At 67.8% G+C, this 48753-nt stretch carries 50 protein-coding genes (1 of these 50 only partly in view); 21 read left to right on the forward strand and 29 right to left on the reverse strand.

Annotated features, from left to right (window positions below; all coding sequences use genetic code 11):
• Positions 1-1386, reverse strand: partial view of a coniferyl aldehyde dehydrogenase gene (locus QSJ95_RS04970; RefSeq protein ID WP_285640537.1) — the 5' portion only. It extends 45 nt beyond the left edge of the window; the window shows 1386 of its 1431 coding nt (coding positions 1-1386); it begins with the start codon at positions 1384-1386; its stop codon lies beyond the left edge, outside the window.
• 244 nt (positions 1387-1630) lie between these two features.
• On the opposite strand from QSJ95_RS04970, the gene QSJ95_RS04975 reads away from it, so the two are divergent.
• Positions 1631-2302, forward strand: coding sequence for a TetR/AcrR family transcriptional regulator (locus QSJ95_RS04975; protein WP_058487706.1), 672 nt, complete (start codon positions 1631-1633; stop codon positions 2300-2302).
• A gap of 367 nt (positions 2303-2669) precedes the next feature.
• Here the strand turns inward: QSJ95_RS04975 and QSJ95_RS04980 are convergent, their stop codons facing one another.
• The 6 genes from QSJ95_RS04980 to QSJ95_RS05005 all read right to left on the reverse strand — a co-directional run bounded on the left by QSJ95_RS04980 (position 2670) and on the right by QSJ95_RS05005 (position 8725).
• Positions 2670-3080, reverse strand: a complete 411-nt coding sequence (locus QSJ95_RS04980; protein WP_285640539.1) for a GNAT family N-acetyltransferase — start codon at positions 3078-3080, stop codon at positions 2670-2672.
• Between the two features lie 79 nt (positions 3081-3159).
• Positions 3160-4155, reverse strand: coding sequence for a hydrolase (locus QSJ95_RS04985; protein ID WP_285640541.1), 996 nt, complete (start codon positions 4153-4155; stop codon positions 3160-3162).
• An 11-nt stretch (positions 4156-4166) separates the two neighbouring features.
• Positions 4167-5171 (reverse strand): virulence RhuM family protein/type II toxin-antitoxin system death-on-curing family toxin, encoded by a 1005-nt coding sequence (locus QSJ95_RS04990; protein WP_285640543.1) that lies wholly within the window; start codon positions 5169-5171, stop codon positions 4167-4169.
• A 46-nt stretch (positions 5172-5217) separates the two neighbouring features.
• Positions 5218-5826, reverse strand: coding sequence for a 16S rRNA (guanine(966)-N(2))-methyltransferase RsmD (rsmD, locus tag QSJ95_RS04995; protein WP_285640544.1), 609 nt, complete (start codon positions 5824-5826; stop codon positions 5218-5220).
• Positions 5826-7319, reverse strand: coding sequence for a M16 family metallopeptidase (locus QSJ95_RS05000; protein ID WP_285640545.1), 1494 nt, complete (start codon positions 7317-7319; stop codon positions 5826-5828). Before QSJ95_RS05000 ends, rsmD begins: the two co-directional genes overlap by 1 nt.
• Positions 7316-8725 carry a M16 family metallopeptidase gene (locus QSJ95_RS05005; RefSeq protein WP_173427909.1) on the reverse strand — a complete coding sequence of 470 codons (1410 nt, stop codon included), beginning with the start codon at positions 8723-8725 and terminating at the stop codon, positions 7316-7318. Before QSJ95_RS05005 ends, QSJ95_RS05000 begins: the two co-directional genes overlap by 4 nt.
• 107 nt (positions 8726-8832) lie before the next feature.
• Between QSJ95_RS05005 and ftsY the strand changes: the two genes are divergently transcribed.
• The 5 genes from ftsY (at position 8833) to QSJ95_RS05030 (ending at position 13588) form a co-directional block, all read left to right on the forward strand.
• Entirely contained in the window at positions 8833-10263 is a 1431-nt protein-coding gene (gene ftsY, locus QSJ95_RS05010; RefSeq protein WP_043313980.1) for a signal recognition particle-docking protein FtsY, read from the forward strand.
• On the forward strand, positions 10260-10931 hold the full coding sequence (gene ftsE / locus QSJ95_RS05015) for a cell division ATP-binding protein FtsE (protein WP_009615202.1): 672 nt from the start codon (positions 10260-10262) through the stop codon (positions 10929-10931). Before ftsY ends, ftsE begins: the two co-directional genes overlap by 4 nt.
• Positions 10931-11938, forward strand: coding sequence for a permease-like cell division protein FtsX (ftsX, locus tag QSJ95_RS05020; RefSeq protein ID WP_009615204.1), 1008 nt, complete (start codon positions 10931-10933; stop codon positions 11936-11938). Before ftsE ends, ftsX begins: the two co-directional genes overlap by 1 nt.
• A gap of 113 nt (positions 11939-12051) precedes the next feature.
• A complete protein-coding gene (gene rpoH / locus QSJ95_RS05025) occupies positions 12052-12906 on the forward strand; it encodes an RNA polymerase sigma factor RpoH (protein WP_285640552.1) in 855 nt (284 codons plus the stop codon).
• Positions 12907-12985: 79 nt separating this feature from the next.
• A complete protein-coding gene (locus QSJ95_RS05030) occupies positions 12986-13588 on the forward strand; it encodes a hypothetical protein (protein ID WP_043313979.1) in 603 nt (200 codons plus the stop codon).
• Positions 13589-13595: 7 nt separating this feature from the next.
• On the opposite strand, the gene mtgA is transcribed toward QSJ95_RS05030, so the two are convergent.
• Positions 13596-14321, reverse strand: coding sequence for a monofunctional biosynthetic peptidoglycan transglycosylase (mtgA, locus tag QSJ95_RS05035; protein WP_043300404.1), 726 nt, complete (start codon positions 14319-14321; stop codon positions 13596-13598).
• 32 nt (positions 14322-14353) lie between these two features.
• Here mtgA and QSJ95_RS05040 point away from each other — a divergent pair, with 32 nt between their 5' ends.
• The 4 genes from QSJ95_RS05040 to trmB all read left to right on the forward strand — a co-directional run bounded on the left by QSJ95_RS05040 (position 14354) and on the right by trmB (position 16704).
• Positions 14354-14728, forward strand: a complete 375-nt coding sequence (locus tag QSJ95_RS05040) for a DUF423 domain-containing protein (protein ID WP_043313978.1) — start codon at positions 14354-14356, stop codon at positions 14726-14728.
• Positions 14729-14829: 101 nt separating this feature from the next.
• Positions 14830-15030: a sulfur carrier protein ThiS gene (gene thiS / locus QSJ95_RS05045; RefSeq protein ID WP_009615213.1), complete on the forward strand. Its 201-nt coding sequence runs from the start codon at positions 14830-14832 to the stop codon at positions 15028-15030.
• A gap of 57 nt (positions 15031-15087) precedes the next feature.
• The gene (locus QSJ95_RS05050) at positions 15088-15894 is read left to right on the forward strand and encodes a thiazole synthase (protein WP_009615215.1); all 807 of its coding nucleotides are present in this window, start codon (positions 15088-15090) and stop codon (positions 15892-15894) included.
• A 138-nt stretch (positions 15895-16032) separates the two neighbouring features.
• A complete protein-coding gene (trmB, locus tag QSJ95_RS05055; protein WP_285640876.1) occupies positions 16033-16704 on the forward strand; it encodes a tRNA (guanosine(46)-N7)-methyltransferase TrmB in 672 nt (223 codons plus the stop codon).
• Between the two features lie 409 nt (positions 16705-17113).
• On the opposite strand, the gene QSJ95_RS05060 is transcribed toward trmB, so the two are convergent.
• The 14 genes from QSJ95_RS05060 to QSJ95_RS05125 all read right to left on the reverse strand — a co-directional run bounded on the left by QSJ95_RS05060 (position 17114) and on the right by QSJ95_RS05125 (position 27241).
• Positions 17114-17368, reverse strand: a complete 255-nt coding sequence (locus tag QSJ95_RS05060; RefSeq protein WP_009615219.1) for a hypothetical protein — start codon at positions 17366-17368, stop codon at positions 17114-17116.
• A gap of 45 nt (positions 17369-17413) precedes the next feature.
• Entirely contained in the window at positions 17414-17737 is a 324-nt protein-coding gene (locus QSJ95_RS05065) for a DUF3392 domain-containing protein (RefSeq protein WP_009615221.1), read from the reverse strand.
• 60 nt (positions 17738-17797) lie between these two features.
• Entirely contained in the window at positions 17798-18994 is a 1197-nt protein-coding gene (gene hemW / locus QSJ95_RS05070) for a radical SAM family heme chaperone HemW (RefSeq protein WP_064581749.1), read from the reverse strand.
• A complete protein-coding gene (rdgB, locus tag QSJ95_RS05075) occupies positions 18991-19584 on the reverse strand; it encodes an RdgB/HAM1 family non-canonical purine NTP pyrophosphatase (protein ID WP_009615226.1) in 594 nt (197 codons plus the stop codon). The genes hemW and rdgB overlap by 4 nt, the downstream gene beginning before the upstream one ends.
• The gene (locus QSJ95_RS05080) at positions 19581-20003 is read right to left on the reverse strand and encodes a DUF4426 domain-containing protein (protein ID WP_009615227.1); all 423 of its coding nucleotides are present in this window, start codon (positions 20001-20003) and stop codon (positions 19581-19583) included. Before QSJ95_RS05080 ends, rdgB begins: the two co-directional genes overlap by 4 nt.
• 35 nt (positions 20004-20038) lie before the next feature.
• Positions 20039-20659 carry a methionine biosynthesis protein MetW gene (gene metW, locus QSJ95_RS05085; protein ID WP_043269511.1) on the reverse strand — a complete coding sequence of 207 codons (621 nt, stop codon included), beginning with the start codon at positions 20657-20659 and terminating at the stop codon, positions 20039-20041.
• A 9-nt stretch (positions 20660-20668) separates the two neighbouring features.
• A complete protein-coding gene (gene metX, locus QSJ95_RS05090; RefSeq protein ID WP_043269509.1) occupies positions 20669-21808 on the reverse strand; it encodes a homoserine O-succinyltransferase MetX in 1140 nt (379 codons plus the stop codon).
• A 66-nt stretch (positions 21809-21874) separates the two neighbouring features.
• On the reverse strand, positions 21875-22480 hold the full coding sequence (locus tag QSJ95_RS05095) for an ATPase (protein ID WP_285640567.1): 606 nt from the start codon (positions 22478-22480) through the stop codon (positions 21875-21877).
• A 3-nt stretch (positions 22481-22483) separates the two neighbouring features.
• Positions 22484-22675, reverse strand: a complete 192-nt coding sequence (locus QSJ95_RS05100; protein WP_009615231.1) for a hypothetical protein — start codon at positions 22673-22675, stop codon at positions 22484-22486.
• Between the two features lie 62 nt (positions 22676-22737).
• Positions 22738-24705 (reverse strand): dynamin family protein, encoded by a 1968-nt coding sequence (locus QSJ95_RS05105; RefSeq protein ID WP_285640570.1) that lies wholly within the window; start codon positions 24703-24705, stop codon positions 22738-22740.
• Positions 24706-24816: 111 nt separating this feature from the next.
• On the reverse strand, positions 24817-25113 hold the full coding sequence (locus QSJ95_RS05110; protein ID WP_058487695.1) for a DUF167 domain-containing protein: 297 nt from the start codon (positions 25111-25113) through the stop codon (positions 24817-24819).
• A complete protein-coding gene (locus QSJ95_RS05115; RefSeq protein ID WP_009615234.1) occupies positions 25113-25706 on the reverse strand; it encodes a YggT family protein in 594 nt (197 codons plus the stop codon). The genes QSJ95_RS05110 and QSJ95_RS05115 overlap by 1 nt, the downstream gene beginning before the upstream one ends.
• 10 nt (positions 25707-25716) lie before the next feature.
• The gene (gene proC / locus QSJ95_RS05120; protein ID WP_285640572.1) at positions 25717-26535 is read right to left on the reverse strand and encodes a pyrroline-5-carboxylate reductase; all 819 of its coding nucleotides are present in this window, start codon (positions 26533-26535) and stop codon (positions 25717-25719) included.
• 16 nt (positions 26536-26551) lie between these two features.
• Complete coding sequence (locus QSJ95_RS05125) at positions 26552-27241, reverse strand: YggS family pyridoxal phosphate-dependent enzyme (protein ID WP_285640574.1); 690 nt, start codon at positions 27239-27241, stop codon at positions 26552-26554.
• Between the two features lie 73 nt (positions 27242-27314).
• On the opposite strand from QSJ95_RS05125, the gene pilT reads away from it, so the two are divergent.
• From pilT to QSJ95_RS05150, 5 genes are all read left to right on the forward strand, one after another.
• Entirely contained in the window at positions 27315-28349 is a 1035-nt protein-coding gene (pilT, locus tag QSJ95_RS05130) for a type IV pilus twitching motility protein PilT (protein WP_009615237.1), read from the forward strand.
• A 104-nt stretch (positions 28350-28453) separates the two neighbouring features.
• Positions 28454-29599: a PilT/PilU family type 4a pilus ATPase gene (locus tag QSJ95_RS05135; RefSeq protein WP_009615238.1), complete on the forward strand. Its 1146-nt coding sequence runs from the start codon at positions 28454-28456 to the stop codon at positions 29597-29599.
• A 293-nt stretch (positions 29600-29892) separates the two neighbouring features.
• The gene (locus tag QSJ95_RS05140; protein ID WP_043269499.1) at positions 29893-30297 is read left to right on the forward strand and encodes an NINE protein; all 405 of its coding nucleotides are present in this window, start codon (positions 29893-29895) and stop codon (positions 30295-30297) included.
• Between the two features lie 143 nt (positions 30298-30440).
• Complete coding sequence (locus QSJ95_RS05145; protein WP_285640578.1) at positions 30441-31814, forward strand: pyridoxal-phosphate dependent enzyme; 1374 nt, start codon at positions 30441-30443, stop codon at positions 31812-31814.
• Positions 31811-32983 carry a cystathionine gamma-synthase gene (locus QSJ95_RS05150; RefSeq protein WP_043269495.1) on the forward strand — a complete coding sequence of 391 codons (1173 nt, stop codon included), beginning with the start codon at positions 31811-31813 and terminating at the stop codon, positions 32981-32983. The genes QSJ95_RS05145 and QSJ95_RS05150 overlap by 4 nt, the downstream gene beginning before the upstream one ends.
• A 353-nt stretch (positions 32984-33336) precedes the next feature.
• Here the strand turns inward: QSJ95_RS05150 and QSJ95_RS05155 are convergent, their stop codons facing one another.
• The 7 genes from QSJ95_RS05155 to gshB all read right to left on the reverse strand — a co-directional run bounded on the left by QSJ95_RS05155 (position 33337) and on the right by gshB (position 39273).
• Positions 33337-34608 carry a dihydroorotase gene (locus QSJ95_RS05155; protein ID WP_058072680.1) on the reverse strand — a complete coding sequence of 424 codons (1272 nt, stop codon included), beginning with the start codon at positions 34606-34608 and terminating at the stop codon, positions 33337-33339.
• The gene (locus QSJ95_RS05160; RefSeq protein WP_043269491.1) at positions 34605-35609 is read right to left on the reverse strand and encodes an aspartate carbamoyltransferase catalytic subunit; all 1005 of its coding nucleotides are present in this window, start codon (positions 35607-35609) and stop codon (positions 34605-34607) included. The genes QSJ95_RS05155 and QSJ95_RS05160 overlap by 4 nt, the downstream gene beginning before the upstream one ends.
• Before the next feature lie 39 nt (positions 35610-35648).
• A complete protein-coding gene (pyrR, locus tag QSJ95_RS05165) occupies positions 35649-36158 on the reverse strand; it encodes a bifunctional pyr operon transcriptional regulator/uracil phosphoribosyltransferase PyrR (RefSeq protein WP_009615244.1) in 510 nt (169 codons plus the stop codon).
• A gap of 120 nt (positions 36159-36278) precedes the next feature.
• The gene (gene ruvX / locus QSJ95_RS05170) at positions 36279-36707 is read right to left on the reverse strand and encodes a Holliday junction resolvase RuvX (RefSeq protein WP_009615245.1); all 429 of its coding nucleotides are present in this window, start codon (positions 36705-36707) and stop codon (positions 36279-36281) included.
• Positions 36707-37273, reverse strand: coding sequence for a YqgE/AlgH family protein (locus QSJ95_RS05175; protein WP_009615246.1), 567 nt, complete (start codon positions 37271-37273; stop codon positions 36707-36709). The genes ruvX and QSJ95_RS05175 overlap by 1 nt, the downstream gene beginning before the upstream one ends.
• A 50-nt stretch (positions 37274-37323) precedes the next feature.
• A complete protein-coding gene (locus tag QSJ95_RS05180; RefSeq protein WP_043317850.1) occupies positions 37324-38217 on the reverse strand; it encodes an energy transducer TonB in 894 nt (297 codons plus the stop codon).
• A gap of 84 nt (positions 38218-38301) precedes the next feature.
• Positions 38302-39273, reverse strand: coding sequence for a glutathione synthase (gene gshB, locus QSJ95_RS05185; protein ID WP_058072682.1), 972 nt, complete (start codon positions 39271-39273; stop codon positions 38302-38304).
• 247 nt (positions 39274-39520) lie between these two features.
• Here gshB and pilG point away from each other — a divergent pair, with 247 nt between their 5' ends.
• From pilG to QSJ95_RS05215, 6 genes are all read left to right on the forward strand, one after another.
• Positions 39521-39928, forward strand: coding sequence for a twitching motility response regulator PilG (pilG, locus tag QSJ95_RS05190; RefSeq protein WP_009615249.1), 408 nt, complete (start codon positions 39521-39523; stop codon positions 39926-39928).
• Positions 39929-39972: 44 nt separating this feature from the next.
• Complete coding sequence (gene pilH, locus QSJ95_RS05195; RefSeq protein WP_009615257.1) at positions 39973-40338, forward strand: twitching motility response regulator PilH; 366 nt, start codon at positions 39973-39975, stop codon at positions 40336-40338.
• A gap of 45 nt (positions 40339-40383) precedes the next feature.
• The gene (locus QSJ95_RS05200) at positions 40384-40920 is read left to right on the forward strand and encodes a chemotaxis protein CheW (RefSeq protein ID WP_009615258.1); all 537 of its coding nucleotides are present in this window, start codon (positions 40384-40386) and stop codon (positions 40918-40920) included.
• An 83-nt stretch (positions 40921-41003) separates the two neighbouring features.
• The gene (locus QSJ95_RS05205) at positions 41004-43052 is read left to right on the forward strand and encodes a methyl-accepting chemotaxis protein (protein WP_285640593.1); all 2049 of its coding nucleotides are present in this window, start codon (positions 41004-41006) and stop codon (positions 43050-43052) included.
• A 59-nt stretch (positions 43053-43111) separates the two neighbouring features.
• Complete coding sequence (locus QSJ95_RS05210) at positions 43112-43969, forward strand: protein-glutamate O-methyltransferase (RefSeq protein WP_285640595.1); 858 nt, start codon at positions 43112-43114, stop codon at positions 43967-43969.
• Positions 43970-43993: 24 nt separating this feature from the next.
• On the forward strand, positions 43994-48753 hold a 4760-nt coding region (locus tag QSJ95_RS05215), incomplete at its 3' end, for an Hpt domain-containing protein (protein ID WP_285640597.1).

Here is a 48753-nt window from a genome sequence, read left to right on the forward strand (position 1 = left end):
GTAGGGCGGGTAGATCACCCGGGCGGCGTTGAAGCGCGGCTTGCTGAACACCGCCTTGGCCTTGCTGAAGGTGAGGAAGCCTTCGTGGCCGTGGTAGTGGCCCATGCCGGAGGGGCCGACGCCGCCGAAGGGCATGTCGTCCTGGGCGACGTGCAGCAGGGTGTCGTTCAGGCACACGCCGCCGGAGTGGGTCTGCGCCAGCACCTGCTCCTGCTCGCGCTTGTCGTAGCCGAAGTAGTACAGCGCCAGCGGCCGCGGCCGGTCGTTGATGTAGGCCAGGGCCTCGTCCAGGCGCTGGTAGGGGACGACCGGCAGCAGCGGGCCGAAGATCTCGTCCTGCATCACCTTCATGTCGTCGTCGACGTTCAGCAGCAGCGCCTGGGGCAGGCGCCGCCCGCTGGCTTCCGGCAGCAGGCGGATGACCTGCGCGCCCTTGGCCTGGGCATCGCTCAGGTAGCCGTTGAGGCGGGCCAACTGGCGTTCGTTGACGATGGCGGTGTAGTCGGGGTTGTTCTCCACCGTCGGGAAGAAGCCCTGCACCACGTCGCGGTAAGCGCTGACGAACTCCTCGACGCGCTGCTGCGGCACCAGCACGTAGTCCGGCGCCACGCAGGTCTGCCCGGCGTTGAGCGACTTGCCGAAGGCGATGCGCTCGGCGGCGTCCTTCATCGGCACGTTCTCCGAGATCAGCGCCGGCGATTTGCCGCCCAGTTCCAGGGTGACCGGGGTGAGGTTCTCCGCCGCGGCGTGCATCACGTGCTTGCCGACGCTGGTGGCGCCGGTGAACAGCAGGTGGTCGAAGGGCAGCTTGGAGAAGGCCACGCCGACGTCCACCTCGCCCTGGACCACGGCCACCAGGTCCTCGGGGAAGACCTTGGCCAGCAGTTCCTTGAGCGCTTGGGCGGTGGCCGGGGTGGATTCGCTCATCTTGATCATCACCCGGTTGCCGGCGGCCAGCGCGGCGGTCAGCGGGCCGATGGCAAGGAACAGCGGGTAGTTCCACGGCACTATCACCCCGGCCACGCCCAGCGGCTGGTACACCACCTTGGCCGAGGCCGGCATGAACTGGATGCCGACGCTGCGCCGCGAGGGCTTCATCCAGCGCGCCACGCGTTTGCGCGCGTAGTGCACGCCGTGCAGGCTGGGCATGATCTCGGCGAGCAGGGTCTCGTCGGCGGAGCGGTGGCTGAAGTCGCGGGAAATGGCCTCGATGATCGGCTGCTGCTCGCGCACCAGCAGGTCGGCCAGGCTCTTGAGCCATTGCTGGCGCTGGCCGGCGCTGGGCTGCGGGTTGGCGCGGTAGGCCTGGCGCTGGCGCTCGAACAGGCTCTGAAGCTGGTTGATGTCCTGCTGCGTCTGCTGCAGGTAGGCGATGTCGGCGACCATGGCGGGCTCCTCGGCGGACCGGCTGGGGGAAGCGCTCCGAGTGGGTGGGGCGCTTCGCGTTGTGCTTGTCGCTGGATTTTTAGAGCAATTACTCTAAAGTGTCAAATAGCATGCCGCGTCAGCGCCGCGCGGCCCACCCAACGAAAAGCTGGGCGGCCGCCTGGAGTGTTACGCCGGCTGCATCGCACGTAGCAATCCGTGTACCTTTGCCCCTTGCCGTAGAAGAGTGATTCCGAGTCCGCGCATGGCCCCACGCATCAAGACCCGCGACCGCATCGTCCAGGAGAGCCTGGCGCTGTTCAACGCCCAGGGCGAGCGCAGCGTCACCACCAACCACATCGCCGCGCACCTGGGCATGTCCCCGGGCAACCTGTACTACCACTTCCGCAACAAGCAGGCGATCATCGCCGAGCTGTTCGCCGAGTACGAGGCGCGCGTCGACGACTTCCTGCGCCTGCCCGAGGGCCGCGGGCTGACCATCGAGGACAAGACCTTCTACCTGGAGGCGCTGCTGGCGGCCATGTGGCGCTACCGCTTCCTGCACCGCGACCTGGAGCACCTGCTGGAAAGCGACGCGGAGCTGGCCGCGGCCTACCGCGCCTTCGCCCGCCGCGCGCTGGTGAACGCCAAGGCCATCTACCGCGGCTTCGTCGAGGCCGGGATATTGCGGATGGACGAAATCCAGCTGGAAGCCCTGACCCTCAACGCCTGGATCATCCTCACCTCCTGGGTGCGCTTCCTCTGCACCACCCAGGAAGTCACCGGCGACCTCAGCGAGGAACTGCTGCGGCGCGGCATCTACCAGGTGCTGGCGCTGGAGAGCGGGCACATCGCCGAGGATTCGCAGGCGGCGGTGGAGCGGATCGCCGAAAGGCTGTACGTGCCGTTGACGGAAAGTCCTTCGCAGGGCGTGTGAGTTATCCACAGGGGTGATCACCACACATGGATGGCGTCCTACGTTTGGCTTTTCGTAGGAGCGAGCTTGCTCGCGAACGGGCGTCTGCCGGTTGCTTCGGTGCGAAGTTGAATTCCTTTCCCTCTCCCCAGCCCTCTCCCTGAAGGGAGAGGGGGCTTGTCCGTGCCGAGAGGAGGAAGGTTTCAGCCAGCAATCTCTGTGCTAGCCGGCTGACACTAGAATGTCCGACCCTGCCCAACGGTCCCCTCTCCCTTCAGGGAGAGGGTTAGGGAGAGGGTGCTCTTGGGCGAACACCAAGCACTCACCGGCAAACACCGTTCGCGAGCAAGCTCGCTCCTACGAAAAGCCGTATCGCCCCCCGCCGATATCACCCCTTGCGCGGCCCCGGCACCAGCGGTTGGCGCAGTTCCAGGCCATGCCGGAGGAAGAACCCCTCCACCCCATCGGTGGCATCGGTGTACAGGCGCGCGCCGGGATGGTCGGCGATGAAGCGCTGCATCAGCGAAGTGCCTATACCTCGCCCTTGGTGGCCAGGCAGCACCGCCAGCTCCGCCAGCCAGGTGGTCTGGGCGTTCTCCGGCTCGGCGCGGAGCAGGCCGACCACCTGCCCAGCCTCGCTGGCCAGCAGCACGTAGCCGGAAGATTCGCAGAGATCGCGCAACTCGTCCGCGTCGTTCGGGTGGCCCCAGCCGACGGCGCGATAGAGCATGGCTATGCCGGCGCACTGGGTATCGTCCAGCGACGTGACACGGTGGATCCGGATGGTCGCTTCGCTCATGGCTTCCCCTCCTTGCCCTTTGGCGCTTCCAGCCTGGACCATCGCTGGCCGGCAGATGCTGATCCCGGTCAAGCCCGCTTCAGCCGGCGCTGCCGTGCAGGGCCAGCAGCCAGTCGGGTATGCGCCTTTCCAGATAGTAGTCCGGCCGCCCCGGCGTGCCGCCGATGAAGCCCACGTGGCCGCCGTGCTCGTGCAGCTCCAGCTCGGTGCTGGCCGAGAGCTCGTCCGCCGGCGGGATGCTGCCGGCGTCGATGAAGGGATCGTCGCTGGAATGGATGATCAGCGTCGGGGTGTGGATGCCGCCCAGGTAAAAGCGGCTGGAGGCGCGCTTGTAGTAGTCGTGGGCGTCGGCGAAGCCGTGCAGCGGCGCAGTGACGCGGCCGTCGAAGTCCCAGAAGGTGCGCATGCCGTCCAGCGGCCCCAGGCGCTCCAGCGCCGCCAGGTGCTCCTGGGCGCCGCGCTGGGTGAAGCTCTGCTGCTTGTTGCGCACGTAGGCCACCAGTTCGCGCATGAAGTGCGCCTGGTAGATGCGCGAGAAGCCGATGCCGATGCGGTCGGCGCAGCGGTCCAGGCGGAACGGCACCGACACCGCCGCGGCGCCGCGCAGGGGGCAGTCCTGGCCCTGCTCGCCGAGGTACTTGAGCAGCACGTTGCCGCCCAGCGAATAGCCCACCGCGTATAGCGGCGCCAGCGGGCGCATGCGCCGCAGGTGCTCGATGACCGCCGCCAGGTCCTCGCTGATGCCCGAGTGGTAGCCGCGCGGCAGCAGGTTGGGCTCGCCCGAGCAGCCGCGCCAGTTCAACGCCACGCTGGCCCAGCCACGGGCCTGCACGGCGAACTGCAGGCCGCGGATGTAGTGCGAGTCGGAAGAGCCGGTCAGCCCATGGACGGCCAGCACCAGTGGCGTGCGCGCACTGTGCGGGCCGTGCCAGTCGAGGTCGAGGAAGTCGCCGTCCTCCAGCCACAGCCGCTCGCGCTCGCGGCGCAGCACCGGCGCCTTGCGCAGCAGCGAGCCGTAGAGCGTCTGCAGATGCGGGCCGGGGAGCCACCAGGCGGGTTGGAAGGGCGGTGTCATGCGGGCACGGCTCAGTTGCGGATGAGGTTCATGATCAGGTGGATCATCAGTTCTTTCTGTCGCGGATCGCTTTGCGCCACCAGCAGGGCGATGGCGGCCAGGGCGTTGTCGTTGATCTTCAGTTCGCCGTCGTGCTTGAGGTGATGCTGGTTGCGCTGCAGGAACCAGATGAACAGGAAGGCGCCGATACGCTTGTTGCCGTCGGTGAACGGATGGTTCTTGATGATGAAGTAAAGCAGGTGCGCAGCCTGCTCCTCGATGCTGGGGTAGAGGAACTGGCCGGCGAAGGACTGCGTGACGTTGCCGAGAATGCCGAGGAAGCTGTCGTCCTTGGGGCGGCCGAACAACTCGCTTGCCTCGCCCCTGGCCAGCAGGTCGGTCTTCAGGGCCGTGATCGCAGCTTGGGCATCGGCGGGTTCGATGGCGTAGCGGATGCTTTCATCGAAACCTTCCGCGGGCAGGCGCTCGCTGTCGAACTGGTTGAGCAGCACGAAGGTGCGCGCATAGCCGGCGATGACGCTCACCAGGCCCCGGGCCTCGGGCAGGCTGGCCTGGTCGATGAGGTTCTGCTGGAACAGCGTCAGCGTCCGCTCCAGTTCGCGAACCCGTGCCTGCTGGGCTTTCAGGCGTTGCTCGTTGAGTGCGTAACCCTGGACCAGGTAGTCCTTGAGCACCTGGTTGGCCCAGATGCGGAAGCGCGTGCCTTGCCGGGAGTTGACGCGGTAGCCGACGGAGATGATGGCGTCGAGATTGTAGTAGTCGATCTGCCGGGTGACTTCGCGATCCCCCTCGCGTTGAACGGTTGCATTTTTTGCAACGGTTCGTTCGCGATCCAGTTCCCTGCTGTCGAAGATGGCTTTCAGGTGCCGCGAAATGACCGACTTGTCACGCCCGAAAAGGTCGGACAGTTGCTGCAGGTTGAGCCAGAGCGTGTCGTGCTCCAATCGAACCTCGACTGCCAGATGACCGTCGTCCGCTTCGTAGATCAGAATCCCCTGCTCATCGGTATCGCTCATCCAGTGCATCCTTTTTTGTCTGACCGCCTTCCCCTGGGGGATCAACTCATCCTTCGCGCCGCCACAGCGCGTAATGCACATTCCCCGCCTGCTTCTCCCGGTGCAGCCGCCAGTTGGCCGGCAGGCCGAGGCTGGAAGGGGCGCTTTCGCTTTCGGTGTAGATCCAGGCCTCGGCCGCCAGCCAGCCGTTTTCCTCCAGCAGGCGGCAGCTGTTCTGCAGCAGGTCCTGATGGAAGGGCGGGTCGAGGAATACCAGGTCGACCGGCGCCGGCGCCGGCTTGGCCAGGTAGGCGAGGGCGTCCTGCAACTGCACTTCGCCGTTCTCGCACTTGAGGGTGGCCAGATGGCCGCGCAGGGCGGCCACGGCTTCGCGGTTCAGGTCCAGGGCCAGGCCGCTGCTGGCGCCGCGGGACAGGGCTTCGAGAAACAGCGCGCCGCTGCCGGCGAAGGGGTCGAGCACGCGGGCGCCGGGAACGTAGGCGGCCAGCCAGTTGAACAGCGTCTCGCGCACCCGGTCGGGGGTCGGGCGCAGGCCCGGGCCGTCGGGGAAGGCGAAGCGCCGGCTGCGCCACTCCCCGCCGATGATGCGCAGCTGGCCCTGGCCGCCGTGCTGGCGGGCGTTGGCGGGGGTTGGCGCCTTGGGTCTTCTGTTCATCAGTGCTCCGGAACGCCGAGGGGCTGTTCGGCCGGTTTGTCGGTGGGCGGCGGCAGCGGTTTCTGCGGCACCGTGGGGCCGGCGGTGACGATGACGAAGGCGTCCGGGTCGACGTGGCGCTGCATGGCCGCCCTGACCTTGTCCACGTCCAGAGCCTGGACCTGGGCCAGGAAGGTCTCCAGGTAGTCCGAGGGCAGGCCGTAGAAGCCGATGGCGCCGAGCTGGCCGACGATGTCGGCGTTGCTCGCGGTGGACAGCGGGAAGCTGCCGGCCAGTTCGCGCTTGGCGTCGTCCAGTTCCTTCTGCGTCGGACCGTTCTTCACGTAGTCGCGGACGATGTCCTGGACCAGCTTGAGGGTGCCTTCGCTGAGTTCGGCGCGGGTCTGCAGGCCGATGGTGAAGGGCCCGCGCGCCTGCATGCCGGTGAAGCCGGAGGACACGCCGTAGGTCAGCCCGCGCTTCTCGCGCACCTGGTCCATCAGCCGGGTGCCGAAGCCGCCGCCGCCGAGGATCTGGTTGCCCAGGTACAGCGCCGGGTAGTCCGGGTCGTTGCGGGTGATGCCCAGCTGGGCCAGCAGCAGGTGGGTCTGCTTGGAGGGGAACTCGATGTGGCTGGGGCCCGGCTTGGGCACGGCCGGCTGGGCCACCGGCGGCAGCGCCGGGCCCTTGGGCAGCGCGGCGGAGACCTTGGCGGCGATGGCCTCGGCCTCGGCGCGGCTGAGGTCGCCGACCAGCGCGATCACCGTGTTGCCGGCGGCGTAGCCCTTCTGGTGGAAGGCGCGCAGCTGGGCGACGCCGATCTTCGGCACCGACTGCTCATTGCCGTCGCTGGAATGGGCGTAGGGGTGGTCGCCGTAGAGGCGCTTGAACAGTTCCAGGCCGGCCAGCTTGCCGGGGTTCTGCTTCTGGTATTCGAAGCCGGCCAGCACCTGGTTCTTGATGCGTGCCAGGGCTTCCTCGGGGAAGGTCGGCTGGCCCACTACCTGGTCGAACAGGGCGACGGCGGCCTCGCGCTTGTCCTTCTCGCTCAGGCTGCGCAGGCCGGCTACCGCCATGTCGCGGTAGGAGCCGTTCATGAAGTCGGCGCCCAGGTCCTCGAAACCGGCGGCGATGGCGCTGGTGTCCTTGCCCGGCACGCCTTCGTTGAGCATAGCGTTGGTCAGCATGGCCAGGCCCGGGGCGTCGCCATCCTGGCTGCTGCCGGCGGCGAAGGTCAGGCGCAGGTCGAACATCGGCAGCTCGTGGGCCTCGACGAAGAGCACGCGGGCGCCTTCGGCGGTGGTCCAGCGCTGGATGTCCAACTGGCGGTGGCCGGGCTTCTTGCCGGCGGCCTCGGCCAGCGACTGCAGGCCGCTGGGTGCCGCGGCGGCCGGCGTTTGCGGGGCGGGGTTGCTGCCGCCGGCGGGGCGGCTGACGCAGAACGCCAGGCCGGCGATCAGCAGGAGGACGACCAGGCCGAGCAGGCCGTAGCGCAGGCCATTTCGTTCACTCATTTGCTCGGCTCCTTGTCGGTATCGGCTTGCGGCAGCACCTGGGCGAGGGTCAGGCGCGAACGGACGAAATAGGTGCGGGCGGCCTTCTGGATGTCTTCGGCCGTGACCTGGCGGATGGCTTCCAGGTCCTGGTCGGCGAGGCGCCAGGACAGGCCAACGCTCTCCAGCTGGCCGATGCTGCTGGCCTGGGCGGCGATGGAATCGCGCTCGAAGACCAGCCCGGCGATCAGCTGGGCGCGCACGCGCTCCAGTTCTTCCTGGCTGGGCGGGGTGGTCTTGAGTTCGTCGAGCTGCTGCCAGAGGGCCTTCTCCACCTGCTCCAGGGTCTTGCCCTTCTGCACGTTGGGGGTGGCGCTCAGGGTGAACAGGGTGTCGCCGCGGGCGAAGGCGTCGTAGGAGGCGGAGGCGCCGGCCACCAGTTCCTGGCCGCGCTCCAGGCGCGAGGACAGGCGGGCGCTGTAGCCGCCGTCGAGCAGCGCGGAGATCAGCCGCAGGGCATGCACCTCGCGGGGGTTCTCGCTGCTGCCCAGGCTGGGCACGTTGAAGCCCATGATCAGGCTGGGCAGTTGGGTGCGCACTTCGAGGGTGAGGCGGCGTTCGCCCGGGTCGGGCACTTCCAGCGGCTTGCGCGCCGGCGGCAGTTCGCGCCGCGGGATGTCGCCGAACCAGCGCTGGGCCAGGGCCTTGACCTCCTCGGGCTGGACGTCGCCGACCACCACCAGGGTGGCGTTGTTCGGCGCGTACCAGGCCTTGTACCAGGCGCGCAGGTCGTCGATGGTCATGCGCTGCAGGTCGGCCATCCAGCCGATGGTCGGCGAGTGGTAGCCGCTGGACAGGTAGGCTGCGGCCTTGAAGCGCTCGTAGGCGAGGGCGTAGGGCTTGTCCTCGGTGCGCAGGCGGCGTTCTTCCTTGATCACCTCGATCTCGCTCTTGAACTGGTCGGCCGGCAGCGTCAGGTGCGCCATGCGGTCGGCCTCCAGTTCGAAGGCCACCGGCAGGCGGTCCTTGGCCAGCACCTGGTAGTAGGCGGTGTAGTCGTCGGTGGTGAAGGCGTTCTCCTCGGCGCCGAGGTCGCGCAGCACGCGCGAGGCCTCGCCCGGGCCCATCTTGCTGCTGCCCTTGAACATCATGTGCTCCAGGGCGTGGGACAGGCCGGTGAGGCCGGGCGTCTCGTAGCTGGAGCCGATCCTGTACCAGAGCTGGGAGACTACCACGGGGGCGCGGTGGTCTTCGCGAACCACCAGCTTCAATCCGTTGTCCAGTACGTATTCGTGGGTCGGCTGGGGTTCGGCGGCGACGGCGAACAGCGGCAGGCAGAGAACGCCGCAGAGCAGGCCGAGCGCGCGGCGGGGAGGATTCTTCATGGTCGAACAGGTCCTTGCTGGTGGCCCGAAGGGCGGTGGCATGGCTGTCGGGCAGCCGCCTAACCCCGGCAGGCGAGGAGATGCTAGGATACCCATCCGTTTTCCGGGCGGCCACGTCCCGTGCCGCTCCCTTGAGATGCAAGCCATTCATGTTTGGTTCCAACGACGACAAGAAGGCCCCGCAGGGCGGGGAGAAGAAAGGCCTGTTCAGCTGGTTCCGCAAGAAACCCCAGGCCGAAGAAACCGTAGCGCCAGCCCCCGAGGCCGAGGCGGCTGCCGCGCAGCCGGCGGAAAGCCCGGCGCAGCCTGAGCAGCCCGCGGCGGCCCCGGCGGCCCCGGCGGCCGACGCGCCCCGTCCGGCCCCCGTCGACGAGCTGAGCACGCCGCTGCCCGTGGCCCCTGCCGAGCCGTTGGCGCCGGCGCCGCAGGCCGAAAGCGTGCCGGCCGAGCCGCTGGAGCCTGTTCGCCCGGCCGAGCCGCAAGCGCCCGTCGAGCCGCAGCCCCCGGTGGAAGCGGCCGCGCCAGTCGTCCCCGCCGCGCCCGTGGTCGAGCCTGTCCCGGCTCCGGCTCCGATTGCGGAGCTGCCGGCAGCCGCCGAGCCCGCGCCCGTCGCCGTCGAGAAGCCCGCCGCTCCGACCGAAGCAGCCAAGCTCGGTTTCTTCGCCCGCCTCAAGCAGGGCCTGTCGAAGACCAGCGCCAGCCTCGGCGAGGGCATGGCCAGCCTGTTCCTGGGCAAGAAGGCTATCGACGACGACCTGCTCGACGAGATCGAGACGCGCCTGCTGACCGCCGACGTCGGCGTCGAGGCCACCACCGCCATCGTGCAGAACCTGACCAGGCGCGTGGCGCGCAAGGAACTGGCCGACAGCGAAGCGCTGTACAAGGCCCTGCAGGAAGAACTGGCCGGCCTGCTGCGCCCGGTGGAACAACCGCTGGCCATCGCGGCCGGCAAGCAGCCCTACGTGATCCTCGTGGTCGGGGTGAACGGCGTGGGCAAGACCACCACCATCGGCAAGCTGGCGAAGAAGCTGCAGATGGACGGCAAGAAGGTCATGCTGGCCGCCGGCGACACCTTCCGCGCCGCCGCCGTTGAACAGCTGCAGGTATGGGGCGAGCGCAACAACATCGCGGTGATCGCCCAGCACACCGGCGCCGACTCGGCCTCGGTGATCTTCGACGCCGTGCAGGCCGCCAAGGCCCGTGGCGTCGACGTGCTGATCGCCGACACCGCCGGGCGCCTGCACACCAAGGACAACCTGATGGAGGAGCTGAAGAAGGTGCGCCGGGTCATCGGCAAGCTGGACGACACGGCTCCCCACGAAGTCCTGCTGGTGCTCGACGCCGGCACCGGGCAGAACGCCATCAACCAGGCCAAGCAGTTCAACAACGCCGTGGAACTCACCGGCCTGGCCCTGACCAAACTGGACGGCACCGCCAAGGGCGGGGTGATCTTCGCCCTGGCCAAGCAGTTCGGCCTGCCTATCCGCTACATCGGCGTCGGCGAAGGGATCGACGATCTGCGCACCTTCGAGGCCGACGCTTTCGTCCGTGCATTGTTCGAGACCCGGGAGACCGCATGATCCGCTTCGAGCAGGTCGGCAAACGCTATCCCAACGGCCACGTCGGCCTGCATGACGCTTCGTTCCGCATCCATCGCGGCGAGATCCTCTTCGTCACCGGCCATTCCGGCGCCGGCAAGAGCACCCTGCTGCGGCTGATCCTGGCGATGGAGCGGCCGACCTCCGGCAAGCTGCTGCTCGGCGGCCAGGACCTGGCGCGCATCACCACCGCGCAGATTCCCTTCCTGCGCCGGCAGATCGGCGTGGTGTTCCAGAACCACCAACTGCTCAACGACCGCACGGTGTTCGACAACGTCGCCCTGCCGCTGCAGATCCTCGGCCTGCCCAAGGCGGAGATCGCCCAGCGGGTGGAAGCGGCGCTCGACCGCGTGAGCCTCAAGGAAAAGGCCGAGGACCTGCCGTCGGACCTCTCCACCGGCCAGCAGCAGCGCGTCGGCATCGCCCGCGCGGTGGTGCACCGCCCGGCCCTGCTGCTCGCCGACGAGCCCACCGGCAACCTCGACCCGCGCCTGGCCTCGGAGATCATGGGCGTGTTCGAGGACATCAACCGCCTCGGCACCACCGTGCTGATCGCCAGCCACGACCTGGCGCTGATCGCGCGCATGCGCCATCGGATGATCACCCTGCAGCGCGGGCGGATCATCGCGGACCGCGAGGAGGAGGCCTGATGAACGATCAGCAACTGCCGCACGCTCCGGAAGAGGGCACGCAGCCGAAGAAGAGCCGCGAGCGCGTGGAGAAGGAATCCACCGACTGGGGCCAGCTGTTCAGCGCCTACGGCGAAAGCCACCGCGCCAGCCTGGTGGACAGCCTCAAGCGGATGTTCGGCCACCCCTTCGGCAGCTTCTTCACCTGCCTGGTGATGGGCATCACCCTGAGCCTGCCCATGGGCCTGTCGCTGCTGCTGGGCAACGTCGAGCGGCTGGGCGGCTCCTGGCAGCGCGCGGCGCAGATTTCCCTGTACCTGGACCTGAAGACCAGCGAGAGCCAGGGCCAGGACCTGCGCGAACAGATCGAGCGCATGCCCGACGTGATCGAGGCGCAGCTGATCAGCCGCGAGGATGCGCTGAAAGAGCTGCAGGAACAGTCCGGCCTGGGCGAGGCGCTCAAGGAGCTGCCGGAGAACCCGTTGCCGGCGGTGATCTCGGTGACGCCCAAGCAGGTCGACCGCAACCAGCTCGATGCCCTGCGTCAACGCCTGGCCGAGCTGCCGGGTGTACAACAGGCGCAACTGGACCTGGTGTGGGTCGAGCGGCTGTCGGCCATCCTCAAGCTGGGCGACCGCTTCGTCTTCGGCCTGACCGTGGTGCTGGTGCTGACCCTGCTGCTGGTGATCGGCAATACCATTCGTCTGCACATCGAAAACCGCCGTAACGAAATCGAAGTGATCAAGCTGGTCGGCGGGACCGACGGCTACGTGCGTCGGCCCTTCCTTTATATGGGCGCGCTCTACGGCCTGGGCGCCGGCATCCTGTCCTGGGCCCTGCTGGAGTTCGGGCTGAACTGGCTGAACGCCTCGGTGGTCAACCTGGCCGGCCTCTACGGCAGCGATTTCACCCTGGCCGGCGTGCCCTTGAACGACGGCCTGTCGCTGACCATAGGCGCGGTGCTGCTGGGCTGGATCGGCGCCTGGCTGGCCGTGGCGCGGCACCTGCGGGAGCTGGCGCCGCGCTGACAAACGACTGATTTGCCCGGTTTTCTTCAAGGCTGTAAAGGAACTTTTACACCCGCTTGCAGTCAGATCGCTCAGTGCTACACTGCGCGAGTTTCGTGAATCGGAGGATTCGCATGACCACTTCTTTGCAACCTGTCTATGCCCTGGCTCCCGGCGCGAACCTGGAAGCCTACGTGCACTCGGTGAACAGCATCCCGCTGTTGACGCCGGAGCGGGAGCGCGAACTGGCCGAACGCCTCTTCTATCAGCAAGATCTGGAAGCGGCACGGCAAATGGTGCTGGCGCACCTGCGCTTCGTCGTGCACATCGCCCGGAGTTATTCCGGGTACGGCCTGGCCCAGGCCGATCTGATCCAGGAGGGCAACGTCGGCCTGATGAAGGCCGTGAAACGCTTCAACCCGGAAATGGGTGTGCGTCTGGTGTCCTTCGCCGTGCATTGGATCAAGGCGGAAATCCACGAGTTCATCCTGCGCAACTGGCGGATCGTCAAGGTCGCCACCACCAAGGCGCAGCGCAAGCTGTTCTTCAACCTGCGCAGCCAGAAGAAGCGTCTGGCCTGGCTGAGCAACGACGAAGTCGAACGCGTCGCCGAGAGCCTGGGCGTGGAAGCCCGGGAAGTGCGCGAGATGGAAAGCCGCCTGAGCGGCCAGGACATGGCCTTCGACCCGGCGGCCGACGCCGACGACGATAGCGCCTACCAGTCGCCGGCGCACTACCTGGAAGACCATCGCTACGACCCGGCGCGCCAGTTGGAGGAAGCGGACTGGAGCGACAGCTCCACCGCCAGCCTGCACGAGGCGCTGGAAGGCCTGGACGAGCGCAGCCGCGACATCCTCCACCAGCGCTGGCTGGCCGAGGAGAAGGCGACGCTGCACGACCTGGCGGCCAAGTACAACGTGTCCGCCGAGCGCATCCGTCAGTTGGAAAAGAACGCGATGAACAAGCTCAAGGGGCGCATCGAGGCATAAGCGCCCGCTGCACCGCTAGACTGAAGACCGCACCCCTCGGGGTGCGGTTTTTTTCTGCCCGCGAATGCCCGGAGACCCGATGCCCCGACTACGCCCGGCCCATGGCCTGCTGATCCTCGCCTTCGCCCTGCTGGCCTTCGCCGCCGGCCTGTGGGTGGCGCGCTCCACAGCGCCGCTGCCGCCCCCGGCCTGGCTGGAGGACTGGCAGCGCGAGGTGTTCGGCCCCCTGGCCGACGGCACCCTGGACCTCGGCCAGTTGCACAGCTGGCAGGAGGGCGCGCTGTGGCTGACCCGCGACCAGCAGGGCGCCCAGCTGAGTTACCGCGGCACCCTGGGCACGCCCGACGGGCCCTGGCGCATGGAGGCCGAGCTGGTGCTGAGCGACGAAGAACGCAGCAGCCTGCAGAAGGCCACGGGCATAGCGCCGGGTGCGCCCGACCAGCCGCTCAGCGACGCCATGTTGGAACAGCTGCGCCGGCAGACGGTGGCCTCGGTGCTGCTGGCGCCCAGCCAGACGCTGAGCGTCGGCCGCCTGGTGGCCAGCTTTGGCCCGCCGCGCCTGCGTTTGCAGACCGACGGCGGCGAGGCCTGGATCTACCCCGAGCGCGGCCTGACGCTGCTGCACCGCAATGGCGAGCTGGTCTGGCTGCAGGTGGTGCCGCGGGAGAGCCTGGCGCACTGAGCGTGGCTCAGCGCAGGCGCTCCAAGTAATCGGGGCCGCCGAGCTGCCACATCTGCTGGCGAATCCAGGCGGCGCGCTGGCGCACGTAGCCGCTGGGGCGCGCGGCGCTCCACTGGCGGGGGTTGGGCAGCACCGCGGCGAGCTGCGCGGCCTGCTGCGCCGACAGGCGGCTGGCGTCGACGCCGAAGTGGTGGCGCGCGGCGGCCTGGGCGCCGAACACGCCGTCGTCCCACTCGGCGCTGTTCAGGTAGACCTCGAGGATGCGCTGCTTCGGCCACAAGGTCTCCAGCAGCACCGTGAACCAGGCTTCCAGGCCCTTGCGCAGCCAACTGCGGCCGGACCAGAGGAACAGGTTCTTGGCGGTCTGCTGGCTGATGGTGCTGGCGCCGCGGAGGCTCTTGCCACGGCCGTTGTGGGCCAGGGCCTGCTCGATGGCCGGCAGGTCGAAGCCGTGGTGCTCGGCGAACTTCTGGTCCTCGCCGGCGATGACCGCCACCTTGAGGTTGTCGGAAATCGCGTCCCAGCTGCGCCAGTCGCGCTGCAGGTCGATGGGCTGGCCGTTGAACCAGGACTGCACTTTGCGCTCGACCATCAGCATGCTGCCCGGCGGCGGCACCCAGCGCAGGACGACGACCACGGCCACACTGCCCAGGGCGAAATAGACGAGGAACTTGAACAGGCGGCGGAGTAGGTTGCGCATGCTGGGGTTTGCCCGGGCGATAGTGCGCGTCATTATAACGGCCCTGACCTATCGGGGAGTTTCCCATGTTGCGTACCTTCCTGCTGTTCGCCGCCTTCTTCGGTTTCACCGGCGTAGCTCTCGGCGCTTTCGCCGCCCACGGCCTGAAGAGCCGCCTGAGCGCCGACTACCTGGCGATCTTCCAGACCGGCGTGCATTACCAGATGCTCCATGCCCTGGTCCTGTTCGGCGTGGCGCTGCTGTCGGCGCACCTGGGCGGCCGCCTGGTGGGCATCGCCGGCGGGTTCTTCGTCGCCGGCATCCTGATCTTCTCCGGCAGCCTCTACCTGCTGACCCTGACGTCCACCCCGGTGCTCGGCGCCATCACGCCCATCGGCGGCGTCTGCTTCCTCGCCGGCTGGCTGTGCCTGGGCCTGGCGGCCTGGAGGCTGGCGGGCTGACCCGGACGTCAGAATCGCCGGCCGATGGCCCGCTTGCGCCTTGGTCATCGCCGGCTCTCGGGCTAGAATGCCCACCCCCTCCAATCGCGACGGTGCTGCCCATGCGTATCCAGTTGAACGGCGAACCCTACGAGCTGCCCGACGGCCAGAGCGTGGCCCACCTGCTCGAACGCCTGGAACTGGGCGGGCGCCGCGTCGCGGTCGAACTGAACCTGGACATAGTGCCGCGCAGCCAGCACGCCGCCACCGCCCTCAAGGAGGGCGACCAGGTGGAGGTGGTGCACGCCATCGGCGGCGGCTAGGCCGTCGCTTCCCCGATTCAGGCCCCGCCCCACCCGCTTTTGCTGAGGAAAGATCCGATGAGCCAAGCCTCTTCCACCCTGCCGGTCGACAAGCCTTTCACCCTCGCCGGGCGCACCTATGAATCGCGCCTGCTGGTCGGCACCGGCAAGTACCAGGATCTCGACGAGACGCGCCGCGCCATCGAGGCCTCCGGCGCGCAGATCGTCACGGTGGCGGTACGCCGCACCAACATCGGCCAGAACCCCGACGAGCCCAACCTGCTCGACGTGATCCCGCCGGACCGCTACACCATCCTGCCGAACACCGCCGGTTGCTACGACGCCGTGGAAGCGGTGCGCACCTGCCGCCTGGCCCGCGAGCTGCTGGACGGCCACAACCTGGTCAAGTTGGAAGTGCTGGCGGACCAGAAGACGCTGTTCCCCAACGTCGTGGAAACCCTCAAGGCCGCCGAAGTGCTGGTCAAGGACGGCTTCGACGTGATGGTGTATACCAGCGACGATCCGATCATCGCCCGCCAGTTGGCCGAGATGGGCTGCATCGCGGTGATGCCGCTGGCCGGCCTGATCGGCTCCGGCCTGGGCATCTGCAACCCCTACAACCTGCGTATCATCCTCGAAGAGGCCACGGTGCCGGTGCTGGTCGACGCCGGCGTAGGCACCGCTTCCGACGCCACCATCGCCATGGAACTGGGCTGCGAGGCGGTGCTGATGAACACCGCCATCGCCCACGCGCAGAACCCGGTGATGATGGCCGAGGCCATGAAGCACGCCATCGTCGCCGGTCGCCTGGCCTACCTGGCCGGGCGCATGCCGCGCAAACTGTACGCCAGCGCCTCCTCGCCGATGAGCGGCCTGATCGGCTGATCCCGGCGCGGCGCCCCGAGCGGGCCGGTTCGCCAAGCGCGGGCCGGCCCGTCGTCACTTTCACTGCCCCGTTTTTTCCAAGGTCCGAACATGAGCGATACCCAGCAGCCCCAGGCCGAGCAGGCCACCGACCGGCCGATGCGCACCATCAAGAGCTTCGTGATGCGCGCCGGGCGCATGACCGAAGGCCAGCAGCGCGGCCTCGACCAGGGCTGGCCGCGCTTCGGCCTGGAACTGGTCGACGGCCTGCGCGACTTCGACCAGGTGTTCGGGCGCAAGGCCCCGCGCACCTTCGAGATCGGCTTCGGCATGGGCCACGCCACCCTGGAGATGGCCGCCGCGGCGCCGGACCAGGACTTCATCGGCGTCGAAGTGCACCGCCCGGGCGTGGGCGCGCTGCTCAACGGCATGCTGACGCAGAACCTGACCAACATCCGCGTCTACAGCTGCGACGCCCTTGAAGTGCTGCGCGACTGCGTGGCCGACGCCAGCCTGGACCGCGTTCTGCTGTTCTTCCCCGACCCCTGGCACAAGGCGCGCCACCACAAGCGCCGCATCGTCCAGCCGGCCTGGGCGGAGCTGGTGCGCAGCAAGCTGAAGGTCGGCGGCGTCCTGCACATGGCCACCGACTGGGAACAGTACGCCGAGCACATGCTGGAAGTGATGAACGCCGCGCCCGGCTACCGCAACCTGTCCCCGGACAACACCTACGTGCCGCGCCCGGAAGAGCGCCCGGTGACCAAGTTCGAACGCCGCGGCGAGCGCCTGGGCCATGGCGTCTGGGACCTGAAGTTCCAGCGCGTCGATTGAGCCATCGAAACGTCCTATATGGGAATGGCGTGGGTGGGGCGGCGCGTGTCGACTGCGCCGCAATGCTTTTCGTAGGATGGGTTGAGCCTGCGAAACCCATGCGGCCGTGGTGATGGGTATCGCTTCGCTCAACCCATCCTACGAGGGCGTTCCCCTGCCCCTGTAGGAGCGGGCCCTGCCCGCGATATCGCGCGCAGGGCGCGCTCCTACATGGCAATGGCGTGGGCGGGGCGACAGCGTGTCGACTGCGCCGAGGTGCTCTTCGTAGGATGGGTTGAGCCTGCGAAACCCATGCGGCCGCGGTGATGGGTATCGCTTCGCTCAACCCATCCTACGAGGGCATTCCCCTGCCCCTGTAGGAGCGGGCCCTGCCCGCGAATCGCGCGCAGGGCGCGCTCCTACCCCGGAATCAGTCGATCAGCTCGGCGCCGACCACGGTGATGTCCGGCAGGCTCAGCGGCGCCGGGGTGATCTGCAGGTACTTGATGCTGCTGCGCGGGATCAGCAGCAGATCGCCGTCCACCTCGATGCTCAGGCAAGGCGACTCCAGCTGTTTGCGGATGCCCTGCGCCACTTCCACCGGGTCCTCGCTCTGTTGCGGGAAGCGCAGCGCCAGGCGCTGGCCGTCGACGAAGTGCAGGTACAGGTGCTTGATCGGTTTCATGGTGTTTCCCCAGCTGCGCGTTGGCTACTGGGGAAACACTAGCAGTCAGCTGCGGTCGGCGATCATGCCGATGATGAAGAACAGCAACAGCAGCACCGGCGCCAGGGTGTAGTTGTTGAAGTAGTTCAGGCCGTGGGCCACCCAGGGGGTGACGAAAACCATGGCCAGGCCGTAGCCCACGGCGCAGATGAGCACGAACAGCAGGGTGCGGAAGACGAAGTTGAGGCTGCCGATGCGCTGCTGCACCCAGGCGTTGATCGCCGGGCCGAACAGCACCAGCAGGGTGGCCATGATCGCCAGGGCGATATCGGACAGATGGCTGCGGCTCCAGCGGGAGGCGCTGGCGATCAGGTCGAGGGCGAAGTCCATGCAGGCTCCTTGGTCGGGGGCGGTCGACGGGGGAGTTTACACGTCCCCCGGCGGGCTTGGTTAAGGCAGGAACTGCTGCAGCAGGTCGTTGAGGAACAGTTGGCCGCGCTCGGACGGTCGCAGGCGCTCTTCGTCTTCGGCCAGCAAGCCCTGGGCGCGGGCTTCGCGGCAGGCTTCGGCGATGGCTTGCAGCGGCAGGCCGGTGCGCTGCTCGAACAGCTCTGCCGGGACGCCGTCCACCAGGCGCAGGGCGTTCATCATGAACTCGAAGGGCAGGTCGGCCGCTTCCAGCACCCGCTCTCCGGCCTGGAAGGCCTTGGCCGGGTTCAGGTAGTCCTTCGGCAGGCGCGTCTTCCAGGTGCGCAGAATGCGGCCTTCGGGGCTGCTGAGCTTGGCGTGGGCGCCGGCGCCGATGCCGAGGAAGTCGCCGAAGGTCCAGTAGTTGAGGTTGTGCCGGGCGCGCAGGCCGTCGCGGGCGTAGGCCGAAGTCTCGTACTGGACGTAGCCGGCCTGCGCTAGCCGGGCCTGGCCGGCTTCCTGGATTTCCCAGAGGGCGTCGTCTTCCGGCAGTTCCGGCGGCTGGCTCCAGAACACCGTGTTCGGCTCCATGGTCAGCTGGTACCAGGACAGGTGCGTCGGGGCCAGGGCGATGGCCTGCTCCAGGTCGGCCAGGGCGTCGGCCACGCTCTGCTCGGGCAGGCCGTGCATCAGGTCGAGGTTGAAGTTGTCGAAGCCGGCGCGGCGCGCCATGTCCGCCGCGCGCACCGCCTCGTCGCCGTCGTGGATGCGCCCCAGGGCCTTGAGCTTATCGGCCTGGAAGCTCTGCACGCCGATGGACAGGCGGTTGATGCCCAGGGCCCGGTAGTCGGCGAATTTGGCCTGTTCGAAGGTGCCGGGGTTGGCCTCCAGGGTGATTTCGATGTCGTTTTCGAAACCGACTTCGCGCTCCAGGCCTTCGAGGATGCGCCCCAAGGCACTGGCGGAGAACAGGCTGGGCGTGCCGCCGCCGAAGAAGATCGAGGTCAGCTTGCGGCCGTGGACGTGCTGCCGGTCAGCCGCCAGGTCGGCCAGCAGCGCCTGGACGTAGGCGTCCTCGGGCAGCTCCGGGCCGGCGGCGTGGGAATTGAAGTCGCAGTACGGGCATTTGCGCACGCACCAGGGGATATGGATGTAGGCCGACAGGGGCGGGAGCTGAAAGCCGGAAGCTGGAAGCTGGTGGCTTTCAGCTTCGAGCTTCGAGCTTTCAGCTGCTTTCATAACCCCAACCGCTGCTTCAGCAGGGCCATGGCGCGGGCGCGGTGGCTCAGGCGGTTCTTCTGCTCGGGGGGCAGTTCGGCGCTGGAGCAGCCGCTTTCCGGCACCCAGAACAGCGGGTCGTAGCCGAAGCCGTGCTCGCCGCGGGCCTCGTGGAGGATGCTGCCTTCCCAGATGCCTTCGCAGAGGATCGGCAACGGGTCGTCGGCATGCCGCACCAGGGCCAGGACGCTGACGAACTGCGCGCCGCGCTGGTCGTCCGGCACGCCCTGCAGGGCGTCCAGCAGCTTGGCGTTGTTCGCCGCATCACCCTTGCCGTCGGCGTAGCGCGCGGAGTAGATGCCCGGCGCGCCGCCGAGGTAGTCCACCGCCAGGCCCGAGTCGTCGGCCAGCGCCGGCAACCCGGAGATGCGCGCGGCGTTGCGCGCCTTGAGGATGGCGTTCTCGACGAAGGACAGGCCGGTTTCCTCCGGCTCCACGTCGCTGAACTCGCCGATCGAGCGCACCTTCACGTGGGCGCCCAGCATGGCCTGGAGTTCCTTGAGTTTGCCGGCGTTGTGACTGGCCAGCACCAGTTGTTCGAGCTTGATCATTCGTCTGGGTAGATTTCCTGGAGGAACTCGAAGCTTTGCGGGGCTTCGGAGCCTTTCTGTACCTGGATGTCGAAGGTCAGGGTGTCACGGCCTTCGATGGGGAACTGGGCGATGTGGTAGACCGCGCCTTCTTCCACCACGCGCTTGAAGGTCAGCGGGATCGGCTGGCCCATGAGGTTCTTGGCGGTGCCGGAGACGGTGACCTGGGCCGGCTTGCCGCTGGCGTCCAGCGGCACGATGTTGACCACGCCCTGGGCCTTGCTGCGTACCACGCCGACGGCCGCGGCGACCTTGGGTTGGAGGAAGCTGGAGTTGTAGACGCTGTAGTGGACCTTGAGGTCCCCCAGCGTGGTGGCCTGCTCGGCGAAGGCCGGCAGTGCCAGGAACAGGCAGAACAGCAGGGAGGCTAGGCGGCGCATGGTTTTCTTCTCCTGGGTTCGGGGCCCCGGGCGGTTCAGACGGCGATGCGGTGGTCCGGCAGGCTTGGACCGCTGACCCGGTAGATGCCGATTTCACCCAACAGATTAGGCCAAACTCGGCACGACCAGCGATGACGGTGGTCACGATCCACCGCCAGGCGGTCGAGCACCCGCAGGCGCTTCTCGCGGCACAGCGCCTCGAAGTCCTTGAAGGTGCAGAAGTGGATGTTCGGCGTGTTGTACCAGGTGTAGGGGAGGAATTCCGACACCGGCATGCGGCCGTTGCGCGCCAAGTACCAGCGGCAGCGCCAGTGGCCGAAGTTGGGGAAGGTGATGATGCAGGTGCGGCCGACGCGGAGCATCTCTTCGAGGATTCTGTCCGGGTAGTGCACGGCCTGCAGGGCCTGGGTCATGACCACCACGTCGAAGCTGTTGCTGGCGAAGCTGCCGAGGCCCTTGTCCAGGTCCTGCTCGATGACGTTAACGCCACGTTCGACGCATCTGGCGATGTTTTCGCCATCGATTTCCAGTCCGTAGCCGGTGACCTGCTTGTGCTCGGCCAGCCAGGCGAGCAGTTCGCCGTCGCCGCAGCCCAGGTCGAGCACCCGGCTGCCGGCGGGGATCCAGTCTTGGATGATGTCCAGGTCGGCGCGCATGGGGCTTCCTTATACGCTGATGCGGTTCATGTAGGCGCTGAAGGCCTGCAGGTAGCGGGGGATCGGCATGAGGAAGGCGTCGTGGCCCTGGGGTGCGTCGATCTCCAGGTAGCAGACGTTCTTCTTCGCCGCGATCAGGGCGTCGACGATCTCCCGCGAGCGCGCCGGGGAGAAGCGCCAGTCGGTGGTGAAGGACATCAGGCAGAAGTCCGCCTTCACCCCGGCCAGGGTGCGCACCAGGTCGCCGTCGTGGGCGGAGGCCGGGTCGAAATAGTCCAGCGCCTTGGTCATCAGCAGGTAGGTGTTGGCGTCGAAGCGGGTGGAGAATTCCTCGCCCTGGTAGCGCAGGTAGCTCTCGACCTGGAATTCGACGTTGTAGAGGTCGTAGTTGAGCTTCTCGGCCTTGCGGTCGCGGCCGAATTTCTCGCCCATGGCGTCATCGGACAGGTAGGTGATGTGCCCGACCATGCGCGCCAGGCGCAGGCCGTGGCGCGGGATCACGCCCTGTTCCTGGAAGTGGCCGCCGAGGAACTCCGGGTCCGAGAGGATGGCCTGGCGCGCCACTTCGTTGAAGGCGATGTTCTGCGCAGAGAGCTTGGGCGCGCTGGCGATGCACAGGCAGTGGCGCACGCGCTCGGGGTAGCTGATGGTCCACTGCAGCGCCTGCATGCCGCCCAGGCTGCCGCCGACCACGGCGGCCCACTGATTGATGCCCAGGCGGTCGGCCAGGCGCGCCTGGCTGTTGACCCAGTCTTCCACGGTGACCACCGGAAAATCGGAGCCGTAGATGCGCCCGGTCTCCGGATCGAGGCTGGTGGGGCCGGTGGAGCCGTTGCAGCCGCCGAGGTTGTTCAGCGCGACCACGAAGAACTTGCGGGTGTCGATGGCCTTGCCCGGGCCGATGCAGCTGTCCCACCAGCCCGGCTTGCGCTCGTCGGGGCTGTTGTAGCCGGCGGCGTGGTGGTGGCCGGAAAGCGCATGGCAGATCAGCACGGCGTTGCTCGCCGTGGCGTTCAGCTCGCCGTAGGTCTCGATCACCAGCTGGTATTCGGGCAGCGTCCTGCCGCTGGCCAGGGCCAGGGGTTCGCTGAAGTGCAGCGTCTGGGGAGAGACCAGACCGACGGAATCTTCGGGGAAGACTGTTGGCATCGACCCAGCTCATGAATAAAAGGAGGGCGCCAGTCTAAAGAGGGTGGCCAGAGAGGGCAAGGTTGCTCAGCCAGGCAGGTTCTGGCGGATTTTCAGCGCCCATTCCGGGGTTTCGGATTCATCGCAGTAGCATTTGGAAAGTCGCCCGTCGCGGGTTCTGAATAGCGGGCGGGGTTCCTGTCGATCCACGGAGTTGTCGAACACGTAGAGTCGGTCCACCCAATTGGCCAGTGCATCGCAATTGACTATGGATTTGAAGTAGCGCGAGACGATTTTGCTGATGCGCACTTCGTGGCCGCCATCCATATAGCGGAAAGTGATGCGTGAGGCATTGATGGCTGGGTGCGTAGTGCTGACGAAAAATACCCTGACGAAATAGCCGGCATCCTTGGCCCGAGCGATGAAGTCCAGTTTGTCATCCGTGGAAAGCACCGTCTCGAAGGCCAGGCTCGTCCCCTCGACCAAGGCTTTCTCACGCAGTTGCTGGGCCTTGTTGGCCGCTTCGATAGCTGCTTCGTCGGAATTCCAGCCCCCGAATTCCCGTTCGGCGATTTCATCCGGATTGATGAAGATGCAGCCTTCCAGCCACTGATGTTCGCGAAGCTGCTCGGTGATGGAGGTCTTGCCGGAGCCATTGGGGCCGGCGAAGACGATCAGCCTGGGTTTTTCCATGCTTCAGGTTTTGGGCTGGGGGCGCTGGTCACGACGCTTGCGGCTGTCTTCGAAAGCGGCGTTCAACGATGCCCTGAGCTGCTGGTCGACGCGGGATATCCGCTGCCGGGCGGCCTGACGAACCTCGCTCAGCAGGTCGGACAACTGCTCCTCGCTGGGTTCGTTGGGGTTGGAGATCAGGTTGTAGTTCGACATGGGCGGTACTCCCCATCGATAGGACTTTCCGAGCATAGGGAGTCTGCCTGGAAAAACCAAGTTCAGGCGCGCTGCGAGCCGGGCAGGGCGACCACGCGGGCCTGGCGCTGTAGCGGCGAGGGGCGGCGCAGCAGGCGGAGGATTTCCGAGGCTTCGGCCAGTTGTTTTTCCAGCTCTTCCTGGTAGCGCGCCATGAGCAGGGCGCGCTGGCGCACCTGCTGGGTTTCCTGGGCCAGGGCCTTCAGGCGCAGCATGTGGGTTTCCAGTAGCTGCTTGTTCTCCAGGGTGTACTGCATCAGCGGCATCAGGGCGTCGGTGGCCCAGCGCTCGACTTCTTCGCGCACGCGCTGGTGCAGGAGGATGACTTCCTGGGCCAGGGTGGCGATGAAACGCCGCGTCAGCAGGCGCTGCTCGGTGAGCAGGGTCTTGAGCTGCAGGCGGAAGCGGTCGGCCTGCTCGCGCAGCCGGGCCAGTTCGCGCTGGTAGGCGGCGACGTCGAAGCGCGGGGCGTCCAGGGCGTTCAGCGGGTTTTCCTGGTTGTGCCGCTGGTAGATGGCCTCGACCATGCGGTTACCCAGCTCGGCCTCGTGCTGCAGGCTGTGCAGGTCGCCCTCCACGGCCTGGAAGAAGTTCAGGATGGCCTGGTTGATGCCCAGGGTGGTCCAGCTGCCGCGCAGTTTCTCGTGGACCTTGGCCAGGTGCCGCTCCAGGCGTTCGGCGCGCACGGTCTGGCCGAGCAGCTCGCCCTGGCGGCGCAGCAGGCGCTGGTTGGTCTTCAAGTTGAGCAGGCGGCGGTGGTGCAGGCCGTGGTCTTCCTTGGTCCGCGCGGTCAGCTCGAACAGCAGCTGGCCGCTGTCCTGCTGCTGGCCTTCGAGCTGCGCCTGCTGTTCGCGCAGGCGCTCCAGGCGGGTGCGCAGGCTGTGCTGGCTGTTGTTCAGCAGGGCCAGCACCTGGCCGAGCACCGCGCCCTCCAGCAGGCGCTCCTTGTCCGCCACTATGCGCTCGCAGAGCAGGTTCTCCAGGTTTTCCAGCTGGCTGCGGGCGAGCAGTTCGGCGTCCTTGCGCACCTTGGCCAGCAGCGCCTGTTTGGCCGACAGCGGCAGCACGCTGTCGCGGGGGATGCCCAATTGCCGCGCGGTGGCGTCGCGGATGCGCTGGATGGCGTTGTGCACGAAGGTATCGCCGGCCAGGTCGTCCCAGAGCACGTCGACCTTGTTCAGCACCGCGTACAGGGTGCACTGGCCGTCTTCCACCAGGTGCCGCACATGGTCCTGCCAGACCGCCAGGTCCGAGGCGGTGACGCCGGTGTCGGCGGCCAGCAGGAAGACCACCGCCTGGGCGCTGGGCAGCATCGACAGGGTCAGTTCCGGCTCGCTGCCCAGGGCGTTCAGCCCGGGGGTGTCGAGGATGCGCAGGCCCTGGCGCAGCAGCGGGTGGTCGAAGTTGACCAGGGCGTGGCGCCAGGCCGGCACGCGCACGTGGCCGGGGCGTTCGGCGGCTTCCAGCATGTCCGGGAGGAAGCCCAACTGGATCGCTTGCTCCACCGGCAGGCTCTTGGTCCGGGCGGTCTGCGCGAAGGCCTGGGCCATGTTGGCCGGGTCGGAGGTGTCCAGTGGGATGTTCACCCAGTGCCGCGGCACCTGCTTGAAGCGGGCGATGCTGGCGTCGGCCACCCGTGTCTCGATGGGCAGCAGGCGGATGTAGGGGCGTTCGGAGCGCGGGTCGAAGAAGATCTCGGTAGGGCACATGGTGGTGCGCCCGGCCTGGGAGGGCAGCATGCGCTGGCCGTACTCGGAGAAGAACAGGCTGTTGATCAGCTCGGTCTTGCCGCGGGAGAACTCGCCGACGAAGGCCAGGGTGATGTGGTCCAGGCGCAGCAGGCGCAGGGCGCGCTCCAGGCGCGCGTCTATGTCGGCGCTGTTCAGCCGGCTCTGCTCCAGCCAGCTGCGATAGCGGATGATGTCCCGGACCAGTTCCCGCTTCCAGGTGACGTAGGCGTCGATCTGCTGACTGAGTCGCTCCATGCTCATCCAGGCGGTCCTGTGGCTTGCGCTTCCTGCGCGGGGGAAGAATGCTTGGATTATGAAGCGCGGCGAGGTGGCGTCAATTGGCCTTCATCACATTCCTATCTGTAAGGTCGGTCAAGGCGACCGAGCGGTTATCCCCAGCTCGGCCGGCAGCCGTGCCGGCCGGGGAATGCGCACGCGTTTCTGGCGGTTCAGCTCGCCGCTCTCGAGTATTACCGCGCTTTTCGGCACGCCGAAGGCCTTGCCGAGGAACGCCAGCAGGTGGGCGTTGGCCTTGCCCTCCACCGGCGGGGCGGTGAGGCGGATCTTCAGGCGCTCGCCGTGCAGCCCGGCGAACTCGTCGCGGCTCGCCTTGGGCTGCAGGTGGCAATCGAGGATCAGGTCCTCGCCGTCCCAGCGGTAGAAGCTCATTACATGAATGGGCTCAGGATCTGCGGCATGCCGGTCATGGCGGCGAGGTTGCCGATCACCAGCATGTCGAGCAGCTTCAGCGCGATGAAGGCGAAGATCGGCGAGATATCCAGCCCGCCGAGGTTCGGCAGCAGCTTGCGGAAGGGCGCCAGCAGCGGCTCGCAGATCTGGTTCACCAGCTGCGCGCCGGGGTTGTAGCTGCCCGGGGCGACCCAGGAGAGGATCACGCTGATGATCAGGGCGAAGAAGAACACCTTGAGGAACAGCGAGGTCACGGCGATCACCGACCACACCAGCAGTTGCAGGACGTAGCCGCCGACGCCGTAGCCCATCAGCGTCAGGGTGACGATCATCAGCACCAGCTGGACCAGGATGGCCAGCACCAGGGACGCCAGGTCGATGCCGCCGAAGCCGGGGATCACCCGGCGCAGCGGGTTCAGCAGCGGCTTGGTGGCGCGCACGATGAACTGGCTCAGCGGGTTGTAGAAGTCGGCGCGCACCAGCTGCAGGATGAAGCGCAGCAGGACGATCAGCAGGTAGAGGCTGCCGAGGGTCTGGATGACATAGATGGCAGCGGTGGAAAGTCCGGTCATGTAAGGCTCCTCATTGCCCCAGTTGTTCGGCCAGTTCGGCGGAACGGTGGTCGGCGGCGGCCAGGGCGCGCTCGACCAGTGCTTCGAATCCATTGCCCTGGAAGGAAGTGATGGCGGCTTCGGTGGTGCCCTTGGGCGAAGTCACACGGCGGCGCAGTTCGGCCGGGCCGACGTCGCTGGCCACCGCCATGCGCGCGGCGCCCAGGGCGGTCTGCAGGGTCAGGCGGGCGGCGACCTCGGGGCTCAGGCCGAGCTTCTCGCCGGCGGCGGTCATGGCTTCCATCAGCAGGAAGAAGTAGGCCGGGCCGCTGCCGGAGACGGCGGTGACGGCGTCGATCTGCTTCTCTTCGTCCAGCCACAGGGCGATGCCCACGGCGCCCAGCAGCTGTTCGGCCTGCTGGCGCTGGGCCGGGCTGACCTGGGCGGTGGCGTACAGGCCGCTGGCGCCTTCGCCCAGCAGCGCCGGGGTGTTGGGCATGCAGCGTACCAGCAGCTCGGTGCCCAGCCAGCGCGACAGGCTGGCGCAGGGAATGCCGGCGGCGATGGAGACGATCAGCTGGCCCGGTTCGAGCAGCGCGGCCAGGGGCTCGCAGACCTGCTTCATGACCTGCGGCTTGACCGCCAGGACCACCACGTCGGCGCCGGCGATGGCGCTGGCGTTGTCCTCGAACACCTCGATGCCGTGCTCGGCGGCGATCTTCGCGCGCTGTTCGGCGCCCGGGTCGCTGGCGCGGATGTGGCTGGCGGGCACGCCCTGGGCGCGCAGGCCACCGATCAGGCTGGCGGCCATGTTGCCGGCGCCGATGAAAGCGATGCGGGTGCTGCTCATGGGTTGTGTTCCTTGATCAAGAATGGGGACCGTAGTCGCGCGCGCCGAACAGCGCGGTGCCGATGCGCACCCAGGTGGCGCCTTCGGCGACGGCGGCTTCGAGGTCGTGGCTCATGCCCATGGACAGGGTGTCCAGGCCGAGGTTCAGGGCAGTCAGGAGTTCCCGCAGGCGGGCGAAGGCGGCGCGCTGGGCGGCGATGTCCTCGGTGGGTTCGGGGATGGCCATCAGCCCGCGCAGCTTCAGGTTGGGCAGGGCGGCCACGGCGCGGGCCAGGGCCGGCAGCTCCTCGGGGGCGCAACCGGACTTGCTGGCCTCGCCGCTGACGTTCACCTGCAGGCAGACGTTGAGCGGCGGCAGGTCGGCCGGGCGCTGTGCGGACAGGCGCTCGGCGACCTTCAGGCGGTCCACCGAGTGCACCCAGTGGAAGTGCTCGGCGATGGGCCGCGTCTTGTTCGACTGGATGGGGCCGATGAAGTGCCAGGTGAGCGCCAGGTCGGCCAGTTCCACCTGCTTGCCGAGGGCTTCCTGCAGGTAGTTCTCGCCGAAATCGTCGAGGCCGGCGGCATGGGCTTCGCGGATGTCGGCGGCGGGCTTGGTCTTGCTCACCGCCAGCAGCGCAACGCTGCCCGAAGCCCGCCCGCAAGCTTGCTCCGCCTCACGGATACGCTCGCGAACCTTTGCAATATTCTCTGCTATCGTGGACATTACCTGCGCTCTGAGGCCCGGCTGCTGCAAGTTCAGCGGCATTCTACCTGCTTGCATTGGATTGGGGAGTCCCATGGATATTACCGAGTTGCTCGCCTTCAGCGCCAAGCAAGGCGCTTCGGACCTGCACCTCTCGGCCGGCCTGCCGCCGATGATCCGCGTCGACGGCGACGTGCGCCGCATCAACCTGCCGCCGCTGGAGCACAAGCAGGTGCACGCGCTGATCTACGACATCATGAACGACAAGCAGCGCAAGGATTTCGAGGAATTCCTGGAAACCGACTTCTCCTTCGAAGTGCCGGGCGTGGCGCGTTTCCGCGTCAATGCCTTCAACCAGAACCGCGGCGCCGGCGCCGTGTTCCGGACCATTCCCTCCAAGGTGCTGACCATGGAGGACCTGGGCATGGGCGAAGTGTTCAAGCGGGTTTCCGACGTGCCGCGCGGGCTGGTGCTGGTGACCGGGCCGACCGGTTCGGGCAAGTCCACCTCGCTCGCGGCGATGCTCGACTACCTGAACAACACCAAGTACAGCCACATCCTCACCGTCGAGGACCCGATCGAATTCGTCCACGAATCGAAGAAGTGCCTGGTCAACCAGCGCGAGGTGCACCGCGACACCCTCGGCTTCAACGAGGCGCTGCGCTCGGCCCTGCGTGAGGACCCGGACATCATCCTGGTCGGCGAGATGCGCGACCTGGAGACCATCCGCCTGGCGCTGACCGCCGCGGAAACCGGCCACCTGGTGTTCGGCACCCTGCACACCACCTCCGCGGCCAAGACCATCGACCGTATCGTCGACGTGTTCCCCGCCGAGGAGAAGGCCATGGTCCGTTCCATGCTCTCCGAATCGCTGCAGGCGGTGATCTCCCAGACCCTGCTGAAGAAGATCGGCGGCGGCCGGGTGGCGGCCCACGAGATCATGATCGGCACCCCGGCGATCCGCAACCTGATCCGCGAGGACAAGGTGGCGCAGATGTACTCGGCCATCCAGACCGGCGGCGCGCTGGGCATGCAGACCCTCGACATGTGCCTCAAGGGCCTGGTCGCCAAGGGCCTGGTGACCCGCGACGCGGCCAAGGAAAAGGCGAAGATTCCGGAAAACTTCTGATTCTCCCCGGGCCCGGTGCCCGGCCAGGCGGCGCGGCACACGCACGGGCGGCCTGGATGACAGTCGAATCGCACAGTGCGTGAACGAATCAGGTTGGATCGATCATGGAATTCGAGAAGCTTCTGCGGCTGATGGTGGAGAAGGGCGCCTCGGACCTCTTCGTCACCGCCGGCGTGCCCCCGTCGATGAAGGTCAACGGCAAGGTGCTGCCGGTGACCAAGACCCCGCTGTCGCCCGAGCAGACCCGCGAGACGGTGCTGGCGGTGATGAACGAGCAGCAGCGCCGCGACTTCGCCGAGCACCACGAGTGCAACTTCGCCATCAGCGCCCGCGGCATCGGGCGTTTCCGCGTCAGCGCCTTCTACCAGCGCAACCTGGTGGGCATGGTGTTGCGCCGCATCGAGACCAACATCCCGACCATCGAGGACCTCAAGCTGCCGGAGATCCTCAAGAAGCTGGCCATGACCAAGCGCGGGCTGGTGATCTTCGTCGGCGCCACCGGCACCGGCAAGTCCACCTCGCTGGCGGCGATGATCGGCTACCGCAACAAGAACTCCACCGGGCACATCATCTCCATCGAGGACCCGATCGAGTACATCCACCAGCACCAGGGCTGCATCGTCACCCAGCGCGAGGTGGGGCTGGACACCGACACCTTCGAGGTGGCGCTGAAGAACACCCTGCGCCAGGCGCCGGACGTGATCATGATCGGCGAGGTGCGCTCGCGCGAGACCATGGAGCACGCCGTGGCCTTCGCCGAGACCGGCCACCTGTGCCTGGCCACCCTGCACGCCAACAACGCCAACCAGGCGCTGGAGCGGATCATCCACTTCTTCCCGGCCGACCGGCACCAGCAGATCTGGATGGACCTGTCGCTGAACCTCAAGGCCATCGTCGCCCAGCAACTGGTGCCGACCCCGGACGGCAAGGGCCGCCGTGCGGTGATCGAGGTGCTGCTGAATACCCCGCTGGCCGCTGACCTGATCCGCAAGGGTGAGGTGCACGAGCTCAAGCCGCTGATGAAGCGTTCCACCGAGCAGGGTATGCAGACCTTCGATCAGGCGCTGTACCAGCTCTATTCCCAGGGCGAGATCACCTATGAGGATGCGCTGGCCTATGCCGACTCGGCCAACGATCTGCGGTTGATGATCAAGCTTGGGTCGGAGACCGATGCGGATCATCTGTCGAGCATGACTCAGGGGTTGACCCTGGAGCTGAGCGAAGACGATCCGAATCGCCGCTTCCGCTGAGCAGCTTCCTCGCCGCAACCCGCAATTATCGTGAACGCCGGAGCGTAGGGCGAATAACCGTTCGCGGTTATCCGCCGATACACGGAGGCCTCGGCCCGCGCCCAGGTCAACCCTGGAGTCGCCGGGGGCCAAGGCCAAACGGCGGATAACGCCATAGGCGTTATGCGCCCTACGGTCCTTTGCCCGAAAAGCCTGTCAGCGGCTTTGTATTCCCCGCGACTTTTCTTACAGTGGCGGCAAACCCGCCGCGATCGCGTCGGTCGAATCCAGGAATCCCTGCCAAGGAGCGCTCCATGCCCAATACCCCCGACACCCACAGCAAGGTCATCGGCTACCTGCTGTGGATCTTCGGCTTCACCGGTTCGCACCGCTTCTACTATGGCAAGCCGGTCAGCGGGACCATCTGGTTCTTCACCCTCGGGCTGTTCTTCATCGGCTGGATCATCGACCTGTTCCTGATCCCCTCGATGGACGACGAGGCCGACCTGCGCTACCGCAGCGGCGCCCTGGACTACAACGTGGCCTGGATACTGCTGACCTTCCTCGGTGTGTTCGGCGTGCACCGCATGTACATGGGCAAGTGGCTGACCGGCATCCTCTACCTGTGCACCGGCGGCCTGTTCTTCCTCGGCGTGCTCTACGACTTCTGGACGCTCAACGCCCAGGTCTCCGAGCGCAACGGCCCGCAGCGGCTGTAAGCGTTCCTTGCCGGAAAGCCCGCCCACCGGCGGGCTTTTTCGTCAGCCGGCATGGCGACGGGCGCGTCGCCGGCCTATGGTCAGGAAGACCATAAAGGCGCGCCGCCGGGCGATCCCCGCGGCGCCGACAAGGAGTGGATGCCATGAGCAACGAACTTCGTCCTGCCGTACTCGACCTGATCGGCAACACGCCGCTGGTGCAGGTCAGCCGCTTCGATACCGGCCCCTGCACGCTGTTCCTCAAGCTGGAATCGCAGAACCCCGGCGGCTCGATCAAGGACCGCATCGGCGTGGCCATGATCGAGACCGCCGAGCGCGACGGCCGCCTGCAGCCCGGCGGGACCATAGTCGAGGCCACCGCCGGCAACACCGGCCTGGGCCTGGCCCTGGTGGGCCGCGCCAAGGGCTACCGGGTGGTGCTGGTGGTGCCGGACAAGATGTCCAGCGAGAAGGTCCTGCACCTCAAGGCCATGGGCGCCGAGGTGCACATCACCCGCTCCGACGTCGGCAAGGGCCACCCGGAGTACTACCAGGACGTGGCCGCGCGCCTGGCCGCGGAAATCCCCGGGGCCTTCTTCGCCGACCAGTTCAACAACCCGGCCAACCCCCTGGCCCACGAAACCAGCACCGCCCCGGAAATCTGGCAGCAGACCGGCCATGACCTGGACGCCATCGTCGTCGGCGTCGGCTCCGCCGGCACCCTCACCGGGCTGACGCGCTTCTTCCGCCAGGTGCAGCCGAACCTGGAGATGGTCCTGGCCGACCCGCTGGGCTCGGTGATGGCCGGCTACGTGCGCGACGGCACCCTCGGCGAGGTCGGTTCCTGGGCGGTGGAAGGCATAGGCGAGGACTTCATTCCCTCCATCGCCGACCTCTCCAGCGTGCGCCACGCCTATTCCATCAGCGACGAGGAGAGCTTCGCCCACGCCCGCGAACTGCTGCGTGCCGAAGGCATTCCCGGCGGCTCCTCCACCGGCACCCTGCTGGCCGCCGCCTTGCGCTACTGCCGCGAGCAGACGCAGCCCAAGCGCGTGCTCAGCTTCGTCTGCGACACCGGCACGCGCTACCTGTCCAAGGTCTACAACGACCAGTGGATGACCGACCAGGGCCTGCTGCAGCGCAAGCGCTACGGCGACCTGCGCGACATCATCGCGCGGCGCTTCGAGGAGGGCCGGGTGATCAGCGTGGGGCCGGACGACACCCTGCTCACCGCCTTCCAGCGCATGCGCCTGGCCGACGTCTCGCAGCTGCCGGTGCTGGCCAACGGCAGGCTGGTCGGGGTTATCGACGAATCCGACATCCTGCTGGGCGTGCACGCCGACGCCAGCCACTTCCGCCAGCCGGTGGCCAGCGCCATGACCACCCGCCTGGAAACCCTGGCCCCGGACGCCAGCCTGGCCGAACTGCAGGCCGAGCTGGACCGCGGCCTGGTCGCCATCATCGCCGACGCCTCGGGCTTCCATGGCCTGATCACTCGTTTCGACTTGCTCAACCACCTCCGGAGAACGCTCCCATGAGCCAGGATTCCAAGGCCTCGCGCGGTTTCGCCACGCGGGTCATCCACGCCGGCCAGGCGCCCGATCCTTCCACCGGCGCGCTGATGCCGCCGATCTACGCCAACTCCACCTACCTGCAGGACAGCCCTGGAGTGCACAAGGGCCTGGACTACGGGCGCTCGCACAACCCCACGCGCTGGGCCCTGGAGCGCTGCGTGGCGGACCTGGAGGGCGGCAGCAAGGCGTTCGCCTTCGCCTCCGGGCTGGCGGCCATCTCGGCGACCCTGGAATTGCTCGATGCCGGCTCGCACATCGTGTCCGGCAACGACATCTACGGTGGCACCTTCCGCCTGTTCGAGCGCGTGCGCCGGCGCAGCGCCGGGCACGAATTCAGCTTCGTCGACCTCACCGACATCGGCGCCATCGAAGCCGCGCTGCGCCCGGAAACCCGCATGGTGTGGATCGAGACGCCGAGCAACCCGCTGCTGCGCCTGGCCGACCTGGAGGCCATCGCCCGCCTGTGCCGCAGCCGCGGCATTCTCTGCGTGGCCGACAACACCTTCGCCAGCCCGCGCATCCAGCGCCCGCTGGAACTGGGCTTCGACGTGGTGGTGCACTCGACGACCAAATACCTGAACGGCCATTCCGACGTCATCGGCGGCATCGCCGTGGTCGGCGACAACCCGGAGCTGGCCGAGCGTCTGGGCTTCCTGCAGAACGCCGTGGGCGCCATCGCCGGCCCCTTCGACGCCTTCCTCACCCTGCGCGGAGTGAAAACCCTGGCCCTGCGCATGGAACGGCACTGCGCCAACGCCCTGGAACTGGCCCAGTGGCTGGAGCGCCAGCCGCAGGTGGCGCGGGTGCACTACCCGGGCCTGCCCTCGCACCCGCAGCACGAGCTGGCCAAGCGGCAGATGAACGGCTTCGGCGGGATGATCTCGATGGACCTGGCCACTGACCTGGCCGGCTCGAAACGCTTCCTGGAGAACGTGCGCATCTTCGCCCTGGCCGAGAGCCTGGGCGGGGTGGAGAGCCTGATCGAGCACCCGGCGATCATGACCCACGCCACCATCCCGCCGGCTACCCGAGCCGAGCTGGGGATAGGCGATGCGCTGGTGCGGTTGTCGGTGGGGGTGGAGGATGTCGAGGATCTGCGTGCGGATTTGGCGCAGGCGTTGGCGACTATCTAAAGGGGCTTTTCGTAGGAGCGAGCTTGCTCGCGAAGGGTGTCTACCGGCGATGCTGTGCATGAGGTGACCTCCGTCCCCTCTCCCCAGCCCTTTCCCTGAAGGGAGAGGGAGCTTGTTCGTTCCGAGAGGAGGAATGGTTTCAACTGGAAACCGCCGAGACAGCCAGCTGACGCCAGCACATCCAACTCTGCCCAACGGTCCCCTCTCCCTTCAGGGAGAGGGTTAGGGAGAGGGCGCTCTAAAGCCCAGCCCCGAAAGCTCCCGGCAAGCCCCGTTCGCGAGCAAGCTCGCTCCTACAGGAAAAGAAAAAGCCCGCCATTTGGCGGGCTTCTTCTTTTTTATGCCTGGACAACTCAGATGGCATGCACGATATGCCCATCCACCAACGTGCAACGCACCGCGCCCGGCAGGCAGTGGCCGATGAACGGGCTGTTCTGCCCGCGGGAGTACCAGGTCTCGCCGGCCAGAGTCTGGCCCTCGGCCTCGAACAGCACCAGGTCTGCCGCCTCGCCCACGGCTATGCGGCCGGCCGGCAGGCGCAGCGCGGCGGCCGGGCCGGTGGTCAGGCGCGCCAGCAGGGTCGGCAGGTCGAGCAGGCCGTCCTGCACCAGGGTCATGGCCAGCGGCAGCAGTAGTTCGACGCTGCTGATGCCCGGCTCGGTGTCGGCGAAGGGGGCGTTCTTGGCGTCCGCCTCGTGGGGCTGGTGGTGGCTGGCGATGGCTTGTATCACGCCGCTCTTCACCGCCTCGCGCAGGGCGTCGCGGTCCTTGCGCGAGCGCAGCGGCGGCTGCACGTGGTAGAGGCTGGAGAAGTCGGCCAGGGCCTCGTCGGTGAGGATCAACTGGTACAGCGCCACGTCGGCGGTCACCGGCAGGCCGCGGGCCTGGGCCTGGGCGATCATCTCCACGCCGCGGGCGCTGGTCAGCTGGCTGAAGTGCGCGCGCACGCCGCTCTGCTCCACCAGCAGCAGGTTGCGGGCCAGGGCCACGGTCTCGGCGCTCTCGGGGATGCCGGCCAGGCCGCGGAAGCTGGCGGTGGGGCCGTCGTGGGCCAGGCCGCCCTGGGCCAGTTCGGCATCCTGGGAGGTGAAGATCACCGTCAGGTCGAAGGTCGCCGCGTACTCCAGCGAGCGCAGCAGCACGCGGTTGCTGGCCAGCGGCGCCAGGCCGTTGCTGAAGGCCACGCAGCCGGCGTCGCGCAGGGCGGCCAGCTCGGACAGCTGCTCGCCGGCCAGGCCGCGGGTCAGCGCGCCTATGGGGAAGACCTTGGCATTGCCGGCCTCGCGGGCGCGGTCGAGGATCAGCTCGGCCACCGCCGGGGTGTCCAGCACCGGCTTGGTCTGCGGCGGGCAGCACAGGCTGGTGACGCCGCCGGCGCTGGCGGCGCGGGTTTCGCTCTCGATGTTGCCCTTGCGGCTGTAGCCCGGCTCGCGCAGGGCCACGTTCAGGTCCACCAGGCCGGGCGCGGCGATCAGGCCGGCGGCGTCCAGCTCCTGGGCGGCGTGGAAATCGGCCGGGGCCTGGCCCAGGGCGATGATCCTGCCGGCTTCTATATGGACGTCGCAGACCTGGTCCAGGCCGCTGGCCGGGTCGATGACGCGGGCGCCGTGAATGCTGACGGTCATTGCGCGTCCTCCTGTTCCAGCTGGCGTTGGGCGTTCTGCCCGCTCATGGCCATGGACAGCACGGCCATGCGGATGGCGATCCCGTAGGTCACCTGGTTGAGGATCACCGACTGCTCGCCGTCGGCCACCGCGGATTCGATCTCCACGCCGCGGTTGATCGGCCCCGGGTGCATGACGATGGCATCGGGCTTGGCCAGCTTCAGGCGCTTCTGGGTCAGGCCGTAGAGCTTGAAGAACTCGCCTTCGCTGGGCAGCAGGCCGCCCTGCATGCGCTCGCGCTGCAGGCGCAGCATGATGACCACGTCGACGTCCTTGAGGCCTTCGTTGGCGTCGGTGAACACCTTCACCCCGTAGACCTCCTCCAGGCCGATCGGCAGCAGGGTGCGCGGGGCGATGACGCGGATGTCCGGGCAGCCGAGGGTCTTCAGCGCCAGCATGTTCGAGCGCGCCACCCGTGAGTGCAGGACGTCGCCGACGATGGCCACCGAGAGGTTCTCGAAGCTGCCCTTGTGGCGGCGGATGGTGAGCATGTCGAGCATGCCCTGGGTCGGGTGGCCGTGGCGACCGTCGCCGCCGTTGATCACCGCCACCCTGGGGCTGACGTGCTCGGCGATGAAGTGCGCCGCGCCCGAGTCGCTGTGGCGCACGACGAACATGTCGGCGGCCATGGCCTCGAGGTTGCGCAGGGTGTCGGTGAGGGTCTCGCCCTTGCTGGTCGAGGAGGTCGACACGTTCAGCGTGATGACGTCGGCGGACAGGCGCTGGGCGGCCAGTTCGAAGGTGGTGCGGGTGCGCGTGGAGTTCTCGAAGAACACGTTGCACACGGTCTTGCCGCGCAGCAGCGGGACCTTCTTCACCGCGCGCGCGCCGACTTCGAGGAAGGAGTCGGCGGTGTCGAGGATTTCGGTCAGCAGCTCGCGGGGCAGGCCGTCGAGCGAGAGGAAGTGGCGCAGCTGGCCCTGGTCGTTGAGCTGCAGCGGGCGCTTGGCGTCTGTCGGCATGGGGCAGGCCCTGAATGGTGGAAAGGGTGGCGCGCGCGTTCAGAGCGCGCTGATGAGAGTGCGCTCGAGGACGAGTGGTGCGGGACCGCGCAATTTTACCCTTTCATTGGGGGCCAGCGACAGGGTCTGGCCGACCACGTCGGGGCGGATCGGCAGTTCCCGGGCGTTCAGGTCCAGCAGGCAGACCAGGGTCACGCTGGCCGGGCGGCCGTAGTCGAACAGCTCGTTGAGCGCGGCGCGGATGGTGCGGCCGCTCATCAGCACGTCGTCGACCAGGACCAGGTGCTGGCCGTCGATCTCGAACGGCAGTTCCGACGGACGGACCTGCGGGTGCAGGCCGCTGCGGGTGAAGTCGTCGCGGTAGAAGGAGACGTCGAGGATGCCGAGGATTTCCTCGCTGTGCAGTTCCTTGAGCAGGGCCTGGGCGACCCAGATGCCGCCGGTGTGGATGCCGACGAAGCGCGGCGTGTCTATGCCGCGCTCGGCGAGGTGGTTGCGCAGGTCGGTGGCCATGCGCGGCAGGAGTTCGGCGGGACTGGGCAGGTTCATGACATCTCCTGGATGACTCGTGGCGGTCCAGGCTGGGCCGCCGTGGATTCCTCGGGCGCCCGTGTGCGGCGGGTACCCGCTCAAGATTAGCGCGTGTGCCGCGGCCGGCACTGCCGCAGGTCAAGCGCCGCCGTGGGCCTCCAGCCAGCCCTCGAGCAGCAGGGCCGCGGCCAGGGCGTCCACCGGGCGTTCGCGGTAGCCGTCGCGCTGGCCCTGGGCCAGGCGCTCGCCCTTGGCGGCGTAGGTGGTCAGGCGCTCGTCGTGGGTGTGCACCGGCAGGTTGTAGCGGCCGTGCAGGCGGCGGGCGAACTTCTCGGCGCGCTCGCTCATCTCGCTGGGCGTGCCGTCCATGTTCAGCGGCAGGCCGACGACGATGGCGTCCGGCTGCCATTCCTTGATCAGCGCCTCGACGCGGTTCCAGTCCGGCACGCCGTTCTGCGCCTTGAGCACGCAGAGTTCGCGGGCCTGGCCGGTGACCGCCTGGCCGACGGCGACGCCGATCTGCTTGGTGCCGTAGTCGAAGCCCAGCAGCAGGCGCGGCGCGCCCATCAGGCGTGCCCGGCCTGGGCGGTGAGCAGGCTGAGGTTGATCCCCAGGCGCTGTGCGGCGGCGGCCAGGCGCTGCTCGGCGGGCACGTCGAAGAGCACCTCCAGGTCCGCCGGGCAGGTCAGCCAGGCGTTGTCGGCCAGCTCGGCCTCCAACTGGCCGGCTTCCCAGCCGGCGTAGCCGAGGGCGATGACGCTCTGCGCGGGACCGCTGCCGTCGGCGATGGAGAAGAGCACGTCCTGGGAAGTGGAAAGGTTCAGCTCGCCCAGCTCCAGGGTGGCCTGGAACAGTTGCCCGGCCGGGTGCAGGACGAAGCCGCGGTCGGTCTGCACCGGGCCGCCGCTGTAGACGGTGATGCCCTGGCAACGCGCCGGCGGCAGGGGCTCGGGGCGCAGTTGCTCGAGCACGTCGCTGAGGTTCAGGCCGCTGGGGCGGTTGATCACCAGGCCCATGGCGCCCTGCTCGTTGTGCTCGACCAGGTAGGTCAGGGTCTGGGCGAAGTTGGGATCGGCCATGTGCGGCATGGCGATCAGGAAATGGTGCTTGAGGTAGGTGGGCGCTGTATTCATGGCGCTAGTTTCAGGCTTGGGCGCGCGGCCTGCAAGCCGCCCGGAGGGGGCTATCGGCTCGACAGGCGGTCGCCGCGCTCGAAGCGCCAGGTGCGGATGATTTCCAGGCGGTCGATGTCCGCCAGGTCGCCGCTGAACGGGGCGAAGGGCGCGGCCAGGCGGACGATGCGCTGGGCGGCCTGGTCGAGCAGAGGCTGCCCGGAGGATTCCAGCACCTGCACCTCGTACAGCGAGCCGTCGCGGTTGATCGACACCAGCAGCCGCAGGCTGCCGTAGATGCGCTGACGGCGGGCCTCGTCGGGGTAGTTGAGGTTGCCGATGCGCTCGATCTTCTTGCGCCACTCCTCCTTGTACCAGGCGCCCTTGTCGCGCATGGTCGAGGCGGCGGTCAGGCGGTGGATGCGCGGGCGCTTGGCGTAGGCCTGGCGCTCCTTGGCAAGGTCCGCCTCGAGGCTGGAGATTTCCGCCGACAGCTGGCTGGAGTCGAACTGCGGCGCCGGCTGGGCGACCTGCTCGGCCTTGGGCTTCTGCGGCTTGGCCTGGACCTTCTGCGGCTTCGGCGCCCTGGTGGCCACGGCGGTCTTGGGCGATTCCGCCTCCTTGGCCTGCTTCGGCGTCGGCGGCGGGGCGACCTTCTTCGCCTCGCTGTCCTGGAACGGCGCCTGCTCGGTGGTCTTGGGGATGGCCTTGTGCTCGAGGGTGCCGCTGCCTTCCTGGTTCATTTGCGCCAGGTAGTCGGCCTTCTCCGGCTTCTTCTCGCTCTTGAAGGTGGCCAGGGTGATTTCCAGCGTCTTGCTCAGCTGGCTCGGGTGGGGCATGGAGAAGCCCACGCCGAGGATCAGCGCCACATGCAGCACCGCCGCCACGAACAGGGTGAAGCCCAGGCGGTCCGCCGGGCGGACGCCGGAGGACGGGAAGGCTTGGGGGGAGGTTGCAGCGTTCATTGCATATAGGGTTGGCCGGGGTGGGCGAAGTCTGCTTTCCCCGGCCGCCGCCTGCAAGCGGCAAGCGTCAAGTTGTCGGCTGCGTCAAACTTGCGCCGCCGCCGCGCGGGCCTTGAGCTTGCCCTCGATGGCGTCCATCAGGCGCTCGCCGATGCGGGTGTCGTAGGCCTTGTCGATCTCGCGGATGCAGGTCGGGCTGGTGACGTTGATCTCGGTGAGGTAGTCGCCGATCACGTCCAGGCCGACGAACAGCAGGCCGCGCTCGCGCAGCTGCGGGCCGACCTGGGCGGCGATCCAGCGGTCGCGCTCGGTCAGCGGCTGGGCCACGCCGCGGCCGCCGGCGGCGAGGTTGCCGCGCGTCTCGCCCTGGGCCGGGATGCGCGCCAGGCAGTATTCCACCGGCTCGCCGTCGATCATCAGGATGCGCTTGTCGCCATCCTTGATCTCCGGGATGTAGCGCTGCGCCATGATCTGCTGGTGGCCGTGCAGGGTCAGGGTCTCGAGGATCACCGAGAGGTTCGGGTCGCCCTCGCGGTGGCGGAAGATCATGGTGCCGCCCATGCCTTCGAGGGGTTTGAGAATGATGTCACGATGTTCGGCGGCGAACTCGCGCAGAATGTCGGCTCGCCGTGTGACCAGGGTCGGCGGCGTGCACTGCGGGAACAGCGTGGCGAAGAACTTCTCGTTGCAGTCGCGCAGGCTCTGCGGGCGGTTCACCACCAGGGTGCCGGCGCGCTCGGCCTGTTCCAGCAGGTAGGTGGAATAGATGTACTCGTTGTTGAAGGGCGGGTCCTTGCGCATCAGGATCACGTCCAGCTCGGCGAGCGGCAGGTCGATCTCCTGGTCCAGCTCGTACCAGCGCTCGGCGTCGTCGAAGACCTTCAGGGGGCGGATCTTGGCCCGTGCGGCGTTCGCTTTCTGGTAAAGATCCTGTTGTTCCATGTAGAACAGCGTCCAGCCACGGGCCTGGGCCGCCAGCAGCATCGCCAGGGAGCTGTCCTTCTTGAAGTTGATGCTCGCGATGGGGTCCATCACGATGCCCAGGCGTACGCTCATGGGGAGTCCTCCGAAAGGGGGTGGTGCGGCGACGAACCGCGCCGAAAAGGGCGGAAAAGGATGCTCAGGGTGGCGCCGGATATGTGCCCGGTCAAGGAAAAAGCCAGCGCATCCGGGGTGTTATGGATGGATGCGGGAGAGTGTGCTAAAAGACTCCGACGATTGGGTCGCAGCCCGAACGGTGGCAGGGCGTCAGCGCACTGAATATAAGACAGTAACGATTCACCGAGATGGTAAAAGGGCGAACATGGAACAGCATTCCGATGGTTTGAAGGTGATGGTCATCGACGATTCCAAGACGATCCGTCGTACCGCCGAAACCCTGCTCAAGAAAGTCGGCTGCGATGTCATCACGGCCATCGATGGCTTCGACGCGCTGGCGAAGATCGCCGACACCCATCCGAACATCATCTTCGTCGACATCATGATGCCTCGGCTCGACGGCTATCAGACCTGCGCCCTGATCAAGAACAACAGCGCCTTCAAATCCACCCCGGTGATCATGCTGTCCTCCAAGGACGGCCTGTTCGACAAGGCCAAGGGTCGTATCGTCGGCTCCGACCAGTACCTCACCAAGCCCTTCAGCAAGGAAGAGCTGCTCGGCGCCATCAAGACCCACGTGCCCGACTTCACCCCGGTGGAGCAAGCTTCCTGATGTCCGGCCCTGCGTGCCGGTGATGCCTTTTCCTGGGGGACCCCATGGCTCGAATCCTCATTGTTGATGACTCTCCGACCGAGATGTACAAGCTGACCGCGATGCTGGAGAAGCATTCGCACCAGGTGCTCAAGGCGGAGAACGGCGCCGACGGCGTCGCCCTGGCCCGGCAGGAGAAGCCGGACGTGGTCCTGATGGACATCGTCATGCCCGGGCTGAACGGCTTCCAGGCCACCCGGCAGCTGTCCAAGGACCCGGAGACCAGCGCCATCCCGGTCATCATCGTCACCACCAAGGACCAGGAGACCGACAAGGTCTGGGGCAAGCGCCAGGGCGCTCGCGACTACCTGACCAAGCCGGTCGACGAAGAAACGCTGCTCAAGACCATCAATGCGGTACTCGCCGGCTGACGCCGGGCGGGGCCCGAATAACTATTAGAAAAGGCCAGGGCCGGCATGTCTGAAGTCCAGAGTCCCTTCCAGCTTCTCGTCGAGATCGACCAGCGCTGCCGTCGCCTGGCTGCCGGCCTGCCGGCGCAGCGCGAGGTCGTGCAGAGCTGGAACGGCATCGGCTTCCGCATGGCCGGCCGCCTGTTCGTGGCGCCCATGGGGGAGGTCGGCGAAGTGCTCCACGAGCCGCGCTACACCCTGTTGCCCGGCGTGCGCGAGTGGGTCCGGGGCGTGGCCAACGTCCGCGGTCGGCTGCTGCCGATCATGGACCTGTGCGGATTTCTCGGCGCGGAGCTGTCGCCGTTGCGCAAGCAGCGCCGCGTGCTGGTGGTGGAACACGGGGAGGTGTTCGCCGGGCTCATCGTCGATGAAGTCCTGGGCATGCAGCACTTCCCGGTGGACGCCTTCAGCGAGCAGTTGCCGCCCCTTGAGGCGGCGCTGCAACCCTTTGTTCATGGCGTATTCCATCGAGAGCAGCCCTGGCTGGTATTCAGCCCGCATGCCCTGGCGCAGCACCCGGGCTTCCTCGACGTCGCCAGCTAGTTGAAACCGGTTGGGTCGGGAACTTCCGGCCCGTGTCGTGACATGGAAACCGAAATCGTGGTGGGTCCAGGCGGGGGCCGTATATGAAGAAAATCAAGACAGGCAATCTCTTTGCGGGAGCGCGCAGCAGTTCACTGATCGCGGGGCTGTTCATCGTCCTGATCGTCTCGATCGTGCTGTTGTTCGCCAACTTCGCCTACCTCAACACCCAGTCGAACCACGACAAGCAGTACATCGGCCATGCCGGCGAACTGCGCGTGCTGTCGCAGCGGATCGCCAAGAACGCCACGGAAGCCGCGGCGGGCAAGAGCGAGGCGTTCAAATCGCTGAAGGAGGCCCGCAACGACTTCGAGAAGCGCTGGAACGTGCTGCTCAAGGGTGACGAGAGCACCGGCCTGCCGCCGAGCCCTACCGCCGTGCAGGCGCAGATGGCCGACGTGCAGAAGGACTGGGACCTGCTGCGCAAGAACACCGACTCCATCCTCGCCAGCGAACAGACCGTGCTCTCGCTGCACCAGGTGGCCGCGACCCTCGCCGAGACCATCCCGCAGCTGCAGGTGACCTACGAGGAAGTGGTGGACATCCTCCTGGAAAGCGGCGCGCCGGCCGACCAGGTCGCCGTGGCCCAGCGCCAGTCGCTGCTCGCCGAACGTATCCTCGGCTCGGTGAACAAGGTGCTCGCCGGCGACGAGAACTCGGTACAGGCCGCCGACAGCTTCGGCCGCGACGCCAGCCTGTTCGGCCGCGTGCTCAAGGGCATGAAGGAAGGCAACGCGGCGATGAGCATCTCCAAGGTGACCAACGCCGAGGCGGTGGACCGCCTCAACGAGGTTTCCGAGCTGTTCGAGTTCGTTTCCGGCTCGGTGGACGAGATCCTCGAGACCTCGCCGGAACTGTTCCAGGTCCGCGAGTCCGCCAACACCATCTTCAGCAGCTCGCAGACCCTGCTGGACAAGGCCTCCAAGCTGGCCGACGGCTTCGAGAACCTGGCCGGCGGCCGTCACCTCAACCAGGTGGCGAGCGTCGCCCTGGGCATCCTCGCCCTCGGCTCGATCATCCTCATCGGCCTGGTGATGGTGCGCGAGACCAACCGCCGCCTCGCCGAGACCGCCGAGAAGAACGAACGCAACCAGGCGGCGATCCTGCGGCTGCTCGACGAGATCGCCGACCTCGCCGACGGTGACCTGACCGTGGCCGCGACCGTGACCGAGGACTTCACCGGCGCCATCGCGGACTCCATCAACTACTCCATCGACCAGCTCCGCGAGCTGGTGGAAACCATCAACCTCACCGCCGTGCAGGTGGCCGCCGCCGCCCAGGAAACCCAGGCCACGGCGATGCACCTGGCCGAGGCCTCCGAGCACCAGGCCCAGGAAATCGCCGGCGCCTCCGCGGCGATCAACGAAATGGCCGTGTCCATCGACCAGGTATCGGCGAACGCCAGCGAATCCTCCGCGGTGGCGGAACGTTCCGTGGCCATCGCCAACAAGGGCAACGAGGTGGTGCACAACACCATCACCGGCATGGACAACATCCGCGAACAGATCCAGGACACCTCCAAACGGATCAAGCGCCTGGGCGAATCGTCCCAGGAGATCGGCGACATCGTCAGCCTGATCAACGACATCGCCGACCAGACCAACATCCTCGCCCTGAACGCCGCGATCCAGGCGTCCATGGCCGGTGACGCGGGCCGCGGCTTCGCCGTGGTGGCGGACGAGGTACAGCGCCTGGCGGAACGTTCCTCCGCCGCGACCAAGCAGATCGAGGCGCTGGTGAAGACCATTCAGACCGACACCAACGAAGCGGTGATCTCCATGGAGCAGACCACCTCCGAAGTGGTGCGCGGCGCCCGCCTGGCGCAGGACGCCGGTGTGGCCCTGGAAGAGATCGAGAAGGTATCCAAGACCCTGGCGGCGCTGATCCAGAACATCTCCAACGCCGCCCGTCAGCAGGCGTCGTCCGCCGGCCACATTTCCAACACCATGAACGTGATCCAGGAGATCACCTCGCAGACCTCCGCCGGTACCACCGCCACTGCGCGCAGCATCGGCAACCTGGCGAAGATGGCGAGCGAGATGCGCAACTCGGTATCCGGCTTCAAACTGCCGGACCTGGCAGAACGGGCCTGAGCGGAGGTGCGCGGGGCTGAAGGGCGCCGCGCACGACAGTCTTGAGCGAGAGGCGCGACATGCAGGCAACTGGCGTCTGGTCGTTGCAGCCGTTGGCCGACATGTCGGCGGCGGAGTTCCGCGACTGGCAGGCTCTGCTGGAAGAACGCACCGGCGTTGTAGTCAACGAACAACGCCGGACCTTCCTGCAGACCAGCCTGGGCGCGCGCATGCGCGAGCTGGGCATCGGCGACTACGCCAGCTACTACCGCCAGGTCACCGACGGCCCGCGGGGCGCGGTGGAGTGGTCGAACCTGCTGGACCGCCTGACCGTCCAGGAAACCCGCTTCTTCCGCCACCTTCCGTCCTTCGAGCTGCTCGCCGGCTACGTCCGCGAGCGCCTGCCGGCGCTGGGGCGGCCGCTGGCGCTGTGGAGCGTGGGCTGTTCCAGCGGCGAGGAGCCGTACTCGCTGGCCATGGTGATCGCCGAGGCGCTGCGCGAGCTGGAACTGCCGTCGCTGTATGGGGTGAGCGGCACCGACATCAGCCTCAGCGCCCTGGGCAAGGCCCGCGAGGCGCTGTACCCGGCGCGCAAGCTGGCGGATGTCGAGGACGAACTGCGGCAACGCTATTTCCGGGAAGAGGCCGACGGCCGCTACCGGGTTCGACCCGAGCTGGCCGAGCGGGTGTGCTGTACGCGATTGAACGTGCTGGACCTGGGGCAGGCGCCCATGTCCGGCCTGGACGTGATCTTCTGTCAGAACCTGTTGATCTACTTCCGCCGCTGGCGGCGCCGGGACATCCTCAACCGCCTGGCCGAGCGCCTGGCGCCGGGTGGGCTGCTGGTGATAGGCGTTGGCGAGGTTGCCGAATGGCAGCACCCGGACCTGGTGCCGGTGGCCGACGAGCGGGTTCTGGCCTTTACCCGGAAGGGATGACACAGACACATGAGTGGAGTGGCTATGGGTGATCGGCACGATTATGTCGCCCTGGAATGGGTGAAAGGCGAGATCGCCGAAACCCTCAAGCAGGCGCGGCAGGCCCTGGAGGCGTTCGTCGAGAACCAGCAGGACCCCACGCGCATGGGTTTCTGCCTGGCCCACGTCCACCAGGTGCGGGGCACCCTGCAGATGGTGGAGTTCTATGGCGCCGCCCTGCTCGCCGAGGAAATGGAGCAGCTCACCCAGGCGCTGATCGACCAGCGCGTGCCCAGCCAGGGCGAGGCCCTGGAAGTGCTGATGCAGGCCATCCTGCAGTTGCCGGTGTACCTGGACCGCATCCAGAGCGCGCGCCGCGACCTGCCGATGGTGGTGCTGCCGCTGCTCAACGACCTGCGCGCCGCCCGCGGCGAGAAACTGCTCTCGGAAACCAGCCTGTTCGCCCCCGATCTGTCCGGCGGCAAGCCTCTGCTGCCCCACGACGCCCTGGCGCGCCTGCGCACCTCCGAGCTGCCGACGCTGCTGCGCAAGCTGCGGCAGATGCTGCAGGTGGCGCTGGTCGGGGTGATCCGCAACCAGGACCTGCCGACCAACCTGGGCTACATGGCGCGGGTCTTCGCCCGCCTCGAATCGCTGTGTAAGGAGGCCCCGCTGGGCCGCCTGTGGACCATCGCCTCGGCCATGGTCGAGGGCCTGGCCAACGGCAGCATCGCCAACGGCACCACGGTGCGCAACCTGCTGCGCCAGGTCGACCGCGAGTTCAAGCGCCTGGTCGAGGAGGGCGCAGACGGGATGAACCAGGCGGCGCCCGACGAACTGGTGAAGAACCTGCTGTTCTATGTGGCCAAGGCGTCCGACCAGTCGCCCAAGGTGCGCGAGGTCAAGGACGAGTACCGTCTCGACGAGGCGTTGCCCGGCGCCGCCGTGGTGGACGAGGAGCGCGCCCGCCTGGCCGGCCCGGACCGCGACGCCATGCGCTCGGTGGTCGGCGCCCTGTGCGAGGAACTGGTGCGGGTCAAGGACAGCCTCGACCTCTTCGTGCGCAGCGACCGCTCCTCGGTGGCGGACCTCCAGGCCCTGGTGACGCCGCTCAAGCAGATCGCCGATACCCTGGCGGTGCTCGGCTTCGGCCAGCCGCGCCGGGTGATCCTCGACCAGCTCGAAGTGGTCGGCGCCCTGGCCGACCGGCGCCGCGAGCCCAGCGACGCCACCCTGATGGACGTCGCCGGCGCGCTGCTCTACGTCGAGGCCACCCTGGCCGGCATGGCCGGGCCCAGCGAGGAACATGGCGACGAGGAGAGCCGCCTGCCGACCACCGACGTGGCGCAGATCCACCAGGTGGTGATCAAGGAGGCGCGCAACGGCCTGGAGCTGGCCAAGGACGCCATCATCGAGTTCATCGCCTCGCAGTGGAACCACGAGCACCTGGCGCGGGTGCCGGAACTGCTGACCCAGGTCCGCGGCGGCCTGGAAATGATCGACCAGGGGCGCGCGGCCCGGCTGCTGGAGGCCTGCAACCGCTACATCCAGGAACAGCTGCTGGCACGCCAGGCGGTGCCGGACTGGCACAGCCTGGACACCCTGGCCGACGCCATCACCGGCGTCGAGTACTACCTCGAACGCCTCTCCGAGGACCAGGGCAGCTCCGGCGAGCTGATCCTCGACGTCGCCGAGGAGAGCCTGGAGCAGCTGGGCTATCCGCTCAAGCCGCGGCCTTCCATCCTCGACATGCCGACGCTCGACGCCCCGGCGGACGAGGCGCTGGCGGAAATCGACCTGCTGGCGAGCAGCGCCGCCGCCGACGTGCTGGCGGAACAGGGCGTCGTCGACGAGCTTCAGGCGCCAGACGACATAGTGCCCGAGGCCGCCCAGGCCTTCGCCGCCGAGCCCGGCTGGGAACCGGCCAATGCCGGCGATCTCGCCCAGCCCGGCGACGAGCTGGCGTGGGACCTGCCGGCCACCGAGGAAGCGGCGCCGATCCGCGAGGACGTCGAGGCGCCGTTGCTGGTCTCCGACGACAACTGGACCCTGGCCGAGCCTGAGACGTCGGCGCTCGACGATGCCGGCGTCGACTTCAGCCTGGACGCGCCGCTGGAATCGCCCGCCGATCCGGTGGAGCCGAGCTGGTCGCTGGACGAGAGCCTGTCCCTGGACAGCCTGGAGCCGCTGCCCGGCTCCGAAGTGGCGCCCGCAGCCCCGGGCCTGGCGGCCGCAGGCGATTCCTGGACCCTCGACGACCTGCCGGCCCTGGATGCCGCCGCGAGCCCCGCAGCCGCGGAAGGCGAAATCCAGTGGACGCTGGACGAAGAAACCCCCTCCACCTCCGACACCTCGTGGAGCCTGGAGGACCTGCCGGCACTGGATGCCGGGGCCGAGCCGCAAACCAACCCGTCGGCGCCGCCCAGCGAACTCGAATGGGACCTGGCGTTCGACGCGCCGCAACCTGGCGATAGCGCACCGGCCCTGGGCGAATGGAGCCTGGAACCCCTCGCCGACGAGCCGCCGGCGAGCGACGAACTGCCCGCGCTGGAGCTGGATGCCCCGTTCGATGCGCCTGGGTCATCTCTGGAAGAACTGCCCGAGCTAGCGGCCCCGGACCTTGACGAGGCCCCGGCCAGCGAGCAGCCCAGCGCCGCGGACCAGGCCTGGGAAGACCTGGACATGGCCGCGCTGGACCTGCCCGAGGTCGAGCTGCCATCACCGCCGATCGAGCCCGAGGCCGAGCCGGAGGAGGCGAAACCGCTGTCCCTGGCCGAGGTGATGGCCACCCCGGCCCAGGCGATCAACCCGCCGGCCCGCGAGGTGCCGCCCAGCCTGCTGCCGCCGCCGGCCGACGAGGAACCGGTGGACGAGGAGCTGCGCGAGGTCTTCATCGAAGAGGCCGGCGAGGTCCTGGAAACCATCAACGAATACCTGCCGCGCTGGCAGGCCGACGTCGACGATCGCGAAGCGCTGACCGAGATCCGTCGCGCCTTCCACACCCTCAAGGGCAGCGGGCGCATGGTCCGGGCGCTGGTGGTCGGCGAACTGGCCTGGTCCATCGAGAACCTGCTCAACCGCGTGCTCGACCGCAGCATCGCGGCCAGCGCGCCGGTGCTGCAGGTGATCGGCGACGTGGTGGCGCTGATGCCGGCGCTGGTGGACGAGTTCGCCGCCAGCGCGCAGCGCCAGCGCGACGACGTCGACCAGCTCGCCGCCACCGCCCACGCCCTGGCCAAGGGCGAACCGGTGCCGCCGCCGGAAGGCGGGGAAACACCGGCGGTCGAAGAGGTGGCGCTGGAGCCGGCGGTCGAAGCCGCGGCCCTGGACGAAGGTCTCGACCCGCAGTTGCTGGAAATCTTCCGCAACGAGGCCGAAGCCCACCTGGAAACCCTCGGCGGCTTCCTCGCCGACTGCGACCGCGAGCTGCCCCAGCCGGTCACCGACGACCTGCAACGCGCCCTGCACACCCTCAAGGGCAGCGCGCACATGGCCGGCATCCTGCCGATCGCGGAAATCGCCACGCCGCTGGAGCGGCTGGTGAAGGAGTTCAAGACCAACCTGCTGCAGGTCGACCTGCGCGAGGCCGAGCTGCTGCGCGAGGCCGAGCGCCTGCTCAGGGTGGGTCTGCAACAACTGGACGCCGGCCGTCCGCTGGCGCACATCGACGGCGGCGACGAGTTGCTGCAGCGCATCGCCCAGGTCCAGCAGGAGCGCCTGGAGGCCGCGGAGGCCAAGCGTCGCGGCGAAAGCGGCGAGAGTGGCGGCGATCCGCAGATGCTCAGCCTGTTCCTCGCCGAGGGCATGAACATCCTGCTGGACGCCGAGGACCTGCTCGGCCGCTGGCGCGAACACCCCCACGAAGGCCAGGAGCTGGGCGCCCTGCACGAGGAGCTGGCGACACTGGCCAAGGGCGCGCAGCAGGCCGAGCTGCCGCAGATGGCCGAACTCTGCGAAGCGCTGCTGGCCGTCTACGGCGCGGTGCAACAGGGCCGGCTGGCGGTGAGCGACGACTTCTTCGGCGCCGCCGAAGACGCCCACGAGGCGCTGATCGGCATGATGGACCAGGTGGCCGCGGCGTTGCAGGTCAGCGCCTGCCCGCAACAGGTCGAGGCCCTGCAGCGCCTGCTCCAGGCGCCCGCCGTGGAGGCCGATGAGGCATCCGAGCCGGTGCAGGCGGAGGCCGACGGCGAGAGCGATTTCATCGACCTCGACCAGCTCACCGCCGACGACTTCCCGCTGGAGGACGAAGAGCTGCTGCTCGACCGCCCCACCGCACCGGAAGACCTGCCCGAAGGCCTGAAATGGCCGGCGGCGCCGCTCGCCGAGGCGCAGGAGCCCGCGCCGGTCGAGCCGGAAGACGTTCGCGCGGCCAACCCCGTGCAGACGCTGGACGAGGAAATGGTGGCGATCTTCCTCGAAGAGGCCGTGGACATCCTCGACAGCGCCGGCCAGGCCCTGGCGCAGTGGAGTCAGGCCCCGGAGACGCCGGCGCCGCTGTCCACCCTGCAACGCGACCTGCACACCCTCAAGGGTGGCGCGCGCATGGCCGAGATCCGCGAGATCGGCGACCTGTCCCATGAACTGGAATCGCTCTACGAAGGCCTGCTCGACCAGCGCTTCCAGGCCGGCCCCGGCCTGGCCGGGCTGCTCCAGGCCTGCCACGACTGCCTGGCGCAGCAGCTCGACCAGTTGCAGGCCGGGCAGCCGCTGACCGACCCGGACGCCCTGATCCAGCGTATCCGCGCCTTCCGCCAGAACCCCGAGACGGCCTTGACCGCCGCGCCGGCCGAGCCGCAGCCTGC

Source organism: Pseudomonas sp. NBRC 100443 (assembly GCF_030268185.1).
Taxonomy (GTDB): domain Bacteria; phylum Pseudomonadota; class Gammaproteobacteria; order Pseudomonadales; family Pseudomonadaceae; genus Pseudomonas; species Pseudomonas citronellolis.

Excerpts from the sequence above, each read along its gene's own strand:
- QSJ95_RS04975 (WP_058487706.1), top strand. The coding sequence starts at position 1,631 with ATGGCCCCACGCATCAAGACCCGCGACCGCATCGTCCAGGAGAGCCTG.
- QSJ95_RS04980 (WP_285640539.1), bottom strand. The coding sequence starts at position 3,080 with ATGAGCGAAGCGACCATCCGGATCCACCGTGTCACGTCGCTGGACGAT.
- QSJ95_RS04985 (WP_285640541.1), bottom strand. The coding sequence starts at position 4,155 with ATGACACCGCCCTTCCAACCCGCCTGGTGGCTCCCCGGCCCGCATCTG.
- QSJ95_RS04990 (WP_285640543.1), bottom strand. The coding sequence starts at position 5,171 with ATGAGCGATACCGATGAGCAGGGGATTCTGATCTACGAAGCGGACGAC.
- rsmD (WP_285640544.1), bottom strand. The coding sequence starts at position 5,826 with ATGAACAGAAGACCCAAGGCGCCAACCCCCGCCAACGCCCGCCAGCAC.
- QSJ95_RS05000 (WP_285640545.1), bottom strand. The coding sequence starts at position 7,319 with ATGAGTGAACGAAATGGCCTGCGCTACGGCCTGCTCGGCCTGGTCGTC.
- QSJ95_RS05005 (WP_173427909.1), bottom strand. The coding sequence starts at position 8,725 with ATGCCACCGCCCTTCGGGCCACCAGCAAGGACCTGTTCGACCATGAAG.
- ftsY (WP_043313980.1), top strand. The coding sequence starts at position 8,833 with ATGTTTGGTTCCAACGACGACAAGAAGGCCCCGCAGGGCGGGGAGAAG.
- ftsE (WP_009615202.1), top strand. The coding sequence starts at position 10,260 with ATGATCCGCTTCGAGCAGGTCGGCAAACGCTATCCCAACGGCCACGTC.
- ftsX (WP_009615204.1), top strand. The coding sequence starts at position 10,931 with ATGAACGATCAGCAACTGCCGCACGCTCCGGAAGAGGGCACGCAGCCG.
- rpoH (WP_285640552.1), top strand. The coding sequence starts at position 12,052 with ATGACCACTTCTTTGCAACCTGTCTATGCCCTGGCTCCCGGCGCGAAC.
- QSJ95_RS05030 (WP_043313979.1), top strand. The coding sequence starts at position 12,986 with ATGCCCCGACTACGCCCGGCCCATGGCCTGCTGATCCTCGCCTTCGCC.
- mtgA (WP_043300404.1), bottom strand. The coding sequence starts at position 14,321 with ATGACGCGCACTATCGCCCGGGCAAACCCCAGCATGCGCAACCTACTC.
- QSJ95_RS05040 (WP_043313978.1), top strand. The coding sequence starts at position 14,354 with ATGTTGCGTACCTTCCTGCTGTTCGCCGCCTTCTTCGGTTTCACCGGC.
- thiS (WP_009615213.1), top strand. The coding sequence starts at position 14,830 with ATGCGTATCCAGTTGAACGGCGAACCCTACGAGCTGCCCGACGGCCAG.
- QSJ95_RS05050 (WP_009615215.1), top strand. The coding sequence starts at position 15,088 with ATGAGCCAAGCCTCTTCCACCCTGCCGGTCGACAAGCCTTTCACCCTC.
- trmB (WP_285640876.1), top strand. The coding sequence starts at position 16,033 with ATGCGCACCATCAAGAGCTTCGTGATGCGCGCCGGGCGCATGACCGAA.
- QSJ95_RS05060 (WP_009615219.1), bottom strand. The coding sequence starts at position 17,368 with ATGAAACCGATCAAGCACCTGTACCTGCACTTCGTCGACGGCCAGCGC.
- QSJ95_RS05065 (WP_009615221.1), bottom strand. The coding sequence starts at position 17,737 with ATGGACTTCGCCCTCGACCTGATCGCCAGCGCCTCCCGCTGGAGCCGC.
- hemW (WP_064581749.1), bottom strand. The coding sequence starts at position 18,994 with ATGAAAGCAGCTGAAAGCTCGAAGCTCGAAGCTGAAAGCCACCAGCTT.
- rdgB (WP_009615226.1), bottom strand. The coding sequence starts at position 19,584 with ATGATCAAGCTCGAACAACTGGTGCTGGCCAGTCACAACGCCGGCAAA.
- QSJ95_RS05080 (WP_009615227.1), bottom strand. The coding sequence starts at position 20,003 with ATGCGCCGCCTAGCCTCCCTGCTGTTCTGCCTGTTCCTGGCACTGCCG.
- metW (WP_043269511.1), bottom strand. The coding sequence starts at position 20,659 with ATGCGCGCCGACCTGGACATCATCCAAGACTGGATCCCCGCCGGCAGC.
- metX (WP_043269509.1), bottom strand. The coding sequence starts at position 21,808 with ATGCCAACAGTCTTCCCCGAAGATTCCGTCGGTCTGGTCTCTCCCCAG.
- QSJ95_RS05095 (WP_285640567.1), bottom strand. The coding sequence starts at position 22,480 with ATGGAAAAACCCAGGCTGATCGTCTTCGCCGGCCCCAATGGCTCCGGC.
- QSJ95_RS05100 (WP_009615231.1), bottom strand. The coding sequence starts at position 22,675 with ATGTCGAACTACAACCTGATCTCCAACCCCAACGAACCCAGCGAGGAG.
- QSJ95_RS05105 (WP_285640570.1), bottom strand. The coding sequence starts at position 24,705 with ATGAGCATGGAGCGACTCAGTCAGCAGATCGACGCCTACGTCACCTGG.
- QSJ95_RS05110 (WP_058487695.1), bottom strand. The coding sequence starts at position 25,113 with ATGAGCTTCTACCGCTGGGACGGCGAGGACCTGATCCTCGATTGCCAC.
- QSJ95_RS05115 (WP_009615234.1), bottom strand. The coding sequence starts at position 25,706 with ATGACCGGACTTTCCACCGCTGCCATCTATGTCATCCAGACCCTCGGC.
- proC (WP_285640572.1), bottom strand. The coding sequence starts at position 26,535 with ATGAGCAGCACCCGCATCGCTTTCATCGGCGCCGGCAACATGGCCGCC.
- QSJ95_RS05125 (WP_285640574.1), bottom strand. The coding sequence starts at position 27,241 with ATGTCCACGATAGCAGAGAATATTGCAAAGGTTCGCGAGCGTATCCGT.
- pilT (WP_009615237.1), top strand. The coding sequence starts at position 27,315 with ATGGATATTACCGAGTTGCTCGCCTTCAGCGCCAAGCAAGGCGCTTCG.
- QSJ95_RS05135 (WP_009615238.1), top strand. The coding sequence starts at position 28,454 with ATGGAATTCGAGAAGCTTCTGCGGCTGATGGTGGAGAAGGGCGCCTCG.
- QSJ95_RS05140 (WP_043269499.1), top strand. The coding sequence starts at position 29,893 with ATGCCCAATACCCCCGACACCCACAGCAAGGTCATCGGCTACCTGCTG.
- QSJ95_RS05145 (WP_285640578.1), top strand. The coding sequence starts at position 30,441 with ATGAGCAACGAACTTCGTCCTGCCGTACTCGACCTGATCGGCAACACG.
- QSJ95_RS05150 (WP_043269495.1), top strand. The coding sequence starts at position 31,811 with ATGAGCCAGGATTCCAAGGCCTCGCGCGGTTTCGCCACGCGGGTCATC.
- QSJ95_RS05155 (WP_058072680.1), bottom strand. The coding sequence starts at position 34,608 with ATGACCGTCAGCATTCACGGCGCCCGCGTCATCGACCCGGCCAGCGGC.
- QSJ95_RS05160 (WP_043269491.1), bottom strand. The coding sequence starts at position 35,609 with ATGCCGACAGACGCCAAGCGCCCGCTGCAGCTCAACGACCAGGGCCAG.
- pyrR (WP_009615244.1), bottom strand. The coding sequence starts at position 36,158 with ATGAACCTGCCCAGTCCCGCCGAACTCCTGCCGCGCATGGCCACCGAC.
- ruvX (WP_009615245.1), bottom strand. The coding sequence starts at position 36,707 with ATGGGCGCGCCGCGCCTGCTGCTGGGCTTCGACTACGGCACCAAGCAG.
- QSJ95_RS05175 (WP_009615246.1), bottom strand. The coding sequence starts at position 37,273 with ATGAATACAGCGCCCACCTACCTCAAGCACCATTTCCTGATCGCCATG.
- QSJ95_RS05180 (WP_043317850.1), bottom strand. The coding sequence starts at position 38,217 with ATGAACGCTGCAACCTCCCCCCAAGCCTTCCCGTCCTCCGGCGTCCGC.
- gshB (WP_058072682.1), bottom strand. The coding sequence starts at position 39,273 with ATGAGCGTACGCCTGGGCATCGTGATGGACCCCATCGCGAGCATCAAC.
- pilG (WP_009615249.1), top strand. The coding sequence starts at position 39,521 with ATGGAACAGCATTCCGATGGTTTGAAGGTGATGGTCATCGACGATTCC.
- pilH (WP_009615257.1), top strand. The coding sequence starts at position 39,973 with ATGGCTCGAATCCTCATTGTTGATGACTCTCCGACCGAGATGTACAAG.
- QSJ95_RS05200 (WP_009615258.1), top strand. The coding sequence starts at position 40,384 with ATGTCTGAAGTCCAGAGTCCCTTCCAGCTTCTCGTCGAGATCGACCAG.
- QSJ95_RS05205 (WP_285640593.1), top strand. The coding sequence starts at position 41,004 with ATGAAGAAAATCAAGACAGGCAATCTCTTTGCGGGAGCGCGCAGCAGT.
- QSJ95_RS05210 (WP_285640595.1), top strand. The coding sequence starts at position 43,112 with ATGCAGGCAACTGGCGTCTGGTCGTTGCAGCCGTTGGCCGACATGTCG.